This is a genomic window from Kineococcus halophytocola (genome assembly GCF_041276425.1).
GTDB classification, from domain to species: domain Bacteria; phylum Actinomycetota; class Actinomycetes; order Actinomycetales; family Kineococcaceae; genus Kineococcus; species Kineococcus halophytocola.
In genome coordinates, this window is record NZ_JBGFTU010000004.1 from 57,672 (window position 1) to 114,321 (window position 56,650).

Annotated in this window: 52 protein-coding genes (2 of these 52 only partly in view); 29 read left to right on the plus strand and 23 right to left on the minus strand. The window is 74.8% G+C overall.

From position 1 onward, the window contains the following. The 3 genes from lpdA to AB2L27_RS04375 form a co-directional block, all read right to left on the minus strand. Positions 1-484, minus strand: partial view of a dihydrolipoyl dehydrogenase gene (gene lpdA, locus AB2L27_RS04365; protein ID WP_370440251.1) — the beginning only. The gene continues 896 nt to the left of window position 1, outside the view; 484 of the gene's 1,380 nt are visible here — the first part of the coding sequence; it begins with the start codon at positions 482-484; the stop codon falls past the left edge of the window. Between the two features lie 210 nt (positions 485-694). After that, positions 695-1,138 (minus strand): hypothetical protein, encoded by a 444-nt coding sequence (locus AB2L27_RS04370; RefSeq protein ID WP_370440252.1) that lies wholly within the window; start codon positions 1,136-1,138, stop codon positions 695-697. Positions 1,139-1,474: 336 nt separating this feature from the next. After that, a complete protein-coding gene (locus AB2L27_RS04375) occupies positions 1,475-2,977 on the minus strand; it encodes a leucyl aminopeptidase (protein WP_370440253.1) in 1,503 nt (500 codons plus the stop codon). Between the two features lie 22 nt (positions 2,978-2,999). Here AB2L27_RS04375 and AB2L27_RS04380 point away from each other — a divergent pair, with 22 nt between their 5' ends. After that, a complete protein-coding gene (locus tag AB2L27_RS04380) occupies positions 3,000-3,752 on the plus strand; it encodes a GNAT family N-acetyltransferase (protein WP_370440254.1) in 753 nt (250 codons plus the stop codon). Here AB2L27_RS04380 and AB2L27_RS04385 read toward each other — a convergent pair. Next, entirely contained in the window at positions 3,695-4,870 is a 1,176-nt protein-coding gene (locus AB2L27_RS04385; RefSeq protein WP_370440255.1) for a nicotinate-nucleotide--dimethylbenzimidazole phosphoribosyltransferase, read from the minus strand. The genes AB2L27_RS04380 and AB2L27_RS04385 overlap by 58 nt on opposite strands. Before the next feature lie 174 nt (positions 4,871-5,044). On the opposite strand from AB2L27_RS04385, the gene AB2L27_RS04390 reads away from it, so the two are divergent. The 9 genes from AB2L27_RS04390 to AB2L27_RS04430 all read left to right on the plus strand — a co-directional run bounded on the left by AB2L27_RS04390 (position 5,045) and on the right by AB2L27_RS04430 (position 14,935). Next, positions 5,045-6,307, plus strand: coding sequence for a GAF domain-containing protein (locus tag AB2L27_RS04390; protein WP_370440256.1), 1,263 nt, complete (start codon positions 5,045-5,047; stop codon positions 6,305-6,307). A gap of 99 nt (positions 6,308-6,406) precedes the next feature. Further along, positions 6,407-7,930, plus strand: coding sequence for an acetaldehyde dehydrogenase ExaC (gene exaC, locus AB2L27_RS04395; protein ID WP_370440257.1), 1,524 nt, complete (start codon positions 6,407-6,409; stop codon positions 7,928-7,930). Positions 7,931-8,012: 82 nt separating this feature from the next. Beyond that, the gene (adhP, locus tag AB2L27_RS04400) at positions 8,013-9,038 is read left to right on the plus strand and encodes an alcohol dehydrogenase AdhP (RefSeq protein ID WP_370440405.1); all 1,026 of its coding nucleotides are present in this window, start codon (positions 8,013-8,015) and stop codon (positions 9,036-9,038) included. A gap of 4 nt (positions 9,039-9,042) precedes the next feature. Then, positions 9,043-9,411, plus strand: a complete 369-nt coding sequence (locus AB2L27_RS04405; RefSeq protein WP_370440258.1) for a DUF779 domain-containing protein — start codon at positions 9,043-9,045, stop codon at positions 9,409-9,411. A gap of 36 nt (positions 9,412-9,447) precedes the next feature. Continuing rightward, positions 9,448-10,482, plus strand: coding sequence for a Gfo/Idh/MocA family protein (locus tag AB2L27_RS04410; protein WP_370440259.1), 1,035 nt, complete (start codon positions 9,448-9,450; stop codon positions 10,480-10,482). 157 nt (positions 10,483-10,639) lie between these two features. After that, complete coding sequence (locus AB2L27_RS04415) at positions 10,640-11,950, plus strand: MFS transporter (RefSeq protein WP_370440260.1); 1,311 nt, start codon at positions 10,640-10,642, stop codon at positions 11,948-11,950. 37 nt (positions 11,951-11,987) lie between these two features. Beyond that, positions 11,988-13,061: a quinone-dependent dihydroorotate dehydrogenase gene (locus tag AB2L27_RS04420; RefSeq protein ID WP_370440406.1), complete on the plus strand. Its 1,074-nt coding sequence runs from the start codon at positions 11,988-11,990 to the stop codon at positions 13,059-13,061. A gap of 74 nt (positions 13,062-13,135) precedes the next feature. Further along, positions 13,136-14,716: an MFS transporter gene (locus AB2L27_RS04425; protein ID WP_370440261.1), complete on the plus strand. Its 1,581-nt coding sequence runs from the start codon at positions 13,136-13,138 to the stop codon at positions 14,714-14,716. Between the two features lie 9 nt (positions 14,717-14,725). Further along, on the plus strand, positions 14,726-14,935 hold the full coding sequence (locus AB2L27_RS04430) for a hypothetical protein (protein WP_370440262.1): 210 nt from the start codon (positions 14,726-14,728) through the stop codon (positions 14,933-14,935). A gap of 97 nt (positions 14,936-15,032) precedes the next feature. Here the strand turns inward: AB2L27_RS04430 and AB2L27_RS04435 are convergent, their stop codons facing one another. The 3 genes from AB2L27_RS04435 to AB2L27_RS04445 are packed head-to-tail and all read right to left on the minus strand — an operon-like array spanning position 15,033 to position 17,626. Next, positions 15,033-16,043, minus strand: coding sequence for an aldo/keto reductase family protein (locus AB2L27_RS04435; protein ID WP_370440263.1), 1,011 nt, complete (start codon positions 16,041-16,043; stop codon positions 15,033-15,035). A 46-nt stretch (positions 16,044-16,089) separates the two neighbouring features. Further along, complete coding sequence (locus AB2L27_RS04440) at positions 16,090-17,022, minus strand: COX15/CtaA family protein (protein WP_370440264.1); 933 nt, start codon at positions 17,020-17,022, stop codon at positions 16,090-16,092. Positions 17,023-17,032: 10 nt separating this feature from the next. Next, complete coding sequence (locus AB2L27_RS04445; RefSeq protein ID WP_370440265.1) at positions 17,033-17,626, minus strand: DUF3043 domain-containing protein; 594 nt, start codon at positions 17,624-17,626, stop codon at positions 17,033-17,035. Positions 17,627-17,693: 67 nt separating this feature from the next. Here AB2L27_RS04445 and AB2L27_RS04450 point away from each other — a divergent pair, with 67 nt between their 5' ends. From AB2L27_RS04450 to AB2L27_RS04475, 6 genes are all read left to right on the plus strand, one after another. Continuing rightward, the gene (locus tag AB2L27_RS04450; protein ID WP_370440266.1) at positions 17,694-19,148 is read left to right on the plus strand and encodes a dipeptidase; all 1,455 of its coding nucleotides are present in this window, start codon (positions 17,694-17,696) and stop codon (positions 19,146-19,148) included. Positions 19,149-19,241: 93 nt separating this feature from the next. Beyond that, positions 19,242-19,619: a HesB/IscA family protein gene (locus tag AB2L27_RS04455; protein ID WP_370440267.1), complete on the plus strand. Its 378-nt coding sequence runs from the start codon at positions 19,242-19,244 to the stop codon at positions 19,617-19,619. Between the two features lie 106 nt (positions 19,620-19,725). Next, entirely contained in the window at positions 19,726-20,436 is a 711-nt protein-coding gene (aat, locus tag AB2L27_RS04460) for a leucyl/phenylalanyl-tRNA--protein transferase (protein ID WP_370440407.1), read from the plus strand. Positions 20,437-20,528: 92 nt separating this feature from the next. Continuing rightward, on the plus strand, positions 20,529-21,467 hold the full coding sequence (ctaC, locus tag AB2L27_RS04465) for an aa3-type cytochrome oxidase subunit II (RefSeq protein WP_370440268.1): 939 nt from the start codon (positions 20,529-20,531) through the stop codon (positions 21,465-21,467). Continuing rightward, positions 21,467-23,233, plus strand: a complete 1,767-nt coding sequence (gene ctaD / locus AB2L27_RS04470) for an aa3-type cytochrome oxidase subunit I (RefSeq protein ID WP_370440269.1) — start codon at positions 21,467-21,469, stop codon at positions 23,231-23,233. The genes ctaC and ctaD overlap by 1 nt, the downstream gene beginning before the upstream one ends. Positions 23,234-23,236: 3 nt before the next feature. Further along, positions 23,237-23,638 carry a cytochrome c oxidase subunit 4 gene (locus AB2L27_RS04475; protein WP_370440270.1) on the plus strand — a complete coding sequence of 134 codons (402 nt, stop codon included), beginning with the start codon at positions 23,237-23,239 and terminating at the stop codon, positions 23,636-23,638. Between the two features lie 66 nt (positions 23,639-23,704). On the opposite strand, the gene AB2L27_RS04480 is transcribed toward AB2L27_RS04475, so the two are convergent. Then, complete coding sequence (locus tag AB2L27_RS04480; protein ID WP_370440271.1) at positions 23,705-25,531, minus strand: SpoIIE family protein phosphatase; 1,827 nt, start codon at positions 25,529-25,531, stop codon at positions 23,705-23,707. 261 nt (positions 25,532-25,792) lie between these two features. Here AB2L27_RS04480 and AB2L27_RS04485 point away from each other — a divergent pair, with 261 nt between their 5' ends. Continuing rightward, entirely contained in the window at positions 25,793-27,001 is a 1,209-nt protein-coding gene (locus AB2L27_RS04485; RefSeq protein ID WP_370440272.1) for a L,D-transpeptidase, read from the plus strand. Next, positions 26,998-27,939, plus strand: a complete 942-nt coding sequence (locus AB2L27_RS04490) for a lysylphosphatidylglycerol synthase transmembrane domain-containing protein (protein WP_370440273.1) — start codon at positions 26,998-27,000, stop codon at positions 27,937-27,939. Before AB2L27_RS04485 ends, AB2L27_RS04490 begins: the two co-directional genes overlap by 4 nt. A 36-nt stretch (positions 27,940-27,975) precedes the next feature. Here the strand turns inward: AB2L27_RS04490 and AB2L27_RS04495 are convergent, their stop codons facing one another. The 5 genes from AB2L27_RS04495 to ctaE form a co-directional block, all read right to left on the minus strand. Further along, positions 27,976-28,737, minus strand: a complete 762-nt coding sequence (locus tag AB2L27_RS04495) for an SDR family oxidoreductase (RefSeq protein WP_370440274.1) — start codon at positions 28,735-28,737, stop codon at positions 27,976-27,978. A gap of 145 nt (positions 28,738-28,882) precedes the next feature. Then, the gene (gene qcrB, locus AB2L27_RS04500; RefSeq protein WP_370440275.1) at positions 28,883-30,556 is read right to left on the minus strand and encodes a cytochrome bc1 complex cytochrome b subunit; all 1,674 of its coding nucleotides are present in this window, start codon (positions 30,554-30,556) and stop codon (positions 28,883-28,885) included. Then, entirely contained in the window at positions 30,553-31,584 is a 1,032-nt protein-coding gene (gene qcrA, locus AB2L27_RS04505) for a cytochrome bc1 complex Rieske iron-sulfur subunit (protein WP_370440276.1), read from the minus strand. The genes qcrB and qcrA overlap by 4 nt, the downstream gene beginning before the upstream one ends. 64 nt (positions 31,585-31,648) lie before the next feature. Further along, complete coding sequence (gene qcrC, locus AB2L27_RS04510; RefSeq protein WP_370440408.1) at positions 31,649-32,443, minus strand: cytochrome bc1 complex diheme cytochrome c subunit; 795 nt, start codon at positions 32,441-32,443, stop codon at positions 31,649-31,651. A gap of 115 nt (positions 32,444-32,558) precedes the next feature. After that, positions 32,559-33,218 carry an aa3-type cytochrome oxidase subunit III gene (gene ctaE / locus AB2L27_RS04515; protein ID WP_370440277.1) on the minus strand — a complete coding sequence of 220 codons (660 nt, stop codon included), beginning with the start codon at positions 33,216-33,218 and terminating at the stop codon, positions 32,559-32,561. 307 nt (positions 33,219-33,525) lie between these two features. On the opposite strand from ctaE, the gene trpD reads away from it, so the two are divergent. After that, entirely contained in the window at positions 33,526-34,584 is a 1,059-nt protein-coding gene (trpD, locus tag AB2L27_RS04520; protein ID WP_370440278.1) for an anthranilate phosphoribosyltransferase, read from the plus strand. A 6-nt stretch (positions 34,585-34,590) separates the two neighbouring features. Here the strand turns inward: trpD and AB2L27_RS04525 are convergent, their stop codons facing one another. The 4 genes from AB2L27_RS04525 to AB2L27_RS04540 all read right to left on the minus strand — a co-directional run bounded on the left by AB2L27_RS04525 (position 34,591) and on the right by AB2L27_RS04540 (position 39,226). Further along, positions 34,591-34,899: a hypothetical protein gene (locus tag AB2L27_RS04525; protein ID WP_370440279.1), complete on the minus strand. Its 309-nt coding sequence runs from the start codon at positions 34,897-34,899 to the stop codon at positions 34,591-34,593. A 123-nt stretch (positions 34,900-35,022) separates the two neighbouring features. Beyond that, the gene (locus AB2L27_RS04530; RefSeq protein WP_370440280.1) at positions 35,023-35,301 is read right to left on the minus strand and encodes an Lrp/AsnC family transcriptional regulator; all 279 of its coding nucleotides are present in this window, start codon (positions 35,299-35,301) and stop codon (positions 35,023-35,025) included. Continuing rightward, a complete protein-coding gene (locus tag AB2L27_RS04535) occupies positions 35,298-37,109 on the minus strand; it encodes a DEDD exonuclease domain-containing protein (RefSeq protein WP_370440281.1) in 1,812 nt (603 codons plus the stop codon). The genes AB2L27_RS04530 and AB2L27_RS04535 overlap by 4 nt, the downstream gene beginning before the upstream one ends. A gap of 101 nt (positions 37,110-37,210) precedes the next feature. Then, positions 37,211-39,226: a serine hydrolase domain-containing protein gene (locus AB2L27_RS04540; RefSeq protein WP_370440282.1), complete on the minus strand. Its 2,016-nt coding sequence runs from the start codon at positions 39,224-39,226 to the stop codon at positions 37,211-37,213. Positions 39,227-40,136: 910 nt separating this feature from the next. Between AB2L27_RS04540 and AB2L27_RS04545 the strand changes: the two genes are divergently transcribed. Then, positions 40,137-40,859, plus strand: a complete 723-nt coding sequence (locus tag AB2L27_RS04545) for a hypothetical protein (RefSeq protein ID WP_370440283.1) — start codon at positions 40,137-40,139, stop codon at positions 40,857-40,859. 64 nt (positions 40,860-40,923) lie between these two features. On the opposite strand, the gene AB2L27_RS04550 is transcribed toward AB2L27_RS04545, so the two are convergent. Further along, positions 40,924-41,154, minus strand: coding sequence for a hypothetical protein (locus AB2L27_RS04550; protein WP_370440284.1), 231 nt, complete (start codon positions 41,152-41,154; stop codon positions 40,924-40,926). A 97-nt stretch (positions 41,155-41,251) separates the two neighbouring features. Continuing rightward, a complete protein-coding gene (locus AB2L27_RS04555) occupies positions 41,252-41,659 on the minus strand; it encodes a hypothetical protein (RefSeq protein WP_370440285.1) in 408 nt (135 codons plus the stop codon). A gap of 424 nt (positions 41,660-42,083) precedes the next feature. Between AB2L27_RS04555 and AB2L27_RS04560 the strand changes: the two genes are divergently transcribed. From AB2L27_RS04560 to AB2L27_RS04570, 3 genes are read left to right on the plus strand one after another with little or no spacing between them, the layout of a single operon-like run. Further along, a complete protein-coding gene (locus tag AB2L27_RS04560) occupies positions 42,084-42,317 on the plus strand; it encodes a hypothetical protein (RefSeq protein ID WP_370440286.1) in 234 nt (77 codons plus the stop codon). A 7-nt stretch (positions 42,318-42,324) separates the two neighbouring features. Then, positions 42,325-43,497 (plus strand): hypothetical protein, encoded by a 1,173-nt coding sequence (locus tag AB2L27_RS04565; RefSeq protein ID WP_370440287.1) that lies wholly within the window; start codon positions 42,325-42,327, stop codon positions 43,495-43,497. Continuing rightward, the gene (locus AB2L27_RS04570) at positions 43,494-44,675 is read left to right on the plus strand and encodes a glycosyltransferase family 4 protein (protein ID WP_370440288.1); all 1,182 of its coding nucleotides are present in this window, start codon (positions 43,494-43,496) and stop codon (positions 44,673-44,675) included. The genes AB2L27_RS04565 and AB2L27_RS04570 overlap by 4 nt, the downstream gene beginning before the upstream one ends. Here AB2L27_RS04570 and AB2L27_RS04575 read toward each other — a convergent pair. Then, a complete protein-coding gene (locus tag AB2L27_RS04575) occupies positions 44,578-45,969 on the minus strand; it encodes a hypothetical protein (protein WP_370440289.1) in 1,392 nt (463 codons plus the stop codon). The two genes, AB2L27_RS04570 and AB2L27_RS04575, sit on opposite strands and share 98 nt — an antisense overlap. Further along, positions 45,966-47,714 (minus strand): AMP-dependent synthetase/ligase, encoded by a 1,749-nt coding sequence (locus AB2L27_RS04580; RefSeq protein WP_370440290.1) that lies wholly within the window; start codon positions 47,712-47,714, stop codon positions 45,966-45,968. The genes AB2L27_RS04575 and AB2L27_RS04580 overlap by 4 nt, the downstream gene beginning before the upstream one ends. A 301-nt stretch (positions 47,715-48,015) precedes the next feature. Here AB2L27_RS04580 and AB2L27_RS04585 point away from each other — a divergent pair, with 301 nt between their 5' ends. The 4 genes from AB2L27_RS04585 to AB2L27_RS04600 all read left to right on the plus strand — a co-directional run bounded on the left by AB2L27_RS04585 (position 48,016) and on the right by AB2L27_RS04600 (position 51,692). Next, positions 48,016-48,660: a hypothetical protein gene (locus tag AB2L27_RS04585; RefSeq protein WP_370440291.1), complete on the plus strand. Its 645-nt coding sequence runs from the start codon at positions 48,016-48,018 to the stop codon at positions 48,658-48,660. A gap of 161 nt (positions 48,661-48,821) precedes the next feature. Continuing rightward, positions 48,822-49,805, plus strand: a complete 984-nt coding sequence (locus AB2L27_RS04590) for an ROK family glucokinase (protein ID WP_370440292.1) — start codon at positions 48,822-48,824, stop codon at positions 49,803-49,805. A 37-nt stretch (positions 49,806-49,842) separates the two neighbouring features. After that, on the plus strand, positions 49,843-50,928 hold the full coding sequence (locus AB2L27_RS04595) for an ROK family glucokinase (protein WP_370440293.1): 1,086 nt from the start codon (positions 49,843-49,845) through the stop codon (positions 50,926-50,928). Continuing rightward, the gene (locus AB2L27_RS04600) at positions 50,925-51,692 is read left to right on the plus strand and encodes an endonuclease/exonuclease/phosphatase family protein (RefSeq protein WP_370440294.1); all 768 of its coding nucleotides are present in this window, start codon (positions 50,925-50,927) and stop codon (positions 51,690-51,692) included. The genes AB2L27_RS04595 and AB2L27_RS04600 overlap by 4 nt, the downstream gene beginning before the upstream one ends. A 3-nt stretch (positions 51,693-51,695) precedes the next feature. Here the strand turns inward: AB2L27_RS04600 and AB2L27_RS04605 are convergent, their stop codons facing one another. After that, on the minus strand, positions 51,696-52,415 hold the full coding sequence (locus AB2L27_RS04605) for a hypothetical protein (protein WP_370440295.1): 720 nt from the start codon (positions 52,413-52,415) through the stop codon (positions 51,696-51,698). 67 nt (positions 52,416-52,482) lie between these two features. On the opposite strand from AB2L27_RS04605, the gene AB2L27_RS04610 reads away from it, so the two are divergent. Then, positions 52,483-53,313: a lysophospholipid acyltransferase family protein gene (locus AB2L27_RS04610; protein WP_370440296.1), complete on the plus strand. Its 831-nt coding sequence runs from the start codon at positions 52,483-52,485 to the stop codon at positions 53,311-53,313. A 120-nt stretch (positions 53,314-53,433) separates the two neighbouring features. Beyond that, positions 53,434-54,804: a class II 3-deoxy-7-phosphoheptulonate synthase gene (locus tag AB2L27_RS04615; RefSeq protein WP_370440409.1), complete on the plus strand. Its 1,371-nt coding sequence runs from the start codon at positions 53,434-53,436 to the stop codon at positions 54,802-54,804. Positions 54,805-54,888: 84 nt separating this feature from the next. Here the strand turns inward: AB2L27_RS04615 and pknB are convergent, their stop codons facing one another. Beyond that, on the minus strand, positions 54,889-56,650 hold the 3' portion of the coding sequence (gene pknB / locus AB2L27_RS04620; RefSeq protein WP_370440297.1) for a Stk1 family PASTA domain-containing Ser/Thr kinase. 116 nt of this gene lie beyond the right edge of the window; the window shows 1,762 of its 1,878 coding nt (coding positions 117-1,878); the start codon falls outside the window, past its right edge — the gene reads right to left on this strand; the stop codon is at positions 54,889-54,891.

Here is a 56,650-nt window from a genome sequence, read left to right on the forward strand (position 1 = left end):
CGCTGGTCATGACCCGGCCGCCGATCTCGAGGCCGGGCAGGCTGCGGGAGTAGGAACCGGAGGCCAGGACGACGTGCTTGCCGACGTAGCGGGTGCCGTCGACCTCGACGGTGTTCTTGGCCACGAGGGTGCCGGTGCCGGCGACCAGCTCGACCTTGCGGGACTTCACCAGCCCCTGCAGGCCCTTGTAGAGGCGGGAGACGATCCCGTCCTTGTACTTGTTGACGCCCGTCATGTCGACCGAGTCGAGCGTGGCGCGCACGCCGAACGTCTCGGACTCACGGGCCGTGTCCGCGACCTCGGCCGCGTGCAGCAGGGCCTTGGTGGGGATGCACCCGCGGTGCAGGCACGTCCCCCCCAGGAGGTCCTTCTCCACGAGGGCCACGGACAGCCCCAGCTCGGCGGCCCGCAGGGCGGCGGCGTAGCCCCCACTGCCTCCCCCGAGGATGACGACGTCGTACTCCTGCCCGGCGGCACCTGCCACGAAATGCTCCTGAGGTCGGCTTGTGCTGGTGACTGCTCCGTCGTGATCCTCTCACCACGCGCCCGAGGTGGCGCGAGGGGGGCGTCGCGGTCCGGCCGGCCCCGTCGGGGGCGCCCACGGAGGGCCCTGGACGCGCCGACGGCACCTCCCCGGGCGGGGAGGTGCCGTCTGACCAGCTCGTGTCCGGGGGGGTGTCGAGCTCCGGTCCGCTCAGCGCTCCTTCTCGGCGGTCCAGGACTCCTTGCGCTCGACCGTGCTCTCCTTGCGGGTCACCACGGACTCCTTGCGCGTGACCGTGGACTCCTTGCGGGTGAGGGTCGACTCCTTGCGCTGGGTCGAGCTCTCCTTGCGCTGGGTCGAGCTCTCCTTGCGGTCGGTCGAGGACTCCTTGCGGTCCGTCGAGCTCTCCTTGCGGTCCGTCGACGATTCCTTGCGGTCGGTCGAGGACTCCTTGCGCTGGGTCTCGGAGACACCCTGGAGGCCGGGGGCCGTCTTCGTCACCGTCAGGGTGGCGGCGGGGGCGGCCGAGGCCGACGCCGCCGCACCGAGCCCACCGCCGGCGATGACGGCGGCCGCGGTCAGGGACAGGGCCGCGGTGCGGGCCGAGCGCTGCAGGAGGGCGCGGGTGGCAGAGGTGGTCTGACGGGTGGACATGGTGCCTCCGTGACGTGTGCCCCGGTGCACACCGGGGAGTCTGGTTGAGAGAACCGAACCGGTCGGACGTGACGCCCCCGAACTAGGCCGTCACGGTGAGCATATAACTAGTTGCTCAACGTGCAGTCCATTCGCGGCACGAGGATCACCCGTCTGGAGCAGAGCCGCCGTCGACCCCCGATGTCGGATCGACGAACGGGTTGCGGGGCAACGACTTCCGCCCCGAGGACGATCTCAGCTGATCGCAGGGGGACCGTCCGCGGACTCCCACGGTGCGGAAACGACGGAGGGCGTCCCCGTGCGGGGGGCGCCCTCCGGCCGGGGCGGCGGTGCCGGTCAGCGGCGCGCGTGGTCCTCCGCGAGCGCGACCAGCGTGCGCACCGCGACCCCGGTGCCGCCGCGGTGGGTGTAGCCCCACGGCTCACCCGTGGCGAACGCCGGGCCGGCGATGTCCAGGTGGGCCCACGGGATCGGGGACCCGGTGGGCGTGCTGCCGACGAACTCGCGCAGGAACACCGCGGCCACGAGCATCCCGCCGGCCCGGTCGCCGATGTTGGCCAGGTCCGCGACGGGGGAGTCCAGCGTCGCGCGCAGCTCCTCGGGCAGGGGCATGGGCCAGAAGGACTCCCCGGCCCGCTCGGCGGCGGCGAGCACCGCGGCGCGGAAGGCGTCGTCGTTGCCCATGACCCCCGAGACCCGGTTGCCCAGCGCGACCACCTGCGCACCCGTGAGGGTGGCGACGTCGACGACGGCGTCCGGCTGCTCGGCCGAGGCGGCGACGAGGGCGTCACCGAGGACGAGACGGCCCTCGGCGTCGGTGTTGAGCACCTCCACCGTCGTCCCGCCGAACATCGTCAGGACGTCGGAGGGACGGATCGCCGTGCCCGAGGGCATGTTCTCGGCCACCGCCAGCCAGCCGGTCACCTTCACCGGCAGGTCGAGCTCGGCCGCGGCGCGCACCGCGGCCAGCACCGCCGCGGCGCCGGACATGTCGCTCTTCATCGTCTCCATGCCCGCGGCCGGCTTGATGGACAGCCCGCCGGAGTCGAACGTGATGCCCTTGCCGACGAAGGCGAGGTGGCCCTTGGCGCGCGCCGGGGCGTGCTCCAGGACGACCAGGCGCGGGGGGCGGGAGGAGCCCTGGCCGACGCCGAGGATGCCGCCGTACCCACCGGCGGCGAGGGCCTCCTCGTCCAGCACGCGCACGGTCAGGCCCGTGCCGGCGGCGGCCTGCACGGCCGCCTCGGCCAGGTCCGCCGGGGCGAGGTCGGCCGGGGCCGTGTTGATGAGGTCGCGCGCGGTGTGCACGGCCGCGGCCACGACGCCGGCGCGGTCCACGGCCGCGCGCAGCGCCTTGTCCCGCGGCTTGGCGACCAGCAGCGTCACCTCGGCGACGGGTTCGCGGGACGCGGCGCGGTAGCGGGTGAAGGCGTAGGCGCCCAGGGCCGCGCCCTCGGCCAGGGCCGCGGCGGTCGCGGCGTCCGGGACCGGCAGCCCCAGGGCCACCCGGCGGTGCCCGGCCAGGGCCCGGACGGCCGCGCCCGTGGCGCGGCGCAGGGCCTCGGCGTCGGCGTCGGCCCCCGTCCCGGTCAGGGCGACGAGCCCGGTGCCCAGCCCGGCCACCCCCGGCACGAGGTGGACCTGCCCGGCCGCACCCGTCGCGCCCAGGGCGACGGCGGCCTCCACGAGGGCCGAGCGGGTCGCGCGGGGGAGGTCCTCACCCCCCAGCAGGACGGGGGCGGTGGTCTTCGCGCCCGCGGTGGCGGGCGCGAGCCCGAGCACCAGGGCGTCCACCGACACGCTCTTGACCGACTTGCTGCTGAGGAGGAGACGTGGCACCCGGGCACCCTAACGTGACCGTGTGCGAGGGGACCGGGACCAGGGGGCGGCCGAGGGCGCGGACGGGGGCGCGGACGGGGGCGCGGACCAGGGGGAGCGGGAGGTCCGTCCCGGCGTCCGGTGGCGGGCCGTGGCCCCCGGTGACGCCCCGGTGCTGTCGGTCCTGTGCCGGCTGACGGGGGACAGCGGCCGCGACGCCGGCGCCCGCACCGCGTTCCCCGACCTGCTCGGCGACGTGTACGCCGCCCCCTACGCCCACGCCTACGCGACCGGTGGCCCCGAGGGGACCTCGTTCGGCACGCTCGTCCTCGACGGGGCCGGGCCCGCCGGGTACGTCCTGGGCTGCCGGGACACCGCGCGGTTCGAGGCCTGGCGCGAGGAGCACTGGTGGCCGGCGCTGCGCCGGCGCTACCCGCGCCCGCAGGACGGCCACCTCGGCTCCTTCGACGAGCCGCTGCTGCGGACCGTGCACGAGGGCGTGCGCCCGGACCCGCTGTGGGCGGAGCGCCCCGCCTCCCACCCCTCGCACCTGCACGTCGACCTGCTGCCGCGGCTGCAGGGGCGCGGGCTGGGCCGGCTGCTCGTGGAACGGGTGTGCGCGCAGCTGGCCGCCGCCGGGTCCCCCGGGGTGCACCTGGGGGTCTCGGCCGCCAACCCCGGTGCGGTGGCGTTCTACCGCCGCACCGGGTTCACCGAGCTGGACCGCTCACCCACCGGTCACACGTTCGGGCGGGTGCTCTCCCCGCCGGACCCGCCGGTGGCGTCCCCGGGCTGAGGCTCGGGCGCCGGCTCGGGCTCGGGCTCGGGGGCCGGTTCGGGGTCCGGCTCCGGTTCGGGCTCGGTCAGGGGCGGCAGCTCCGCCTCGTCGGCCGCCGCGAGCGTCTGCGCCACCCGCAGCACCCCCACCGCCGCCAGGGCACCGGTCCCGCCCCCGCGACCGGCCCCCAGCTCCAGCACGGGCGGCAGCTTGAGCCGCTCGGAGGCCAGGGCCTGCGCCGGTTCGGCCGTCGCGGCCCCGAGCTGCCACCACTTCTCCGCCCCCGGGACCCCGCGCGCGGCCACCAGGGCCGCCGCGATCCCCAGGCTGCCGTCGAGCAGGACGGGGGTGCGCCGCGCCGCCGAGCGCAGCAGGAACCCGACCGCCGCGGCGACGTCGGCGCTGCCGACGGCCTGCAGGACGGCGGTGGGGCGCGTGGCCAGCTTGCGGCCCCGGCGCACCGCGTCGCGCACGGCGGCCGTCTTGCGCATCCAGGTGTCGTCGTCGATCCCGCTGCCGCGGCCGACCACGTCCACGGCACCCTTGCGCAGGCAGACCCCCACCAGCGTCGAGGCGACGGTCGTGGCGCCGGCCCCCAGGTCGCCCAGCAGCAGCAGGTCCACCCCGGCGTCGACGGCGGCGTCGGCGACCGCGGCCCCGGCGCGCACGGCCTGCTCGACCTCGGCCCCGGTGAGGGCGTCGCCCACGGCGATGTCCCCCGAGGGGTGCAGCGCCCCGGCCAGGACGGCGGCGGGCACGTCCACCGGCCCCTCGGCGCCCCAGTCCACCCCCAGCGCGTGGACCTCGACCTCGGCCCCCACCTGCGCCGCCAGGGCCGCCACGGGCCCCCGGCCGGCCACGAGGTCGCGCACGGCGCCCGCGGTCCAGCCGGCCCCCAGCCGGGAGATCCCCCGCGCGGCCACCCCGTGGTCACCGGCGAAGACGACCAGCCGCACGCGCTCCAGCGGGGCGGCCACGTCGCGGTCCTGCGTCCCGGCCAGCCAGCGGGCCAGCCCGTCCGTGCGGGAGGCCGGCAGCAGCGGCGCCACCCGGCGCGGCCGCGCCTCGGAGGTGTGCGGGGACCGCAGACCCTCGGCGATCTCGCGCAGGTTCAACGGCCGTGGGCCGTCGGTCATCGGGACTCCTCGGGGACGGGGGCGCGTGTGCCCCGGCATGGTCCCACCCGCGCGCCCCGGCCCGGTCCGCCCACCCGCCCGGCGGGTCCCGGCGCGACGGGCTTGTCGGTCCCGGACCGGCCCGCCTACCGTGGCGGGTCCCGGGTCCGAGGACGGCCCGGCGGGAGGTCGAGGATGACGTCGCGGGAGCCGGTCGCCGCGCGCGAGGACTGGTTGGCCCAGAGCGCGAGCGCCGTCGTGGGCACCCCGCTGCCCGGCGCGCGCGAGCTCGTGTCCTCCTCCTGGTGGCGTGCCCGCCGCACCGGCCTGGACCCCGACCGCGTCGCGCCGCCCGTCGTGGCCGACCCCGGCGACCTGCGCACCCGCCGCGAGGTGCACCCCCTGGCCGCCGTGCTGCCCACGGCGCGCCGGCTGCTGCTGGCCGAACCCCTCGGCGTTCCCGTCCTCATGGCCGTCAGCGACGCCGACGGGACGCTGCTGTGGGTGGAGGGGGACACCGGTCTGCGCCGGGCGGCCGAGCGGATGGCCTTCACCGAGGGCGCGCGGTGGAGCGAGGACGTCGCCGGCACCAACGCCCCGGGCACCGCGCTGGCGCTGGGCCGGCCCGTCCGGGTGCGCCAGGGCGAGCACTACGCCACCGCGGTGTCCGGGTGGAGCTGCTCGGCGGCCCCCGTGCGCGACCCCTCGACCGGTGGCGTCCTCGGTGTCCTGGACCTCACCGGCGGGGACGACCTGGGCCGGCAGCGGGCCCTGGAGCTCGTCCGCGCCGCCGTGGGGGCCGTGGAGGCCGAGCTGCGGGTGCTGACGCTGCGCCGGTGCCTCGCCCCCGGGGTGGCCGCTCCCGTGCCCGTCGCCCCCCGGCTGTCCGTCCTCGGGCCCGTGCCCACGCTCGCGGCCGGCGGGACCGTCCGGCCCCTGTCGACGCGGCACAGCGAGGTCCTGCTCCTGCTGGCGCTCGCCCCGCCCTGCGGGCTGTCCGCCGCCCAGCTCGCCGCCCAGCTCGACGAGCGCGACCTGGCCCCCGTCTCGGTGCGCGCCGAGGTGCACCGCCTGCGGGCCGTCCTGCGCGACCGCACCCGCGGGGGCCTGGACCTGTCCCCGGCGCCCTACCGGCTCCTGGGGGAACTGGGGTGCGACGCCCTCGACGTGCGCGCCGCGCTGCGCGCCGGGCGGGTGCGCGAGGCCGTCGCGGGCTGGTCGGGGGAGCTGCTGCCCGGCTCGGACGCCCCCGGCGTGCGCGACCTGCGCGAGGAACTGCTGCTGGAACTGCGCACGGCCGTCCTGGAGGGCGACGACGACCGGGCCCTGCTGGAGTTCTCCCGCACCGGGGCCGGGCGCCACGACGTCGTCGTCGCCCGCGACCTCGTCGCCCGGCTCGCCCCCGGGGACCCCGGGCGGGCCGAGGCCGTCGCCCGCCTCGAGCGGTTGCGGGCCTGACCCCTCCGGGCGGGGTGCAACGGCGTTGCAACGCCGCCCGGCGCAGGGTGGGACCACGGCGACGGAGCAGTCGCCGTCCCCTCACCGTGGAGGTCTCCCATGACGGTCTACGAGGCACCCGGACGCGACGGCAGCGTCGTCTCCTACGCCGACCGCTACGACCACTGGATCGGCGGCGAGCGCGTCGCCCCCGCCGAGGGTCAGTACTTCGAGAACCCCAGCCCGGTCACGGGCCAGGCGTTCACCGAGATCGCCCGCGGCACCGCCGCCGACGTCGAGCGCGCCCTGGACGCCGCGCACGCCGCCGCCCCGTCCTGGGGCCGCACCTCCGTCGCCGAGCGCGCCCTCGTCCTGAACCGCATCGCCGACCGCATCGAGGCCAACCTCGAGAAGCTGGCCGTGGCCGAGACGTGGGACAACGGCAAACCCGTCCGCGAGTGCCTCGCGGCCGACCTGCCCCTCGTCGTGGACCACCTGCGCTACTTCGCCGGGGTGGTGCGCGCCCAGGAGGGCGGCATCTCCCAGATCGACGACGACACCGTCGCCTACCACTTCCACGAACCCCTCGGCGTCGTCGGGCAGATCATCCCCTGGAACTTCCCGCTGCTCATGGCGATCTGGAAGCTGGCCCCGGCGCTCGCGGCCGGCAACGCCGTCGTCCTCAAACCCGCCGAGCAGACGCCGGCCTCGATCATGCTGCTCATGGACGTCATCGGGGACCTGCTGCCCCCCGGGGTCGTCAACGTCGTCAACGGGTTCGGCGCCGAGGCCGGCAAGCCGCTGGCCAGCAACCCGCGCATCCGCAAGATCGCCTTCACGGGCGAGACGACGACCGGCCGGCTGATCATGCAGTACGCCAGCCAGAACCTCATCCCCGTCACGCTGGAACTGGGCGGCAAGAGCCCCAACGTGTTCTTCGACGACGTCGCCGCCGCCCGCGACGACTTCTACGACAAGGCGCTGGAGGGGTTCACGATGTTCGCCCTCAACCAGGGCGAGGTGTGCACGTGCCCGTCGCGGGCGCTCATCCAGAGCGGGATCTACGACACGTTCCTGGCCGACGCCCTGGAGCGGACCAAGGCGGTCAAGCAGGGCAACCCGCTGGACACCGAGACGATGATCGGGGCCCAGGCGAGCAACGACCAGCTCGAGAAGATCCTGTCCTACATCGACATCGGGACGAAGGAGGGCGCGAAGCTGCTGACCGGCGGGGAGCGCGCCGACCTCGGCGGGGAGCTGTCGGGGGGGTACTACGTGACCCCGACGGTGTTCGAGGGCGACAACTCCATGCGCATCTTCCAGGAGGAGATCTTCGGGCCCGTCGTCTCCGTGGCCCGGTTCGACCACCCCGACGACGCGCTGAAGATCGCCAACGACACCCTCTACGGCCTCGGCGCCGGGGTCTGGTCGCGCGACATCCACCTCGCCTACCGGATGGGCCGCGGCATCCAGGCCGGGCGGGTGTGGACGAACAACTACCACTCCTACCCCGCGCACGCGGCCTTCGGGGGCTACAAGAGCTCGGGCATCGGCCGCGAGAACCACGCCATGATGCTCGACCACTACCAGCAGACGAAGAACCTCCTCGTGAGCTACTCCACCAGCAAGCTCGGTTTCTTCTGAGCCGACCCACCGGACCGACAGGAGATCGACGATGACCCTGCAGGACGAACGACCCGCCCTCGCCCCCACCGTCCCCAGCACCATGACGGCCGCCGTGGTCACGGCCTTCGGCGAACCGCTCCAGCTCCAGGAGGTACCCGTCCCCGAGCCCGGCCCGGGGCAGGCGCTCGTCCGGGTGGAGACCTCCGGGGTGTGCCACACCGACCTGCACGCCGCCCACGGCGACTGGCCGGTGAAACCCTCACCGCCCTTCATCCCCGGTCACGAGGGGTTCGGGCGGGTCGTGGCGCTCGGCGCCGGGGTGGAGGACCTGTCGGTGGGCCAGCAGGTCGGGAACGCCTGGCTGTGGTCCGCCTGCGGTTCCTGCACCTACTGCAGGACGGGCTGGGAGACGCTCTGCGAGTCGCAGAGCAACGGCGGCTACTCGGTGAACGGGAGCTTCGCCGAGTACATGCTCGTCGACTCCAGGTTCGCCGCCCGGATCCCCGAGGGGGCCGACCCCGTCGCGGTGGCGCCGGTGCTGTGCGCCGGCGTGACCGTCTACAAGGGCCTGAAGATGACCGAGGCCCGTCCCGGCCAGTGGGTCACCGTCTCCGGCATCGGTGGCCTCGGGCACATCGCCGTCCAGTACGCGGTGGCGATGGGGTTGCACGTCGCCGCCGTGGACGTCGACGACGCGAAGCTGGACCTGGCCCGTCGGCACGGGGCCGAGGTGACCGTGAACGCCAGGACGCACGACCCGGCCGAGGTCGTCCAGGCGGCCACCGGCGGGACCCACGGCGTCCTCGTCACCGCGGTCCACCCGGCGGCCTTCGGCCAGGCGCTCGGGGTCGCCCGGCGCGGGGCGACGATCGTGTTCAACGGGTTGCCGCCCGGGGACTCCCCGGCGCCGATCTTCGACATCGTCCTGAAGGGCCTGACGATCCGCGGGTCGATCGTGGGCACCCGTGAGGACCTCGCCGAGGCGCTGGACTTCTACGCCCGCGGCACGATCCACCCGACGACGTCGGTCGAGCCGCTGTCGGCGGTGAACGACGTGCTCGAGCGGATGGCCCGCGGCGGGATCGACGGCAGGGTGGTGCTCGACCTCACCGGGAAGCTCGGGTGACGTCGTGGCGGTAGGGCACACCCCGGCGGCGGCCGCGCAGTTGCGCCGCCTCCGGGCCCGGCACGGGGACCTGATGTTCCACCAGTCCGGGGGGTGCTGCGACGGCAGTTCCCCGATGTGCTTCGCCGACGGCGACTTCATCCTGTCCGACGCCGACGAGTTCCTCGGGAACGTCGAGGTGCCGCCGCTGGAGGGCGAGGACGGGCACGTCGAGGGGTTCACGGTCGGGGTGTGGATGTCCAAGGAGCAGCACCGGGTGTGGGCGCACACGGAACTGACCATCGACCTCGTCCCGGGCCGGGGGGCGGGGTTCTCCCTGGAGGCCCCCGACGGGGTGCGGTTCCTCGTGCGTTCCGACGTCTGCCGCGTCTGAGGCCCGCCGGCGGACGCCGCTCGCTACGGTGGCGGCATGAGCACCCGTGACGTCGTCGTCGCCCTCGTCGGTTACGGCGGTGGCGGCCGGTTCTTCCACGCCCCCGTCGTCGAGGGGGCGCGGGGCACCCGGCTGGGGTTCGTCGTCACGACGAACCCCGACCGGGCGGCCCTGGTGCGGGCCGAGCACCCCGGGGTCGAGGTCGTCGGGTCCACGGCGCAGGCCGTGGCGGCCGGGGCCGAGGTCGTCGTCGTGTCCACCCCGGCCGCCACGCACACGGCGCTGACGGAGGAGGCGCTGGACCTGGGGGCGCACGTGGTGTGCGACAAGCCGTTCGCCCTCGACGCCGCCGCGGCGGAGGCGACCGTGCGGCGCGCCCGGGCGGCCGGCCGGCTGCTCTCGCCCTACCAGAACCGCCGCTGGGACTCCGACCTGCTGACGCTGCGCCGGGTGTTGGCCGAGCGTGAGCTCGGGGAGGTGGTGCGCCTGGAGTCCGCCTTCGAGCGCTGGGCCCCGGGCGACCCGCCCGCCGCCGGGGGCGGGTTGCTGCGCGACTTCGGCGCCCACCTCGTCGACCAGGTGCTGCACCTGTTCGGGCCCGTCGCCGCGGTGGCCGCCCAGACCCGCGGCGGGGACGGGACCGAGCGGGAGTTCCGCCTCCAGCTCGCCCACACCGGCGGGGTGCGCAGCGAGCTGTCCGGGTCGTGGGAGCAGCCCGTCCCCGGACCGCGGTTCCGCGTCACCGGGACGGCCGGGACGTTCGTCGTGGACTCCCCGATGGACGTCCAGGAGGAACTGCTCCTGGCCGGGCGCACCCCGCGGACGGACGGCGCGGCGTGGGGGAGCGAGCCGCCCAGCCGCTGGGGCGCGCTCGCCGCCGGCGGGGGACCGGTGCGGCGGGTGCCCAGCGAGCGGGGCCGCTGGCCGGACTTCTACACCGCGTTCGCGGCGGCCGTGCGCGGGGAGGGCCCCGTCCCGGTCGAGGCCGACGACGCGGTGCGCACCTGCCGGGTCGTCGACGCGGCCCGCGAGGCCGCCCGCACCGGTGAGGTCGTCCGTCTCGCGGGCTGAGACGCCCGTCCCGCGAATTGGACACCGCGTCGGCGGCGCGTAGTCTGCCGGGACACCCGGAGCGGCGACGGCGACCCCGGTGCGCAGCGGGTGTCGACCGCCCGGCCAGGCCGACCCCTGGGGGCCCCTCCCGTCCCGCCGCCCCCGAAGGTTCCCCATGTCCGCCACGCCAGGTCAGACGCGGACGGCGCAGACCGCGCCGCCCACCAACCCCGTCGGCAAGGTCGCCGCCGCCAGCCTCATCGGCACGACGATCGAGTTCTACGACTTCTACGTCTACGCGACCGCAGCCGTCCTGGTCTTCCCGGCGCTGTTCTTCCCCTCCGACAACGACACCGCCGCGACGCTGGCCTCGTTGGCGACCTTCGCCATCGCCTTCGTCGCCCGCCCCGTCGGCTCGGTGTTCTTCGGCCACTTCGGGGACCGCGTCGGGCGCAAGACGACGCTCGTGGCCGCCCTGCTCGTCATGGGGATCTCCACCGTCCTCATCGGCGTGCTGCCCACGCACGCCTCGGTCGGCAACCTCGCCCCGGCGCTGCTGTGCGTCCTGCGCTTCGGGCAGGGGTTCGGCCTCGGCGGGGAGTGGGGCGGCGCGGCGCTGCTGGCGACGGAGAACGCCCCGCCGAACCGCCGCGCCCTGTACGGCATGTTCCCCCAGCTCGGCGCCCCGTTCGGCTTCGTCCTGGCCAACACGCTGTTCATCGTGCTGGCGACGCGGATGGACGACGCCACCTTCACCTCGTGGGGCTGGCGCATCCCGTTCCTGCTGAGCGCCCTGCTCGTCGTCCTGGGCCTGTGGATCCGGCTGAGCCTGGCCGAGACCCCCGTGTTCGCCAAGGCCCTCGCCGAGGAACGGCCGGTGCGCGTCCCGGTGGCCGAGACGTTCCGCCGCAGCGGCAAGGTCGTCGTCCTCGGGGCCTTCTCGGTCATGCTGACCTACACGCTCTTCTACCTGACGACGACGTGGTCGCTGAGCTACGGAACCACGACGCTGGACTACTCCCGCCAGCAGTTCCTGCTCATGCTCTGCGTCGCCGTCCTGTTCATGGCCGCCGCGACCCCGCTGTCGGGGTGGCTCTCGGACCGGTTCGGGCGCCGCCCGGTGCTGGCGACGGCGATGGCGGGCGGGGCCGTCGTCGGCCTGCTCACCGGCCCGCTGCTGGGGTCGGGGCAGACCGCGCTGGTCATGGTGTGGCTGTGCGCCGGGTTGTTCTTCATGGGGCTGGTCTTCGGGCCCATCGGGGCCTACCTGCCCGAGCTGTTCCCGACCACCGTCCGGTACACCGGGGCCTCGCTGGCCTTCAACTCCGGCTCCATCCTCGGGGCCTCGCTGGCGCCGTACACGGCCGTCCGGCTGGCCACCACGTACGACGTGAGCTGGGTGGGCTACTACCTCGCCGGGACGGCCGTCGTGAGCCTCGTCTCACTGGCCCTGCTGCGTGAGACCCGTACCTCCTCCCTGGACTGACCCCCGTTAGGGTGCTGGCGTGGCGGTGAGCGGACGCGTGTACAAGACCCTCTACCGGCACGTTCTCACCCGCATCGACGCCGAGGTCGCCCACCACTGGGCCTTCGCCGGGATGCGGCTCGCCGGCCGCGTCCCGGTGGCCCCGGACCTGCTGCGCCGCAGCTTCACCACCGACGACGACCGGTTGCGGGTGCGGGCCCTGGGGCTGGACTTCCCGACCCCGCTGGGGCTCGCGGCCGGGTTCGACAAGAACGCCACGGGCCTGAAGTCCCTGGGGAACTTCGGCTTCGCCTGCGTCGAGGTCGGCACCGTCACGGCCCTGCCGCAGCCGGGCAACCCCAGGCCCCGGCTGCACCGGCTCGTGGCCGACCGCGCCGTCGTCAACCGCATGGGGTTCAACAACGACGGCGCCGAGGTCGTCGCCAGGCGGCTGCGGCAGTACCGGGCCGTCCCGCCGGCGCACCCCGTCGTCGTGGGCGTGAACATCGGCAAGAGCAAGGTCGTCGACGAGGCCGACGCCGCCGCCGACTACGCGACGTCGGCGCGGCTGCTCGCGCCGTACGCGGACTACCTCGTCGTCAACGTCTCCTCCCCGAACACCCCCGGGCTGCGGGACCTGCAGGCGGTGGAGAAGCTGCGGCCCGTCCTGGCCGCCGTCCGCGAGGCCGCCGACGGGGCGGCCCACCGGCACGTCCCGCTCCTGGTCAAGATCGCCCCCGACCTGTCCGACGCCGACGTCGACGCGGTCGCCGACCTGGCCCTCGACCTCGGCCTGGACGGCATCGTCGCGACGAACACGACGATCGGGCGCGAGGGTCTGCGGACCCCGCCCGAGGTCGTCGAGGCGGCCGGGGGCGGGGGACTGTCCGGCGCCCCGCTCAAGGCGCGCTCGCTGGAGGTGCTGCGCCGGCTCGCCGCGCGCACCCACGGTTCGCTCGTCCTCGTCGGCGTCGGCGGGATCGAGACCGCGGCCGACGTCGCCGAGCGGCTCGAGGCCGGGGCCTCGCTGGTGCAGGCGTACACGGCGTTCATCTACGAGGGTCCCGGCTGGGCGCGCCGGGTCCTGGACCAGCTCGCCGCGAGCCGGACGCGGCGCGAGGGCGACCGCTAGCCCCGACTTGTGGGCGCGGTCCGCGCGGGTGAGGCTTCGACGGTTGCCCGAGCGAAACCCGACCGAGGAGATCCGTGACCGACACGGCCCGGCGCCCCACCGGCCCCACCCCCGACCCGCACCGGGACGCGCCCGACCCCAACCGCTGGCGCGCCCTCGCGGTCTGCCTCGTCGTGGGGTTCATGACGCTCCTCGACGTCTCCATCGTCAACGTCGCCCTACCCTCCATCGAGTCCTCCCTCGGGGCCGGCTCCTCGCAGGTGCAGTGGATCGTCGCCGGGTACGCCCTGGCCTTCGGGCTCGTCCTCGTCCCCGCCGGCCGCATCGGCGACCTGTACTCGCGCCGGCTCATGTTCGTCGTCGGCCTGGCCGGTTTCGTCCTCACCAGCGCGGCCGCCGGGCTGGTGCAGTCGGCCACCGCGCTGGCCGTGGTCCGGCTCGCCCAGGGCATCAGCGCCGGCCTGGTCAACCCGCAGGTCCTCGCCCTCATCCAGCAGTTGTTCACCGGCGCCGAGCGGGGCCGGGCCTTCGGGGCGTTCGGGACGACGATCGGGTTGTCCACGGCCGTCGGCCCCCTCCTCGGCGGCGGCATCCTCGCCGTCTTCGGCGAGCAGGAGGGCTGGCGCGGGGTGTTCCTCGTCAACGTGCCCATCGGCATCGTCCTCATCCCGCTGGCGTGGAAGTGGCTGCCCGGCAGGGACCCGAACCGGTCGACGGGCAGGCTGCACCTGGACGTGACGGGTCTGCTGCTGCTCGCCGCGGCCACCGTCCTGGGCATGCTGCCCTTCGTCCTGACCACCGGGCAGGGGGACTCACCCGCGCGCTGGTGGTTCCTGCTGCCGGCCGCGGTGCTGCTCGCCGCGTTCGTCGCCTGGGAGCGGCGCGAGGGCCGGCGCGGGCGCGAACCCGTCGTCGACGGCGACCTCGTCCGGACCCGCTCCTACAGCAACGGCGCCCTCGTCGGCATCGCCTACTTCGCCGGGTTCACGGGCATCTTCCTCGTCGTGACGCTCTACCTGCAGTCGGGCCTGGGGCTCGCCCCGTGGCAGGCGGGGCTCGTGCAGACCCCCTTCGCGATCATGTCCGGGATCTTCGCGCAGGTCGGTGGCCGCCAGGTCGCCGCGCGCGGCCGGACCGTCGTCGTCGTGGGCCTGGTCGTCGTCGCCGCCGGGTTGCTGGGCGCCGACCTCGTCGCCGCCGCGGTGCAGGGCACCTCCGGGGCGATCGCCCTGGCCGCCTGCCTGGCCGTCGCCGGGGCCGGCTCGGGCCTGGTCATCTCCCCGAACCAGACCCTGGCCCTGGCCGACGTCCCCCCGCGGGTGGCGGGCGTGGCCGGCGGGGTGCTGCAGACCGGGCAGCGCGTCGGATCGGCCGTCGGCGTCGCCGCGACGACCGCGATCTTCTTCTCCACCGTGGCCGGAGCCGGCCTGGGGGGGCAGGCCCAGGAGGCCGGCTCGGGGCAGGGCACGTCGCCGCAGGTGCAGGACGTGTTCGGGCACGCCCTGTCCGACGGCCTGCGGGTGTCCCTCGGGCTCGTCCTGCTCGCTCTCGTCTTCGCCGTCGTCGACCTGCTGCGCCGCCAGGGCCGCACCCCCGGTCACCACGGCCAGCACGGGGCGCACGACGCCTCGGTGGCCAAGCACCGCGCCGGGTAGCGTCGTCCCGTGAGACCGACGCGGTGGACGTGGACGTACGAGGACGCCGAGGGGCGGACGGTGGCGGGGGACGGCACGGAGTTCCCCACCCAGGCCGACGCCGAGGTGTGGATCGGTGAGGCGTGGCACGGCCTGCGCGAGCAGGGCGCCGAGAACGCCCACCTGTGGGCCGACGGCGCGAAGGTGTACGGGCCGCTGTCGCTGCGCCCGGCCGACTGACGTTCCCGCTTCCTTCCCGAGGGCTCCTTCTCGGGGTCGTTGACGCGAAGCGCCGAACCTACCGGCGCTTCGCGTCAACGACACGATCCCGGGCGGCTCAGGAGGGGCGTTCGGTGGGGGAGGTCGCGGCGGTGCGGGCGGGGTCGCGCTCAACGACGTCACCGAGGACGGCGTCGATGCGCTGCAGCAGCTCGGCCGGGATCGTGACCCCGGAGGCCTTGACGTTCTCGCGCACCTGGTCGGGGCGGGAGGCGCCGATGATCGCCGAGGCGACGTTGTCGTTCTGCAGCACCCAGGCCACGGCGAGCTGGGCCATCGACAGCTCCAGCTCCCGGGCGACCGACTTCAGCTCCTGGACCCGCGAGAGCACGTCGTCGCGCATCCAGCGGCTGATCATCTGCTTGCCGCCCTTCTCGTCGGTGGCGCGGCTGCCCTCCGGCGGAGCACCGCCGGGGGTGTACTTGCCGGTCAGGACCCCCTGGGCGACGGGGGAGAAGACGATCTGCGAGATGCCGAGCTCGCGCGAGGTCGGCACGACCTCCGGCTCGACCACCCGGTACAGCGCGGAGTACTGCGGCTGGTTGGAGATGAGCTGGAAGCCCAGCTCGCCGGCCAGCTCGTGGCCCCGGCGCAGCTGGTCGGCGGTCCACTCGCTGACGCCGATGTAGAGGGCCTTGCCGGCGCGGACGACGTCGGCGAACGCCTGCATCGTCTCCTCGACCGGGGTCGAGACGTCCCAGCGGTGCGCCTGGTAGACGTCGACGTGGTCGGTGCCGAGGCGGCGCAGGGACCCGTCGATCGACTCCAGGACGTGCTTGCGCGAGAGCCCGGAGTCGTTGTGGCCCTTGGGGCCGGTGGGGAAGTAGACCTTGGTGAGGATCTCCAGGCTCTCGCGGCGCTGACCCTTCAGCGCCGTGCCCAGGACCGTCTCGGCGGCCGTGTTGGCGTAGACGTCGGCGGTGTCGAACGTCGAGATGCCGGCGTCGAGCGCGGCGTGCACGCATGCGACGGCCGCCTCGTTCTCGACCTGCGAGGCGTGGGTGAGCCAGTTGCCGTAGGTGATCTCGGAGACTTTCAGACCACTGCGACCGAGGTGTCGGAACTCCATGACCGTGAACCTAACGCCCCCGGTGCGCGGGGGCGAGGGGCGGCCGTCAGGCGGGCTGCGTCCGCGGGGCGCGCCGGTCGACGGTGGTGGAGCGGGCGGCGAGCAGGACCCGGGCCGCCCCGGCCGCGGTCAGGGCCGCCCCGAACAGGTGCAGGACGACGGCCAGGCCGGGCAGCCCGTCCAGGCTCTGGTAGGTGCCCAGCGCGGCCTGCGCCACGAACAGCACGAGCAGGACCGTGGCGCGGCGGGCGACCAGGTCGTCGCCGGCGCGGCGGGCCACGAGGACCACCACGGCCGCCAGCGCGAGGGCGGCCACCGCGACGACGCCGTGGACGACGGTCACCGTGGCCCAGTGCACCGGGATCCGGTGGATCTCGGCGCTGTCCCCGGGGTGCGGCCCCGCACCGGTGACGACGGTGCCGACGACGACCACCACGCCGGTGACGACGACGAGCCAGCGCGCGAGCCGGCGGGTGCTCTCGGCGGGGGCCGGGACGACGGCGCGGTGGGCGATGTCGTAGCTGACGGTCGTGGACACGAGCAGGGCGATCGCGGCGAGGAAGTGCCCGGCCACGACGTAGGGGTTCAGGCCCGTCAGGACGGTGATGCCGCCGACGACCGCGTTGAGCAGGACCCCGACGAACTGGCCCCAGGCCGAGAACAGCAGCGCGCGGTGGCGGGGGCGCTGCAGCAGGCAGGCGATGATCACGGCACCGACGGCCACGCAGATGACCACGGTCAGCAGGCGGTTGCCGAACTCGATGGCCCCGTGCAGCCCCGTCGCGGCCGTCGCGGAGGTGAAGGAGTCGTCGGTGCACCGCGGCCACGTCGGGCAGCCCAGCCCGGAGCCGGTGACGCGGACGATGCCGCCGGTGACGATGATGAGGACGGCGACGGCGACGGCGACCGTCGTCGTCCAGCGGACCGCGCGGGTGTGCGTGCGCGGCTGCCGGGTGGCCGGGTCGGTGAGCTGGGTCATGACCGGCGGCTCAGGCGGGGTGGGCGCCGCGGGCGACCATCGGGACCGGGCGGCGCATGCGCCGGATCTGCAGGGCGCGGGTCACCCCGTAGGAGACCAGGCCGCGGTCGGGTTCGGGGAACCTCGCGGCGACCGCCCGCTTGACCTTGCGGCTTAGCACGATGCTGTCGACGACGACGATCGCGAGCATGGCGTAGATGAGCAGGGTGGTCCCGAGCACCAGCGTCGTGGACCCCAGCGGGGTGGCGACCATCGACAGGACCAGCGAGATCCCCGCGATGATGAGGAAGTACTCGCCCACGTTGCGGCGGGCGTCGACGACGTCGCGCACGAAGCGCTTCTGCGGCCCCCGGTCGCGGACCGGGAGGTAGCGCTCGTCGCCGGTCAGGAGGGCGGACTGCACCTTGGCGCGCTCCTCGCGCTGGGCGGCGCGGCTGGCCTTCTGGGCCGCCTTGCGGTCGGCCGGGACCAGGGGACGCTGGTTGCGGGCCTGCGCCTCGCTGCGCCTGGGCGTCGGGCGCCCCTTGCCGCCGACCTTCGTCAGCTCGACGACGGGCGGCTGCTCGACCGCGGGGGCCGACTTCTCCTTCGAGCGTCCGAACACACGTGCAGGGTACGTCACCGGGCGGGGCCCGGACCCGGGCGTGCCGGGGCTGTGTAGCGTCGCGGACGTGAGCGATCCCACGGTCCCCACCCGCGAACCCGCCCGCCCGGACGCCGACCGCCTGGCGCACCTGCGCGCCGCGTCGGCCGCCCAGGACGGGGCGACCCGGGCCGACCTGGAGGCCCTGGTCCGCGTCCCCGGCGTCTCCGCGCGCTCCTTCGACCCGGCCCACGTGCACGCCAGCGCCGCCGCCGTCGCCGACCTGCTGCGCGGGGCCGGGCTGACCCGCGTGGACGTCCTGACGGCGCGCGCCCCCGGCGCCGGCCCGGACGGCGGGGAGCTGGAGTCGCACCCGGCCGTCGTGGGCTCGCGCCCGGCCCCGGCCGGGGCGCCGACCGTCCTGCTCTACGCCCACCACGACGTGCAGCCGCCCGGCCGCGAGGAGGACTGGTCGAGCCCCCCGTTCGAGCCCACCGAGCGCGCCGGGCGGCTGTTCGGCCGCGGCGCCGCCGACGACAAGGCCGGCGTCATGGCCCACGTGCACGCGCTGCGGACGCTGCTGCCGACCTGGGGCCCGGACGACGGCGTCGGGGTGACGGTCTTCGTCGAGGGCGAGGAGGAGATCGGCTCACCGACCTTCGCCGCCTTCCTCGCCGAGCACCGCCGGGCCCTGGCCGCCGACGTCATCGTCGTGGCCGACTCGGGCAACTGGCGGGTCGGGGTGCCCGCGCTCACCACGACGCTGCGCGGCCTCGTGGACTGCGACGTGACGGTCGACGTCCTGACGCACGCCGTGCACTCGGGGGTCAACGGGGGCCCGGTCCTGGACGCCCTCACCTGCCTGGCCCGGCTGCTGGCGACCCTGCACGACGAGAACGGGGACGTCGCCGTCGACGGTCTGCACAGCTCCACCGCGCCCGTCGTGGACCTGGACGAGGCCACCTTCCGCGCCGACGCCGGGGTGCTGCCGGAGGTCCGGCTGGCCGGCACGGGCACCGTGGCCGACCGGCTGTGGACCAAGCCGGCGATCTCGGTCATCGGGCTGGACGCCACCCCCGTGGACCGGGCCAGCAACACGCTGGTCCCCTCGGCGCGGGCCAAGATCAGCATGCGGATCGCCCCCGGTCAGGACCCCTCGGCGGCCATGACGGCGCTGCGCCGGCACCTGCAGGCCAACGCGCCCTTCGGCGCGCGCGTGCGGGTGCAGGACGGGGAGGAGGGCCAGGCCTTCTCCGCCGACACCTCCACCGCGGCCCACGCGGTCGCGCGGGAGGCCTTCGCGGCGGCCTTCGGGGTCCCGGTCGTGGAGATGGGGATGGGCGGGTCCATCCCGTTCGTGGCCGACCTGTCGGCGGTCTACCCCGAGGCCGCCATCCTCGTCACGGGCGTGGAGGACCCCGACTCCCGCGCCCACGGCGCCGACGAGTCGCTGCACCTGGACGACTTCGCCAAGGTCTGCCTGGGTGAGGTCCTGCTGCTGGACGGGCTCGCGGCGCGGGTGGGCCGCACGCGGCAGGCGTAGCCTGATCCCTCCCGACCCGTCGGGAACAGGCCGACCGCCCCGGCGGTTGTGCCCACCGACAGTCCGCCGCGAGCGCTTCCGGAGACGATGCTCATGACCACCACCAGCGACACCACTGCCGCGACGACCGCCGAGCCGGCGGCGACCCACGGGGTCCTGCTGACCGACGTGGCCGCGACCAAGGTGCGCACGCTGCTCGAGCAGGAGGGTCGCGACGACCTCCGGCTGCGCATCGCCGTGCAGCCCGGCGGCTGCTCGGGCCTGATCTACCAGCTCTACTTCGACGAGCGGGCCCTCGACGGGGACGCCGTGTGCGACTTCGACGGGGTCGAGGTCGTCGTGGACAAGATGAGCGGGCCCTACCTCGACGGCGCGACGATCGACTTCGCCGACACGATCGAGAAGCAGGGGTTCACCATCGACAACCCCAACGCGGGGAGCAGCTGCGCCTGCGGTGACTCCTTCAGCTGACCGCGCGCCCAGCCGACCGGCCCCTGCCCCCGACCCGGGGGCGGGGGCCGGTCGCGTGTGGGCGCTGGCCCCGCCGCGCGAGCCCGCCGGCCGGGAGCGCTTCGACGTGGGCGGGTCCCGCTTCGCCTTCGAGGACGCCGTCCCCGTCGAGGGGGAGGACCTCGTCGCGGCCGGGGGCGACCTGCGCCCGGCCACCGTCCTGCAGGCCTACCGGTGCGGGCTGTTCCCGATGGGGCTGGGCGGGGGCGGGCGCGGTCCGCTGGGCTGGTGGTCCCCGGACCCCCGGGGGGTCCTGGTCCCCGAGCGCGTCCACGTCTCGCGCTCGCTGCGCCGGTCCCTGCGCACCTTCGAGGTCCGTCTGGACACCGCCTTCGACGACGTCGTCGCCGGCTGCGCCGACCCCTCGCGGCCGGGGGCGTGGATCACCGCCGACGTCGCCCGCGCCTACGGGCGCCTGCACCGGCTGGGGTGGGCGCACTCGGTGGAGGTGTGGCGCGACGGCGAGCTCGTGGGGGGCCTGTACGGCCTGAGCCTGGGCGGCCTGTTCGCGGCCGAGTCCAAGTTCCACCGGGTCACCGACGCCTCCAAGGCCGCCGTGGTGGCCCTGGCCGAGCTCATGACCTCCGACGGGGTGCGGGGCCGCCTGGTCGACGTGCAGTGGCGCACCGCGCACCTGGCGACGCTGGGGGTCCAGGAGGTGCCGCGGCGGGAGTACCTGAGCGCCCTGGGCACCGCCCTGGCCCGGCCCGTGCCCCGCCCCCTGCGCCCGGCGGGCCCGGCGCGCCCCGATCGGCCGAACGACTACGACGGGGGGTAGTCTCTGTCAGCGAGGGGACGATCCTGCGAAGGACCAACGCGTCAGGCGCACGAAACGTCCCCGTTCACTGCTCGTACGTGGAGAGGCCGACGTTGGGTACGCGAGACTCGGGCGCGACGCGTCGTCGCCGTCCCCCCAAGGCGCTGGTCGCCGGCGCCCTGACCGGGGGTGCGGCACTGCTGCTGACCGGCTGCGCGGGGGACTGGCCGGACGCTTCGGCGAGCAACTTCTTCCTCCCCGACGCCAGCATCGGCGCCACCGACATGACCCCGCGCATGTCCCAGCTGTGGGACGGGTCCTGGATCGCCGCCCTCGCCGTGGGCGTCCTGGTCTGGGGTCTGACGATCTGGGTCGTCGTGGCCTACCGGCGGCGCAAGGGCGACCCGGAGCTGCCGCCGCAGGTCCGCTACAACATGCCCATCGAGATCCTCTACACGATCGTCCCGGTCATGATGGTCGGCGTCCTCTTCTACTACGTCGCCCGTGACCAGCAGGCCATCCTCGACACCTCCGAGACGCCGGACGTCACCGTCCAGGTCGTCGGCAAGAAGTGGTCCTGGGACTTCAACTACCTCGAGGGCAACGGCGACTCCGCCCAGCCCGGTGTCTACGACACCGGCCGCCAGGCGGACCTCACCGGCCGCGAGGGCGTGGAGGAGGACCTGCCGACGCTGTACCTGCCGGTCAACGAGAGGGTGCAGTTCGACCTGTACTCGCGCGACGTCATCCACTCCTTCTGGGTCCCGGCGTTCCTCATGAAGATGGACATGATCCCGGGCAGCCCGAACAAGTTCCAGGTCACCCCCACCAAGGAGGGCGACTTCAAGGGCAAGTGCGCCGAGCTGTGCGGTGAGTACCACTCCGAGATGCTCTTCAACGTCCGGGTCGTCTCGGCCGAGGAGTACCAGCAGCACCTCGACGACCTCGCGGCGGCCGGCCAGACCGGGTCCCTGCCCATCACGCTCGCCGGGGCCAACGAGATCGCCGGCGTCCAGGCCGACTCGGTCCGCTCGAACGAGGAGGAGAACTGATGGCTGCTGAGAGCCTCGACCTGCCCGGCACCGCCCGGCGCGTGACCTCGCGCCAGACGCTGGGTGCGGTCGTGCCGCGCTCGCGCGGTCAGGTCATCGCCAACTGGCTGTCGAGCACCGACCACAAGGTCATCGGCAACCTGTACTTCATCACCTCGTTCATCTGGTTCCTCATCGGCGGGATCATGGCGCTGCTCATCCGCGCCGAGCTGTTCGAACCCGGCATGCAGGTGTTCGCCACCAAGAACGAGTACAACCAGGCCTTCACCATGCACGGCACGGTGATGCTGCTGCTGTTCGCGACCCCGCTGTTCTCGGCCTTCGCGAACGCGATCATGCCGCTGCAGATCGGTGCGCCGGACGTGGCGTTCCCGCGGCTGAACATGTTCGCCTACTGGCTGTTCCTGTTCGGCGGCCTGATCGCCGCCGCCGGGTTCATCACCCCCGGCGGGGCCGCGAGCTTCGGCTGGTTCGCCTACGCGCCGCTGAGCGACGTCGTCCACTCCCCGGGGCTGGGCGGCAACCTCTGGGTCATGGGCCTGGCCTTCTCCGGGTTCGGCACGATCCTCGGTGCGGTCAACTTCATCACCACGATCATCTGCATGCGCGCTCCCGGCATGACGATGTTCCGGATGCCGATCTTCACCTGGAACACGCTCATCACGAGCGTCCTGATCCTCATGGCCTTCCCGGTCCTGGCCGCCGCGCTGTTGGCGCTGGCCGCCGACCGCATCATGGGGGCCCACGTCTTCGAGGCCGCCAACGGCGGGCCGATCCTGTGGCAGCACCTGTTCTGGTTCTTCGGGCACCCGGAGGTCTACATCATCGCGTTGCCGTTCTTCGGCATCGTGACCGAGATCTTCCCGGTCTTCAGCCGCAAGCCCGTCTTCGGCTACAAGGGCCTGGTCTTCGCCACCATCTCCATCGCCGGCCTGTCGGTGACGGTGTGGGCGCACCACATGTACGTCACCGGCAAGGTCCTGCTGCCGTTCTTCGCCTTCATGACGATGCTCATCGCCGTGCCCACCGGGGTGAAGTTCTTCAACTGGATCGGGACGATGTGGCGCGGGTCGCTGACCTTCGACACGCCGATGCTGTGGTCGGTCGGCTTCCTCGTGACGTTCCTCTTCGGTGGTCTGACCGGCGTCATCCTGTCCGCGCCGCCGCTGGACTTCCAGCTCTCGGACTCCTACTTCGTCGTGGCGCACTTCCACTACGTCGTCTTCGGCACGGTCGTGTTCGCGATGTTCGCCGGCTTCTACTTCTGGTGGCCCAAGCTCACCGGCAAGATGCTCCACGAGGGCTGGGGCAAGGTGCACTTCTGGCTGCTGTTCGTCGGCTTCCACAGCACCTTCCTCATCCAGCACTGGCTGGGGGCGGCCGGGATGCCGCGTCGCTACGCCGACTACCTCGTGGGCGAGGGCTTCGAGACGATGAACCAGATCTCCACGATCGGGTCGTTCGTCCTGGGCCTGTCCTTCCTGCCCTTCCTGTGGAACGTCTACCGGACCGCCCGCTTCGGCGAGAAGGTCACCGTGGACGACCCGTGGGGCTACGGCGCCTCCCTGGAGTGGGCGACCTCCTGCCCGCCGCCGCGCCACAACTTCACGTCGCTGCCCCGGATCCGCTCCGAGCGCCCGGCCTTCGACCTGCACCACCCCGAGGTCGCGGCTCACGACAACCACGACGGCGGGGGCAACCTGCTCGATGCGGTCTACGGCGGCTCGGACCGTCGCGGCCGTGAAGACGTCCACGGAGGGCACTGACCGATGAAGCCTGAAACCTGGCTGTTCTCCGGCGGGATCCTGTTCTTCCTGCCCGTCGCCTTCGTCTACGGGATGCTGACCCGTTGGGACGAGTGGGTGGGGTTCATCGCCCTGCTGCTCACCGGTGGTCTGGCCCTCCTCGTCGGCACGTACCTGACGATCACCGCCCGCCGCATCGACGAGCGTCCCGAGGACAACCCCCGGGCCGACATCTCCGAGGGCGCGGGGGAGCAGGGCTTCTTCTCCCCGCACTCCTGGTGGCCGCTGTACCTGGCCGCCGGTGGCGCCGTCACCTTCCTGGGGGTGGCCGTCGGCTGGTGGCTGTGGCTCATCGGCGTCGTCATCACCGTGCCGATGATCGTCGGCTGGGTCTTCGAGTACTACAAGGGCGAGCACGCCCACTGAACCCGGTTCGCGCCAGGGCCCCGCACCGTTCCCGGTGCGGGGCCCTCGTGCGTCCGGGCCGGCGCCTCAGTGCTGCGGGTGCAGTCGCACCGCCAGCAGCGCCACGTCGTCCGCCGGCCGCTGCGGCAGCATCCGCTCCAGGACCGCCTCGCACAGCTCGTCGAGGGTGGGGTCCCCGAGGGCGACCTCCGCCAGCGTCCCGCGCAGGCGGGCCAGGCCGTCGTCCAGCACCTCGTCGCGGCGTTCGACGAGACCGTCGGTGTAGAACAGCACGGTCGAGCCCGCCTCCAGCGCGGCCACGCTCTCCCCGCGCGGCCCCTCGGGCAGCACCCCCAGGAGCAGTTCGGCGGCCGCGGCCTGCAGCCAGGACACCCCACCGGCGGGGGTGAGCAGGACGGGCGGGGGGTGCCCGGCGTTGGACCACACCAGCCGTCGCACCCCGCGCCGGGCCTCCTGCGGCGTCTGCTCCAGCCGCGCCACCACCGCCGTCGCGGTCGTGCCCACTCCCAGGGTGACCATCGCCCGGTCCACCCCGGTCAGGACGGCGGCCGGTCCCGCGTCGGTGGCCACGGCGATCCCGCGCAGCAGCGAACGGACCTGGGCCATGGCCGCCGCCGCGTCGGTGTCGTGCCCCAGCACGTCCCCGATGGTCAGGATCGCCGCCCCGGACGGCTGCACGAAGGCGTCGTACCAGTCCCCGCCCACCTGCGCCGTCTCCGCGGCCGGGGTGTACCGCACCACGATCTCGACGTCGTCCGGCTGGGCGGGGTCGCTGAGCAGCGACCGCTGCAGGGCCTCGGCGAGCTCACGCTGCTGCCGGTACAGACGCGCGGTGTCCAGGGCCAGCCCGGCCCGCCCGGCGATGTCGGTCGCGGTGGCGGTCTCCTCGGCGGTGATCGGGCTGCGGGCCGCGCCGTTGGCCAGCATCAGCGTGCCCAGGGTCCGCCCCCGGGCACGCAGCGGCAGGATCAGCAACGACTCCGGGGCCAGCCCGGTGACCAGGTCACGGGCCCGGCCCGGTTCCAGCACCGAGGTCAGGTACTCCAGGGCCCGGGTCGGCTGCACCTGGGCCCGGCCGGTCGACAGGGCCCGGTCCAGCAGCGACCCCGGACGCAGCACCTGCAGGCGGGTGGCGGCGTACTCGGCCACGACCGGGCGCACCGCCTCCTCGGCGTGCCAGCTGCCGACGTCCCGCAGCCCCCGGGCGCTGCTGCGTCGTTCGTCGGTGACCAGGCTGACGATGCACCAGTCCGCGAGCAGGGGAACCACCAGTCGCGCCATCCGGCCGACGGCCTGCTCGGCGTCCAGGGTGCTGGTCAGCTCGCTGGTCACCGCGGCCAGCAGCTCCGCGCGGGCGGTCGCCCGCCCCAGGTGGGCGACGAGCTGCTCCAGCTCACGGGTGCGGGCGAACAGGTCGTGCTCGACGCGTTCGGCGCGTTCGCGCAGGCGTTCGCTCAGCTCGGAGGAGACCCGGGCGGCGTCGCGGCTGTGCACGTAGTCGGTGATGTCGTCGGAGCGGTGCAGCAGCATCACGACCTCACCGTCCTCGTCGAGGATCGGGACGTTGCGCGGGCTCCAGAACCGTTCCTCGTAGGTGCCGTCGGGCATGGGGATGTCGTACTTCTGCACGGCCATCGTCTGCGGCCGGCGGGTGTCGCGGGCCAGGGCCAGCGAATCGCGCAGGTTCACCAGCCCGTCGGCGCCGGGGTCGTCGGGGTTCACGGGGAACACCTCGAACAGCCCGCGCCCGACGGTGCCCCCCAGCGTGGTGGCGGTGACCTCGAGCCGGGCGTGGTTGGCCCGCAGGATGACGAAGTCCGGCGTGAGCAGCAGCAGCGGGACGGGGGTCTCGTCGAAGACCCGCCGGAAGTCCAACTCGGGTGGTGGCCTCAACCGGTTCGTCCTCCTCTGACCGGGACACCCCCCGCAGCGAGGTCCGCGTCCGAGGAGCCTAGCGAGCACCTCCCGGGGACGGGCACCCGCGCAGGTCGTCCCCGCTCACGTCCGCGACGGTCACCGAGGTCGTGGGGCACCACGTGCAACGGGACACGGGCGCGCAGCGTCCCCCTCCGGTGAGAACGTCGGCCGAGGTGCGAGCATGGTCGACGGGGAAGCACGAGAGGGCGTCCGCGCCCGGGGGAGAGCACGTCTGTGATGCAACGTCCTGGTCAGTCCACGTCCGTGCGCCGGCGCACGCTCGTCGGGGTCCTGCTGGGGGCCGCGGCCCTCCCGGCCGTCACCGCCTGCCAGTCCGACACCGGGGGGCCCGGGGCCGCCCCGGCGGCCACCCCGCCCAGCGTCACCGTCAGCCCCGCGGACGCGGCCACCGACGTGCGACCGGACGCGCCCGTGAGCGTCACCGTCGCCCACGGCACGCTCACCGACGTCACCGTGACCGCGCCCGACGGCACGGCCGTCGCCGGGGCCCTGGACCCGGCCGGCACCACCTGGACCTCGCAGGGGCCCCTCGCGGTGGGGACCGCCTACGCGGTCCACGCGGTCGCCGCGGGCGCCTCCGGGGCCTCCACCACCCACGACAGCACCCTGACGACGCTGACGCCCGTGGACACCGCGTTCCCGGCCGTGGCGCCGCTGGCCGGGCACGAGGTCGGCGTCGGCATGCCCGTCATCGTGACCTTCGACTCGCCCGTGGCCGACGACCGCCGCCGGCTCGTGGAGGAGAACCTGCACGTCACGGTGACGCCGGCGCCGGTGCCGGGGTCGTGGAGCTGGCAGTCCGACACCGAGGTGGAGTACCGCCCCGAGCAGTACTGGCCCGCCCGCTCGGCCGTCCACCTCGACATCGACCTCGGGTCGGTCGAGGTGGCCCCCGGGGTGTGGGGCACGACCCGCGACATCGACTTCACCGTCGGCTCGGCCATGGTCAGCACCGTCGACATCGCCGCCCACACCCTCACGGTGACCCGGGACGGCCAGGTGCTGCGGACCATCCCGGTCACCCTGGGGCAGTCCGGTCACTCCGGGACGTTCGTGACCCGCAGCGGGACGAAGGTGATCATGAGCCTGGAGCGGTCGCGGCAGATGAACTCCGAGACCACGGGCATCGGGCAGGACGACCCGAACTACTACGACGTCGCCGTCGAGTACGCGATGCGCGTGACCAACTCCGGGGAGTTCCTGCACGCCGCGCCCTGGTCGGTGTCCTCGCAGGGCCGGGCCAACGTCAGCCACGGCTGCACCGGCATGAGCACCGAGGACGCGCGGTGGATGTTCGAGCACTCCAAGGTCGGCGACGTCGTCGTCTACACCGGCAGCGACCGGGGGATCGAACCCGGCAACGGCTTCACGGTGTGGAACGAGACCTACCAGCAGTGGCAGCAGGGGTCGGCGTTGCCCGCTTGAGCGGGCGGGTCAGCGCCCGCCGGGTCTGGCGGGTCGTCCTCCTCGCCGCCACCGTCGCCGCCGTGGTCGTCCTGTCCCGTCGGCTGGAGGCGGCCGACCTGGGGGAGCGGCTGCGGTCGGCCCACCCCGGGTGGGTGCTCGCCGCGGCCGCCTGCTCGCTGCTGCCGCTGTTCGGCAACGTCGCGTCGATGGCCGCGCTCTCACCGGTCCACCTGCCCCCGGTGCGCACGTGCGTGCTCTGGCTGGCCACGTCCTTCGTCAACCTCGTGACGCCCTCGAGCTCCGGCGGGGTGGCCCTGACCGTCCGCTACCTGCAGCGGCGGGGGCTGCCGCTGGCGGTGGCGGTCACGACCATCGGCATCGTGCAGTCCACGTCGCTGGTCGTCACGGGCGTCCTGATCCTCGCGGCGCTGCTGCGGGCCGGGCGCTCGGCCGGGTCCACCGTGAGCGTCCCCTGGCCCCTGCTGGGGGCGGGGACCGCCGTCCTGGTGGTGGCGCTGCTGCTGGCCCGCCTGCACCCGCGGGTCCGGCGCTGGACGGCGCAGCGGGTCGTCGCGCCCGTGCGCGCGGAGTGGCCGGCGCTGCGCCGGGTCCTGACCCACCCCGGGCGGGTGGCGGTGGCCCTGCTCGGGCACCTGGGCGTCCCGCTGGGGTTCGCGGCGACCCTGTGGTGCGCCGTGCGGGCCGTCGGGGGCGAGGCGCCCCTGCTGCTGCTCGTCCTCGTCGTCGTGGGCAGCTCGGCGGTCACGGCGGCGGTGCCGGTGCCGGGCGGCGTCGGGGCCTCCGAGGCCGCCCTGACCGCCGGGCTGGTCGCCTGCGGCGTGACGGCCGAGGCGGCCCTGTCGGCGGCCCTGCTGCACCGGACGCTCACGTTCTGGCTGCGGGTCCCGCCCGCGTGGGTGGCGCTGGTCTGGCTGCGGGGGCGGCACGCGGTCTGAGCGCCGGGACCCGCCGTGCGGGCCCCGGCGCCGGGCTCAGCCCGTGAAGGAGGAGATGTCCCCCACGTAGCGGGTGTGGTCGGCCGGGACCGGCTCGACGGCCGCGAGGGCGACCTCGGCGGCGAAGCCCGCCACGTCGTACAGCCTGCCGGCGGCCTCCTTGCGGGTGGCCAGGGCCCCGGGGTTGGACCGTTCGAGCAGGGTCGCGGTGATGGTGCCCTCGATCATGTCGCCGGAGACGACGACGAACTCGACGCCGGCCGCCTCGACGGTCGGGATGAGGGCCCGCAGCGCGTCCTCCCCGGCGCGCTTGCTGCGCGCGACCGGCTCGTAGTCCGGCATCGTCTCGACCGTGTCGATGAAGTGCGCCTGGTGACTGGTGACGAAGACGATGCGCGAGCCGGGGCCCAGCAGGGGCAGGGCCGTCTCCAGGGCGTTGACCTGCGCGTCGCGGTTGAGCCGCATCGCGTAGTCCTCGGCGACGTCGCGCTCCATGCCGCCGGAGGCGTTGAGGACGAGGACGTCCAGCCCGCCCAGCTCCGAGCGCACGCGGTCGAACATCGCCTGCACCGAGACCGGGTCGGTCAGGTCGGCGGCGATGGCGACCGCGCTGGCCCCGCCGGCGGTCAGGCCCGCGACGAGCTTGTCGGCGCGGGCCGCCTTGTCCCGGTAGTTGACGACGACCGAGGCGCCCGCCTCGGCGACGTACGTCGCGGTCTGGGCCCCGATGCCGCGGGAGGAGCCGGTGATGAGGACGCGCTGGCCGGAGAGGCTGCCGGGGGCGAGGGGGTTGGTCACGGGGCAGGAGCCTAACTGTTCGTCGTGGTCGTCTGGTCGGTCGTCTGCTCGGCGTCCGGTCCGCTCGTGGCACCGGGCGGGGCACCGGGCGGGGCACGCAGAAGGGCCCCGAGCCGGTGGCTCGGGGCCCTTCTGGTGAGGCGGGTCAGCCGTGGGTCGTCTGCGACGTCCCGATGGCCGGGTGGTCGGCCCGGTCGAGCTCGTCGGCGTGCGCCTGCTCCAGCTCACCGTGGTGGTCGTGGTGGGAGGCGGCCAGCTCGGCCGGGGTCACCGGCTCGACGCGGTCCTCGAAGTAGAACCTCGAGAGCCGGCGCTGGACCTTGCCGAACAGGGTGTCCGGGTTCCCGGCGTCGACGCGGTCCTCGATCTCCATGGGACGCAGGTTGTCGTGCTGGACCAGCGTCCACCGCTCCAGGTCCGTCAGGGGAGCGTGGACCTCGATGAACTCACCGTGCGGCAGGCGGACGATGCGGCCGGTCTCGCGGCCGTGCAGCGCCTTCTCGCGGTCCTTGCGCTGCAGCCCCAGGCAGATGCGCTTGGTGACGACGAACGCCAGCGCCGGCAACGCGAACACGAGGACGCGCAGCGACCGCGTGATGTCGTTGATCGACAGGTTCAGCATGTGGGCGATGATGTCGTTCCCGCCGGAGATCCAGAGCAGGACGTAGAACGTCAGCGCCATGACGCCGAGACCCGTGCGGGTCGGCTGGTTGCGCGGGCGGTCCAGCAGGTGGTGCTCGCGGCGGTCGCCGGTCGCGGCCTGCTCGATCCACGGGTACAGGACCATGATGCCCATCGTCAGCAGGATGACGACCGTGGTGGGGATGAAGATGTTCATCGAGAACGTGAAGCCCCACAGCGTGAACTCGAACCAGCCCGGCATGAGGCGGACCGCACCGTCGAGCCAGCCCATGTACCAGTCCGGCTGGGAACCGGCGGTGACGGGGGAGGGGTCGTACGCGCCGTAGGCCCAGATCGCGTTGATCTGCACCAGCGCCCCGAGCGCCGCGATGACGCCGAAGACGATGAAGAAGAACCCACCGGCCTTGGCCATGTACACCGGGAACAACTGGAAGCCGACGACGTTGTCCTCGGTCCGACCGGGGCCGGGGTACTGGGTGTGCTTGTGCACGACGACCAGCATGAGGTGCACGGCGATGAGGGCCAGGATGATCGCCGGCAGCAGCAGGATGTGGATGGTGAAGAACCGCGGGATGAAGTCGGTCCCGGGGAACTCGCCGCCGAACAGGAAGAAGCTGATGTAGCTGCCGACCACCGGCACGGCCAGGATGATCGCCTGCGCGATGCGGATCCCGGTGCCCGAGAGCAGGTCGTCGGGCAGGGAGTACCCGGTGAAGCCCTCGAAGACGGCCAGGATGGCCAGGATCGAGCCGATGACCCAGTTGACCTCACGCGGCTTGCGGAACGCCCCGGTGAAGAAGACGCGGGCCATGTGGACGATCGTCGCGGCGACGAAGACCAGGGCGGCCCAGTGGTGGATCTGGCGCATGAGCAGGCCACCGCGGACGTCGAACGAGATCCGCAGCGAGGACTCGTAGGCCTCGGAGACGTGCTGGCCGTAGAGCGGGATGTACTGGCCGTAGTACGTGGTCTCGGCCGCGCTCGGCTCGTAGAAGAACGTCAGGAACGTCCCGGTCAGCAGCAGGATCACGAAGCTGTACAGCGTGATCTCGCCGAGCATGAAGGACCAGTGGTCGGGGAAGATCTTCCGGGCGAACCCGTTGACGACCTTGCTGGCGCCGACGCTGTCGTCGGCGAAGTTCGCGACGCCACCCGCCGCCTTGTCGATGGTGCTCATCCGCGCTCCCAGAAGCTCGGGCCCACGGCTTCGTGGAAGCCGCTCGTCGCCACCAGGTAACCCTCGTCGTCCACTGCGATCGGCAGCTGGGGGAGGGGCCGCTTGGCGGGGCCGAAGATCACCTTGCAGTCCTGCGTCAGGTCGAACGTCGACTGGTGGCAGGGGCACAGCAGGTGGTGGGTCTGCTGCTCGTACAGGGCCACGGGGCAGCCCATGTGGGTGCAGATCTTGGAGTAGGCGACGGTCCCGTCGACACCCCACTCGTTCTGCTTCTCGCTCAGGAGGTCCTGCTCCAGCCGCATGATGAGCACGGCGGACTTGGCCTTCTCGTTCAGGGGGTGCTCGACGTCCTCGATGCCCTCGGGCAGGACGTGGACGACCGAGCCGAGGGTGACGTCCGCGGCGCGGATGCGACCGCCCTCGGGGTCCTTGACCAGGTGGATGCCGTCCTCCCACATGGTCGTGGACAGGTCGTTCCCCGGCAGCGGGCCGGTGTCGCGGAAGAAGAAGACCGCCGGGATCGGGAACAGCGCCAGGGCCCCGACGAGGGTGTTGCGGATGAGCGGGCGACGGCCCAGCCCGGCCTCGCCGGCCCCCTCCTTGAGGATGGCCACGGCTGCCGCGCGCTCGGCCGCGGTCCCGCGCTGGCGGTGACGCATGTCGATGCGCTCGTCGTCCGGCATGAGCGTCTTGGCCCAGTGCACGGCCCCGACGCCGAGGGCGAACAGCGACAGGAACATCGACAGGCCGATGGCCTTGGTCGACCAGCTCACGCGCTCGAAGCTGCCGTCGTACTTGATCGCGATGATCGAGACGATGATCCCGATCGAGCCGAGGATCGACAGCAGCAGGAAGAAGGCGACCTGCCGCTCGGCGCGCTTGGCGGCCTGCGGGTCGGTGTCGCCCATCCGGTGCCGGTGCGGCGGCAGGCCCGGGTTCTCGAAGCGGTCGGGAACGCCGCCCCCGGGCTTGGCCAGGGCCGACCCCGGCTGCCCGTGCGCCTCGTCGGCGCGTTCGATGTCGCTCATGCTCCCTGCCCGTCCGGTTCCTTCACGTTGCTCACTGAGGTGCTCGTCAGCGTCGGGTTGCTCATCAGGAGGACTTCATCCCCAGCCACACCGAGACGCCGATGAGGGCGCCGATGCCCGCGATCCACGCGACCAGGCCCTCGGAGACCGGCCCGAGCGAGCCCAGGGTGAGCCCACCCGGGTCCGGGCGGGTGTCCTCGCCACCGCGGTCGGTGAGCCAGGCGATGATCGCCGTCTTGTCGTCGGGGCTGATGTTGTTGTCGTTGAAGACCGGCATCGACTGCGGGCCGGTCTGCATCGCCTCGTAGATGTGCTTGGCCGAGGTGCCGGTCAGGTCCGGGGCGTACTTGCCGGCGGTCAGCGCGCCGCCCTTGCCCTGGGAGTTGTGGCACATGGCGCAGTTGGTGCGGAAGATCGCCGCGCCGCGGGCGACCTCCTCGTCGGAGACGCCGCTGGTGTCCAGCTGCTCCTCGGTCGGGACGGCCGGGCCCGGGGCGAGGGAGGCGATGTAGGCCGCCATCTGGTCGATCTGCTCCTGGGAGAAGCGGATCTTGTCGACCTCGGGGGCCTGCGCGCCGGACTGGGCCAGCGGCATGCGCCCGGTGCCGACCTGGAAGTCGACCGAGGCCGCCCCCACGCCGATGAGGGAGGGGCCGGGGTTCTTGCCGTCGACGACCGGGCCGCCCTGGGCGTCCAGGCCGTGGCAGGTGGAGCAGTTGGCGAGGAAGAGCTCCTTGCCGGTCTGGATGTCGTCGGCCGAGGCGGTCGCGGTGGTCGCCCGGGCCTCGCGGGGCGACAGGGCCGCGTACAGGCCCCCGACGAGGAGCAGCGCCAACGCGATCAGCACGACGACGGCCATGGGGTGGCGCCGTCGGGCGCTGAGTGCGGTGAGGGTCCTGGTCACGGTGCTGGTGCTCGCTTCCTACGGGGGCGTTCGGGACTGCGTGTGGGGAACGACGTCGAAAGCTCGTTCGTCACTTCAAGACGTAGATGACCGTGAAGAGGCCGATCCACACGACGTCGACGAAGTGCCAGTAGTACGAGACGACGATGGCGCTGGTCGCCTCCTGGTGGCCGAAGCGCTTGGAGGCGTATGAGCGGCCGATCACCATGAGGAAGGCGATGAGCCCGCCGAAGACGTGGATGCCGTGGAAGCCGGTGGCGAGGATGAAGACCGAGCCGTAGGCGTTCGTGGCGATGGTCAGGCCCTCGTGCGCCAGCTCGGCGTACTCGAAGACCTGACCGGCGACGAAGAGGCCGCCGAAGATGTAGGTGAGGACGAACCACTCCTGCATGCCCCACTTGGAGAACTGCAGGAGACCGCCGGTGCGGCGGGGCTGGAAGCGTTCCGCGGCGAAGACGCCGAACTGGCACCAGAACGAGGAGATCACGAGGATCGTCGTGTTGACGCTCGAGAACGGGACGTTGAGGAGCTCGGGGCCGGACTCCCACAGCGCCGGGGCGACGGACCGGATCGTGAAGTACATGGCGAAGAGCCCGGCGAAGAACATCAGCTCGCTGGACAGCCACACGATCACGCCGACCGACACCATGTTGGGTCGGTTCACCGACCCGTGTGCAGGACTCGGGGTACTGCTCTGGACAGCCTGTGCACTCGCCACGGCGCCAATCATGCCCCACCCCCGGCGCGGTTCGCTGCCCGGGGACCGACAACGTGTCGTAGACCACCGTTCCGCCGGGTGGGGGAGGTTCGGCACGCGCTGTGCGGAGGTCGTGCGCAGGGTGCCCGGGACCGCGCGTCCGTGCGGGGGACGGCCCCGGAGGTCAGGGGAACCTCAGTGCCGGATCACAGAACGGTCTCGATCCTCGGCCGGTGTGCGCGGCGGGGCTGTCGACCCCGCCGCGGGGACCCTCAGTAGGGTGCGGGGCGCCGCGGGTCCACCGCGACGACCACACCACACCCGCGGGAGCCAGGACGCCATGACCACCGCCGCACCCACGTGGGCCGGGTTGCTGACCGAGCTGCTCGCCGGGCGCGACCTGACGGCGGAGCAGGCGGGCTGGGCCATGGACCAGGTCATGCGCGGGGACGCCGGTGACGTCCAGCTCGCCGGGTTCCTCGTCGCGCTGCGGGCCAAGGGCGAGACGAGCCAGGAGCTGACCGGTCTGGCCGACGCCATGCTGGCGCACGCCGTGCCGCTGCCGGTGCCCGGACCGGTCGTCGACCTCGTCGGCACCGGCGGTGACCGCGCCCACACCGTGAACATCTCCACGATGGGGTCCCTCGTCCTCGCCGGGGCCGGGCACCGCGTGGTCAAGCACGGCAACCGCGCCGCGACGTCGGCCTCGGGCTCGGCCGACGTGCTGGAGGCGCTCGGCGTGCGCCTGGACCTGCCGCCCCGACGGGTGGGGGAGCTGGCCGTCGAGGTCGGGATCACGTTCTGCTTCGCCCAGGTCTTCCACCCGGCCATGCGGCACGCGGCCGGCGCCCGCGGCGGGCTCGGCGTCCCCACGGCGTTCAACGTCCTGGGCCCGCTGACCAACCCCGCCCGCGCCGGGGCCACCGCCGTGGGGGTCGCCGACCGGCGCGCCGCCCCGCTGGTGGCGGACGTGCTGGCCGCGCGCGGCACCCAGGCCCTCGTCTTCCGCGGCGAGGACGGTCTGGACGAGCTGACCGGCACCGGCCCGGCCCGGGTGTGGGTCGTCGACGCCGGGACGGTCACGCCGGTGGGCCTGGACCCCGTCGCCGAGCTCGGGCTGGCCCCCGCGACCCTCGCCGACCTGCGCGGCGCGGACGCGGCCCACAACGCCGGCGTCGTGCGGGACCTGTTGGCCGGGACCCGCGGCCCCGTGCGCGACGCCGTCGTCCTCAACGCCGCCGCCGCCCTCGTCGCGGCCGGGGTCCGCGCCGAGGGGGGCGCGGGGCTGGCCGAGGGGCTGGTGCCCCACCTGGCCGAGGGGATGCGGCAGGCGGCCGCCTCGCTGGACTCCGGTGCCGCCGCCGACGTGCTCGAGCGGTGGGTGCGCGCCTCGGCCTGAGCACCCTCAGGGCCGGCGCCGCAGCCAGCGCGGGGTCAGGGCGAGCGAGGCCAGGGCCAGGACGGCGACGACGGCCTGCCCCGCGACGGCGAGCGGGCCGCCCATCCCCAGGGCGTGCACGGCCCACCCGTTCGCCGCCGCGTCCGTCACGAGGACCCCCGGGGCCAGCACGAGCCCCGGGCGGTGCCGGCGGGCCACCAGGACCGCGGCGAGCGGGTCCAGGACCAGCAGGGCCGACCAGTACGCCGCCAGCCAGCCCGGAGCCCCGGCGTAGGCGCTCCACCCGCCGGCCACCACGTCCAGCGCGTGCTGCACCGTCCCCCACGCCAGGACCAGGACGAGGGCGGCCGCCGCGCGGCGCGACCACCGGGGCTCGCCCGACCACCGGGGCGAGAGCAGCCGCGGCCGGCCGCGGACGCCGCTCAGGTGCTCGGGTGGTCAGTCGACGCCGAGCGCGAAGGCGGACTCCAGGTCGTGCCGGGAGTAGGCGCGGAAGGCGATGTTCGTCGTCGTGGAGACCACGCCCTCGACGCGGCTGATGCCCCCGGCGATGACGTCGGCGAGGTCCTCGTGCCGGCGCACCCGCACCATGACGACGAGGTCGACGTCACCGGTGACGGAGTACACCTCGCTCACCCCGTCCAGCTCGGCGAGGGCCTGGGCGACCTCGGGGATGCGCCGGCCGTCGCAGGCCACGTTCACGATGGCGGTGATCACGCAGGTGAGGCTACCGCCGTCGCCGCCAGCCGGCTGCGCGCCCAGCCCGCCCCGCGCACCGGGCAGGCCCAGGGGGAGGCGTCCGCGTCCTGCACCGCCACGAGGCGGACCCCCGGCTGCTCCAGCCAGCCCAGCAGGACGTCGGTCTCCTCCACCAGCAGCCCCGGCCGCCCCGGGCCCGGGGCGGGCACGACCTCGCCGGTGGCCCGCAGCGCGTCGATGTGCGGCATCGGGTCGGCCCCGCTGGGGGTGAGGCAGGTGCCCGCCAGCCGGCCGTGGCGGATGAGCACGACCTCCCACCCGCCCGTGGGCCAGCCCGGCTCCGGCGCGCAGCGCCGGGCGGCGACGATCTCGGGGCTGGCGGCCACGGGACCGCGCCGCTGGGCGCGGTCGGCGGTCCGCAGGAAGGCCTCGAGGCGGTCGCGGGTGCCGGCCGCCTCCTCGTAGCGCTGCTGGGCGGCCAGCGCCTGCAGCCGCCGCCGGCCGTGCTCCAGCGTGGCGGCGGCGTCCTCGCGCAGCGCCCGGCGGACCTGCTCGACGACCTCGGCGTAGGAGGCCGCGTCCTGCCCGCCCCGGTCCGCGCCCAGGCAGGGCGCCCCGCACCGGCCGATCTCGGCCAGGACGCACGCCCCCGGCCCGTCGGCCTTCGGGGCGCGGGGGATGCGCCGGGTGCACTGGCGCAGCGGGTGGACGTCGTGCAGGGCGGCGACGGCCAGCTCGGCCGTCCGCGCCGACCGGAACGGCCCCAGGTACTCCGCCCCCTGCGCGGTGTCGTCGCGCACCTGCCTGACCAGCGACAGCCGCGGCCACGCCTCGGCCGTCAGCTTGACCCAGGTCACCTTCTCCGGGGACTTCGAGCGCCGGTTGTAGGGCGGGGAGTGCTCGGCGATGAGGCGCAGCTCGCGCACCCGCGCCTCCAGCGGCGTCGCGCACACGACGGGCACCACCGTCGTCGCGGCCCGCACCATCTCCGTCATCCGCGGCCGGGTCTCCGAGGCCGTGAAGTAGGACCGGACCCGGCGGTGCACGTCCACCGACGTCCCCACGTACAGCACGCGGCCGGCGGCGTCGCGGAACTGGTAGACCCCCGGCGCCGAGGGCAGCCCCACCGCCAGGTGTTTCTTGGCGCGCCGCGCCGGGTTGACCGCGGTCGCGGTGAAGGCCGCCAGGTCCTCCAGGGAGTGCACCCCCCGGTTTCCCACCCGGGCCAGCAGCGCGTGCAGGACGTCGACCGTGGCCCGCGCGTCGTGCAGCGCCCGGTGGTCCGGGGTCGTCGTGGTGCCGAACAGGCGCGCCAGCGTGCCCAGCTTGCGGTTCGGCGCCTCGTCGCGGTCGACGAGCTGACGGGCCAGGACGACGGTGTCGACGACCCGGGGACCGGGCCAGGACCGGTCCGTCAGCGCGCACGCCGCCTTGAGGAAGCCCACGTCGTAGGGGGCGTTGTGCGCGACGAGCACGGCCCCGCGGTCGAAGCCGGCGAACTCCAGGAAGCTCGGCAGCACCTCCGGCGTGCTCGGCGAGGCCGCCACCATCCGGTTCGTGATGCCCGTGAGGACCTGGACGAAGGCCGGGATGGGGGAGGCGGGGCGCACGAGCGTCTGGAACTCGCCCAGCACCCGGCCGCCGCGGACCTTCACCGCGCCGATCTCGGTGATCTCCGCGCCCGACGGCGGCCCGCCCGTGGTCTCCAGGTCCAGGACGACGAACGTCACGTCCGCCAGCGGCTGCCCGAGGTCGTCGAAGCTCGTCTGGAAGCTCGCCGGGGAGCTCGCCGGGGAGCTCGACGGGTCGGAGGCGCGGCCGGGCATGGGGCGGACGGTAGGCGAGCGGTCCGACACGACCCCGCCGACACGCGGTGTCCGGTCCCCGCGGGGCCGCGACCCCGGTCGTCCGTCCGCGGGGGCGACCCTCAGCAGGTGATGCTGGTCGCCAGCAGGCCCCCGACCAGGACGCCGTAGCCGAGTCCGGCGAACCCCACGGTGAGCACCGCGCGCAGGGTGACCTCCAGCCACCCCCTCCGATCGCCGGTCCGGCCGGCCTGCCGCGCGCTGCGGGCGGTGGACCACGCGGCGGGCACGACCCCCAGCACCGCCAGCGCGGTCAGCACCTGGGCGAGCCGGATGAGCCAGGACGCGGGCGGTGGGGCGTCGTTCAGCAGGGCGGTCGCCACCACGGCCCAGAGGGTCCCCGCCGCGGCCAAGGCCACCACGGACGTGGTGCCGGCCGCGCGCACCAGCCGATCGCCTCGCGTGCGGTGCCTGCGGATCCGGTGACGCCAGCCGTGGACGGACGTCACGAGGCAGATCAGCAGCCAGGCCACGACGATGCCCAGCGAGACGGCCAGGACCCACGGCAGGACGGCCTGACGGGTGGGCATCGGGTGCAGGGTGAAAGCGGGGTCGAGCCCGATCGCGGTCACCGCCGTGCCGTCGTGGGCGGCGGCGACCCGGCGTTGGCCGTCGACCTCCTGCCACACCCACGGCTCCACCTCGACGAACGGCACGAGGGCGCCGGACGGATCGGTGATCTGCGAGATGGTCACGGTCCCCTCCGCCCCTGCCCGCACGTCGACGGCCGACAGCAGGAAGAACAACCGCGCGAAGGTGCTCTGGCTGCGCCGGGAGATCAGGTACGCGCCCTCCGCCCGAGCGCTGTGCTCCGCCGACGTCGACAGGGCGGCAGGTGCGGGGCGTCGGTCGGGGAAGTAGCGGTCGCTGAACCCGGTGAGCAGTTGCTCGCGCACGGCCAGGCTGGAGTCCGGGCGCACCCCGGTGCTGTTCAGGGCGAGGAAGATGCCGGTGTCGTCCTCGGGGTAGATCTGCAGCTGGGCGTGGAAGGCGGTCAGGTCACCGGCGTGCCCCAGGATCCGGTGACCGTTGCGGGACTGGTCGAAGTAGCCCAGCGCCATGCGCGGGCCGGCGGCCAGGCCGCCCAGCTGGTCGGGACCGAGGGCGGGCCGGTGCATCAGGTCCCGGGTGCTCGACCGCAGCGGAGGGCCCGGTGCCGGACCGGGTGCGGGCCCGGTCGCGGTGGTGGCGCCGGTCTCGTGGCCCAGCTGGGACAGCATGAAGGCGCTCATGTCCGCCGCCGTCGCCGAGATCGCGCCCGCAGGGGCGGGGCCGACGATCTCGAAGGGCACCGGCGCCGAGCCCGTGGAGTCGTACCCCTTCGACATCCGGTCGGCCAGGTGCGCCGGTAGCGGTTGGGCGAAGGTGGCGGTGCTCATCCCGGCGGCGGTCAGGACGTGGTCGGTGGCCCAGTCGGCGTAGTCGCGGCCCGTGACGCGTTGGACGACGTACGCAGCGAGGGCGTTGGAGTAGTTCGAGTAGGCCGGGACGGTGCCGGGGGCGAAGATCTGCTCGGGCGGGTCGGTGGTCACCACGGCGCGCAGCGTCGGCGGGTCGGCGCGGGGGGCCAGGATGACCCCGGCGATCCGGTCCTCGAAGCCGGCGGTGTGCGACAGCAGGTGTCGCAGGGTGACCGGTTGCGGGAACCTGGTGGGCAGGGTGAAGTCCAGGTGGTCCTGCACGGGCGCGTCCAGGTACAGGACCCCGTCCTGGACCAGCTGCAGCACCGCGGTAGCGGTCACGAGCTTGGAGATGGAGCCGATCCTGAACAGGGTCCGCTCGGGGTCGACGCGTTCAGCTCCGGAGTCGTCCGGGCCGGCCCCGGTCCCGGCCAGTCCGAACCCCCGTCGGGTCACGGTCTGCCCGTCGTGGACGACCGAGACCACGGCACCGGCGATGCCCTCGCGAGCCAGGACGGTGGGGAGGAGACCCTCCAGCCAGGTGTCGACGTCGCCGGTGGTGAGCTCGTGGGCGGCTGCCGGTGCGGTGGCTGCCGGTGCGGTGGCTGCCTGGGCGGTGCTCGACGCGCCGGCCCGGGCCGGTGTCCCCGTCGCGAGCCAGCTCGCGAACGCCAGCACCAGAGCGCACAGGGCTGCGGGTGCGGCGCGGTGGTGGCGCGCTCTGCGGGGTGTCGTGTGGCGTGTCGAACAACGCACGGGAGTCCCGATCCTGCCGGTGGAGCACCGAGCGCGGACTGCTCCGGTGGCACGTGGTGATCACGGTACCGCCCCCCCCGGGGCTGCCCGACGGAGCCGGCGGTGACCGCACCCGCCGCGGCGTGACCACGCCGGTGGCGCCAGGACCGAGGGGGCCGGCGCGGGTTCCGACGTCCGACGTCGTCCCGGTCGGCGCGGGACCTCGACGTCGACGGCCCGCACGCGCCGACCGCCACGCCGACACCCGGTGACGCCCGGTGCGCGCCCGAGCCCGTGGAGCCCAGAGCGACGACCCTGACGACCGCCGCGGCGACCGGTCGTGGCCCCGACGGGCGACCTCGTCAGGGTGGCGGGGAGGTCGGTGGTCTCCGGGCATCGGCAGGTGCGGGCGGTCGGCGCCGTGCTGGTCGGCGGGATGACCACGACGTGGCCCGGAGGGCGGGACGACCAGGCGTCTGTGGCAGCGCTGGAGCACGGTGACGCTGAGGATGCTGCTGCCCGTCTTCGGCTCGTAGAGGGTGGTCGATCCGCTGCACGTCCCCGGGCCCCACCTTCAGCCGCCGTCAGCGGCCTTTCGCTGAGAGGCGACTGCCGGATCGATCACCACACGTCGACGGCCGCCGGGCTGTTCAGCCCGGCGGCCGTCGCGCGTTCGGGTCAGGTCACCGCCGCGCTGAGAGGTGGTACGTGCGGACGATCAGGGCTCGTCCACGGGGCTGGGGTTCTGGGGCCACAGTCCAGTCGGTGACAGGTCCTGGGTCGGTGTGGCTCCATGGTGCTCCGGTCGGTGGCCCCCACGGGCGCTCGACGTGGACCTCGTGGGAGGAGTGGGATGGACGGGGATGTCCTGCGGCAGGGCGCGGTGCTGTTGGCCGTCACCGGGGGAATCCTCAGCGGCGCCACCGGTGACTACGGCGACGCGGCGGGCAGTGCGAGCCCGGTGGTGCCGGCTGACTACGCCTTCGGGATCTGGGTCCCGATCTACGCCGGGGTGGTGGCGTACGCGGTCGACCAGGCGCGGGCGACGCGTCGCACCGATGCGTTGCTGCAACGCACCGGGTGGCCGGTGGCTGCCGCAGTGGGGCTGTCGGGGGTGTGGGTGCGCGGGCAGGATCCACCGTGGTTGCAGTTGCCGGTCATCGCCGCGACCACAACGGCGGCGGTGATCGCGCTGGGACGAGCGCAGCCGCGCAGCGCGGCGGAGGACTCGGTGCGGGCTCGCTGGGTGGTGCAGGTGCCGGTCGGCCTGCTGGCGGGGTGGTTGACGCTGGCCACCACAGCGGCCACCACGGAGGTGCTGATCGCCAGTGGGGCGCGGGTCCGGCGCAGGGGAGTCGATGCGGCCGGTGCCCTGGTGCTGGCGGGAACTGCGGCGGCGGCGCTGAGTGGTGCACGCCTGCCGCGGGCGGGCGGTTGCGCCGCGGCGCTGGCGTGGGGGTTGGTGGGTGTCGCGGTGCGCGGTGCGCGTCGCTGGCCGCTGACCGGGGTGGTCGCCGGTGTGGGAGCCGGGGTCGCGGCTTCTGTGGGACTCCGCCCGGGGAAAGCGGCTCGGTGACGCCTGTCGCTCAGGTTCAGCGCGGGACGTGCCAGGCAGCGATCGGCTCACGCGGGTTCGATGCTCACGGCTGGAAGGACCGAGTGATTGCCAGGCGTTGCTGCCACAGCGTCGTGGCCGCATCGCCGGCCGGGGGCCGGTGAGCGGCGAACTCCACCGCCCACCGGCACTTGGCGATCATCGCGGTGTGGCGCTGGATCCAGGGCGGATGGCGGCCGTAGCCGGCGAAGAGGCTGGGCAACGCCGACAGCAGGTGCGGGTGGTGCATCCGCACGATCCACTCCGCCCACGCCACGTCGGCGACCGTCTCCAGGGACCCGTTCCCCAGGTGGGTGGAACTCGAAGTCCACCACGGCCGTCACCGCGAAGCTGTCCAGGTCCAGCAGGACGTTCTACGGGCCGAAGTCACCGTGCACCAGCACGGCCCCGGCTGGTGTGGAACTCGACGCCGAACTCGACGCCGAACTCGACGCCGAACCCAGCGCGGGCCACAGGCCCGTGGCGTTCACGTCGATCTGCTGCAGCTGGGCCGCCACCTGACCGGTGCTGTGCAGCACGGCGTCGGGGGCCTGTTCGATCAGTTCCTGGCCGGTGCGGCCGGCGACGTGCTCGATGCTGATCCGGCCTTTCTGGTCGTGCAGCAGAGCAGGTGCGGGCAGGAGGCCTGCCAGGTGGCGCAAGGCGGTGACCTCGGCGTGCTGGCGGCTGGGGGTGTCTGGTCCCAGGTAGCGCTCGGTGACCGCGCTGCCGGTGCTGGTGGTGGCGTTGGTGCATCCGTGCGGGAGTCGTTCGGGCGGCACACGACCTCCCAGGGCTCGACCGCAGGAGTGACGCTTCCTGACGCCACCGTTCTCCTGCGCCCGTGCCCGCAGGGCCCTCTGGCGCGGCGGTGGCTTCCTCGCTGCGTGACGGTCCTGCCCTCGGACGGCTTGTGCTCACCGCCGATCACCTCGCCCAGGCGAGGGGTGGAGTCGGCGCGCGGCGCGGTGGCCGGCCGAGTCAGCAGGTGGGGCCGGTGGGCCGGGAAGTGCCACCACCACGAAGGCTGGGAGCGTCACCGGTGTCCTGGTGCAGAACCATCACCGAGGTCCTGGGACGTGACGGGCACGCCGCCGAGGTGGGCGTCCGGGCGTCGAACCCCTGTTCGACCCTCGTGTCGGAGGTGGATGGTTCAGTGCGCAGCACCGGTCGCGGTGGCCGGTCCTGACGAGCTGGAGGTCCCCGGTGCTCATCGACTGCGACAGCTGCACGGCCCGTCCGCTGGCCTGCTCCGAGTGCGTCGTCTCCGTCCTGCTGGGCCCCCCGCAGGTGCGCGCGCTCGACGCCGAGGAGGTGGGCGCGGTGGAGGTGCTCGCGGCCTCCGGTCTGGTCCCCCCGCTGCGCCTGCGCACCGCACCCCCGGTGGCCCGGGTCGTCGGCCTGCCGACGGAGCGCCCGGGGGACCGGCAGGCGGGATGATGGCACCGTGCGCGCCGGTCCCTCGTTCCCCCGGCGCTCCCTCGTCCTCGCCCCCGTCCTCGCACCCGTCCTGGCGCCCCTGACGCTCGCGGCGTGCGGCCCCACCGCTCCGGCCGCCGACGACCCCGACCCGCTCGCGCAGGCCCTGGCCGGCCGCCGCCGCGCGCTCCTCGACGGTGACCTCGACGCCGCCGTGGCGGACCTGGCCGCGCCCGACCGGGCCGCCCAGCGGCGCCGCGACGCCACCGCTCTGGCCGCCGGTCTCGACGACTGGGCCGTCGGGGGCGTCCCGGCCGCTGCCGGGGAAGCCGGGGGACTGCTGCGCGTGCGCGTCGCGGGGGAGGGGCGGGCCGTCGCGTCCGGCGTCCGCGTGCGCTGGGACGGGGCCCTGCACCTCGCGGCGGACGACCCGCAGCCCTGGGACCTGGACGCACCCGTCACGGCCCAGCGGGTCGGCGGCGGCGTCGTCCTGCACGTGGGGGGACCGAGCGCGGTCGGCCGGGAGGTCGCGGCGGGCCTGGCCGACGCCACCGCCCGCGTCGACGGCGCGTGGGGCACCGACTGGCCCCGCGGCACGGCCGTCGTCGTCGTGCCCCGCGCGGTCGACGTCGCCCGGCTGGCCGGGACCGGCACCGACCTCGACGCCGTCGCCGTCGGGCTCGACGCCGACCTGCCCGACGGGCGCCCGGCCGGGGTCCGGGTCGTGCTGTCCGGGGAGCGGTTCGCGGCCCTGAGCCCGGTGGGTCGCGCCGTGGTGCTCACCCACGAGCTCGTGCACGTCGCGACCCGCGCCACGCCCCGCCCGGACGGGGCCGACGTCCCGCGCTGGCTCACCGAGGGCTACGCCGACCACGTCGCCCGGCGCGGGCGGGACGTCCCGGCCGGCGCCCTGGCCGCCGCGCTGCTCGCCGCCCCCGGCGAACCGCAGGTCCCGGCCGACGCGGACTTCACGGCGCCGGACGCCGGCCGGGTCCAGGTCGCCTACGCCGCCGCGTGGACGCTCGTGACCTCAGCGGCGCGCGTGGCCGGGACCCCCGCCGTCACCGCCCTCGTGCGCGACGTCTGGACGGGGACCCCGCCGGAGGCGGCCTGCGCCGCCCGGCTCGGGCGCCCCCTCGCCGACGTCGTCGCCACCTGGCGCCGCGACGTCGCGTCCGACCTGGTGGGGTGGGTGCCGTGAGCACCCTCGTCGTCACCAACGACTTCCCGCCCCGCACGGGCGGGATCGAGTCGTTCGTCCACGCCGTCGTGCGCCGGCTGCCGGACCTGGGGTCGGGGCCCGTCGTGGTGCACACGGCCCGCCAGCGCGGGGACGCGGCGACCGACGCGGCGCTAGCGGGCGCGGGGATCACGGTGGTGCGCGACCCGTCCCCGCTCCTGGTCCCCACCCCGGGGATCGTGCGGCGCGTGCAGGCCACGGCCCGCGAGCACGGCGCCGACCGGGCCTGGTTCGGGGCGGCGGCACCGCTGGGGCTCATGGCCCCCGCCCTGCGCGCGGCGGGGGTGCGGCGGACGGTGGCCACGACCCACGGGCACGAGGTGTGGTGGTCGAGCCTGCCGGGCTCCCGAGCCGCGCTGCGCCGGATCGGCGAGGGCAACGACACCGTCACCTACCTGGGGGACTGGTGCCGCGCCCAGGTGCAGCGGCCCCTGACCCCGGCCGCCCGGTCGCGGATGCGCCGGCTCACCCCCGGCGTCGACACGGGGGTGTTCCGGCCCGATCCCGCCGCGCGGCGCGAGGTGCGGGACCGGTACGGCCTGGGCGAGCGGCCCGTCGTCGTCTGCGTGTCCCGCCTCGTCGCGCGCAAGGGGCAGGACGTGCTCGTGCGGGCCCTGCCCGCGCTGCGCCGCCGGGTGCCGGACGCGGCCCTGCTCGTGGTCGGGGACGGCCCGCACCGGGCCGCGGTCCAGCGGCTGGCCGAGCGCGAGGGCGTCGGTGAGCACGTCGTCCTCACCGGGGCGGTCCCGTGGGAGCGGGCCCCGGCGTTCTACGCGGCCGGGGACGTCTTCTGCATGCCCACCCGCACCCGCCTGGGCGGGCTGGAGCCGGAGGCGCTGGGCATCTGCTACCTGGAGGCGGCCGCCTGCGGGCTGCCCGTGGTGGCCGGCGACTCCGGCGGGGCGCCCGACGCGGTCCTGGCGGGGGTCAACGGCGTCGTCGTCGACGGCCGCGACGTGTCCGCGGTGGCCCGGGAGGTCGCCGGGTTCCTCACCGACCCGGCCCGGTCGGCGGCCTTCGGCGCCGCCGGGCGGGAGTGGGTCAGCCGGCGCTGGAGCTGGGAGGAGCAGACGCGGCGGCTGGCGGCCCTGCTGGCCGGGACCGACGTCCCGGCCGACCCCGCGGGACCCTCCCGCTGAACCCGGACCGTCCCGCCTCACCGGCCGCGGCGGCCGCGGCGAGCAGCAGCAGCGCCCCCACCAGCCAGAACTGGTTGTAGAAGGCCTGCTTGTTGACGAGGTTGGCGGCGAGCAGGACGGCGGCGCACCACGTGAGCAGCCCCGCGAGGCCCACCGGGTGCCGGTGCAGGGTCACCACGGCCGCCCCGAGGACGCCGAGCACGACCAGGCCGACGACGGGCAGCGGCAGCCGCACCCCCGTCTCGTTCAGCACGAGGGTGTAGAGGGTGTCGGCGAAGCGCAGCGGCGGCAGCCCGAGCATCGTGCGGACGGTGTCGTGCCAGAACACCGGCAGGTCGGCGACGATCCACGGGGCCATCAGCAGCCCCGCCCCACCCGTCGCGGCCAGGGCGCGCCGCCAGCCGAACCGGGGCCAGACCGCCAGCAGCGGCAGCAGGGCGACGACGTGCTGCTTGCCGGCCAGCGCGACGGCGAGCGGCACCACCGCCCACCAGGCCCGGTCGGCCCGGACCAGCCACGCCCACAGCGCCAGGCCCACGAGCACCGTCGGCTCGGTCCACGCCTGCTCGATGAGCGTGCTCGACCCCGGGGCCAGCAGCAGCAGCGCCGCGGCGGCCACCGCGCCCCGGCGCCAGCGCCCCACCGCCGCCACGGCGAGCGCGCTGACCACGACGAGCACGAGCATCGCCCAGCGCACGTCCCCGGCGATCCAGCGTCCCGGCGCCGAGAGCACGGTCGTCCACGGCAGGTAGGCGAAGGCGTCGGAGATGCCGGGCGAACCCACCCACTGCCGGCCGTAGACCGACTCGCCGCGGCCCGTCGCGTCGGCGGCCTGCTGCAGGATCACCCACACGTCGATGCGCGGGGCCGGGTCGCCCACGATGACCAGCGCCCCGCTCGCCACCGCCCCGACGAGCGCGAGCGCCCCCGCCAGGGCGTGGGAGGCGCCCCGGCCCGGCAGCAGCAGCCCGGCGGCGGCGACCGAGGCCACCCCCAGGGTGAGCTGCACGCCCGAGAGGGCCCGGGTGTCGAGGTAGGAGAACGGCGTCAGCGTCAGGTGCACCAGCCCCACGACCGCCAGCACCGCCGACGGCACCCAGCTGCCCGTCCGGGATTCCGGCCGGCCGGGGTCCCCGCCGGTGCCCTCGCGGGCCGTCCACGCGAGCGCGACGACGACGACCGCGACGGCGACGTACCCGGCGACGATCCACCACCGGTAGCGCACGACGCTGTGGGTGGCCAGGGCCAGCAGCGCCGTCCACGCGGCCAGGGCGGCCGTCTCGCGCGACCTCACGAGCTGTAGAGCGCCTCGACCTCGACCGCGAGCTCGTGCAGGACCTCGTGGCGCTTCACCTTCATCGACGGCGTCAGGTACCCGTTCTCCACGGTGAAGTCCTCGGCCAGCACGCGGAACCTCCGGATGGACTCCGCCCGGCTCACCGACTCGTTGGCCTTGTCGACGGCGGCCTGCAGCGCGGCGAGGACGTCGGCGTCGGACCGGGCCGACTCCAGCGTCAGCCCCGGCGTGCCGTGGTTGGCGCCCCAGGAGGGCAGGGCCTCCTCGTCCAGGGTCAGCAGGCAGCCGACGTAGTGCCGCTGGTCGCCCACGACGACGGCCTGGGAGATGAGCGGGTGCGCGCGCAACCGGTCCTCCAGCGCCGCCGGCACCACGTTCTTGCCGTTGGCGGTGACGATGATCTCCTTCTTGCGCCCGGTGATGCGCAGCGCGCCGTCGTCGTCGATGGAGCCGAGGTCACCGGTGCGGAACCAGCCGTCGTCGAAGGCGTCGCGGGTCTCCTCCGGGCGGCCGCGGTACTCGGTGAACACCCCGACCCCGCGGGCCTCGATCTCCCCGTCCGCCGCGATCCGCAGGTCGGTGCCCGGCAGCGGCGGCCCGACGGTGCCGATCTTCAACCGCGAGGGGCGGTTGACGGCCAGGGGGGCCGTCGTCTCGGTCAGCCCGTAGCCCTCCAGCACGACGAGCCCGGCCCCGCGGAAGAAGTGCGCCAGGTGCTCGCCCATCGGCGCGCCGCCGGAGACGGCGTACTCCACGCGACCGCCCATCAGCGTCCGCAGCTTGGCGTAGACGAGCCGGTCGAACAGCAGGTGCCGCAGCCGCAGGGCGGGGGAGGGCCCGCCGGTGTCCAGGGAGCGCGACCACGCGTCGGCCGTCGCCGCCGCCTGCTCGAAGATGCGCGCGCGCAGCTTCCCGCCGGCCGCGGCCTTCTGCTCGGCGCCGTTGTAGACCTTCTGGAAGACGCGCGGCACCGCGAGGATGAAGGTCGGGCGGAAGCCGCCCAGGTCGGTGAGCAGGTCCTTGGCGTCGGCGGTGTGCCCGACGCGGATGCGGCAGACCAGGCACAGCGCCTGGATGAACCGGGCGAAGACGTGGGCCAGCGGGATGAACAGCAGGGTCGCGGCGTCGGGGCGGCGCAGGACCTCGGGGATGGCGGCCTCGGCGTTGCGCGCCAGGTCCAGGAAGTTGCCGTGGGTCAGCACGCAGCCCTTGGGGCGGCCGGTCGTGCCGGAGGTGTAGATGACGGTCAGGGGGTCGCCCGGCCCGGCCACGGCGCGGGCGCGGTCGACGTCGGCGTCGGGCACCTCCCGGCCGGCGGCCCGCAGCTCCTCCAGCCCGCCGGACTCCAGCGTCCAGACGTCGCGCAGCCCGGGCAGCCGGTCGCGCACGGCGGCGATCCGGGCCGCGTTCGCCCCGGTCTCGGCGAAGCACGCCACGGCCCCGGAGTCGGACAGGATCCACTCGACCTGCTCGGGGGAGCTCGTCTCGTAGACCGGGACGGTGACCGCGCCCGCGAACCAGCCCGCGACGTCGACCAGCGTCCACTCGTAGCTCGTGCGCGCCATGATCCCGACCCGGTCGCCGGGCGCGACCCCCGCGGCGAGCAGTCCCTTGGCCACGGCTGTGACGTCGGCGAGGAACTCGACGGCCGTGACGTCGCGCCAGCTGCCGTCGGCCTGCTTGCGGCTGGCCGAGACGTGGCCCGGGTCCTCGCGCGCCGTCTGCGCGACGCAGTCGGTCATGTTCCCTGTCGTGGCAGGAGGGACGAGCGGGGGCTCGCTGCTGCTCGGCACGGTGGTTCCTCCCGGGTCGGCCCCGCCGCTCTGCGAGGACGTGGTTCGTGCGTGGGTCCTGCGTGGGTCGTGCGTGGTGCGCCGGGAACGGGCCCGGGCGGGGTGCCAGCGACCCTACCCGCGGACGCGCCCGGCGCCCCCGGCACGCCACGCAGTCCCACGTCCGGCTCAACGCGCACCCGCGCCCGGGGTTCCCGCGCCGGTCCGGGACGGCTCAAGGACCGGGCCCGGGCTGCCGATGCGGGCAGGTGTGAGCCAGGACTCCCGCGCGCCGCAGCCCACCTCGTTCCTCGACGCGCTGCACCCCGCCACCGGGGAGGACACCGACCTCGGCTGGGCCCCCCGGCGCGGTCCCCGACCCGTCACCACGACGTCGGCGGCGTTCGGGGGCGTCGAGGTCGGCCCGCCGGTGAGCCGGCTGCCGGTGCCCGCCGCCGAGCCCGCCGTCGAGCCCGCCGCCGAGCCCGCCGTCGAGCCCGCCGTCGAGCCCGCCCCCGCCGCGGTGGCACCGTCGCGGTGCCCCTCCTGCGGTTCGCGCACCCGTCCGGAGGAGGCGTGGTGCTCGCTGTGCCACACCTCGCTGCTGCCCGTCCCCACGCCCGTTCCCTCGCCCGGCCCCGCGCCGCACCCGGCCCCCGCCCCGGCCCCGGCGGCCGCCCGGGTGGTGGAGGACGCCGACGGCCAGCTGGCCCTCGACCTCGGGGCCCCCGAACGCCCCGCGTTCGACGAGGCCGAGGCCGACCGGATGCTGGGCGCCCTGTCCCGCGAGGGCGGGGCCGGGGTGCGCGGCCTGGGCAGCCGTCGCGCCAAGGTGCTCGTCGCGGCCGGGGGCGCGGCCGGCCTCACGGCGCTGCTGCTGGGCGCGATGGCGGTGCTGGGCGCGGTCGTGGGCTGACACGACCGGGGGAGACGACCGGGGGAGACGACCGGGGGGACGACCGGGGGGACGACCGGGCGAGGGCCCACCGGGCCGGACCCGGTAACCTCGGGCGGGCTCCGCGTCCGTGGGGCCGCCCTGCGCCGCGGGGCCGACGTCGCAGGGAGAACCGCACCGGCATGGTCGAGCTGGCACCCCAGAACCCCGTTCCCAACGCTGTGGGCGTCGACATCGGCGGCACCAAGATCGCGGCCGGGGTCGTCGACCACCGCGGCGAGATCCTCGTCCAGACCCGCCGGGAGACCCCCGCCTCGCACCCCTCGGCCATCGCCGACGCGGTCGCCGACGCGGTCGCCGAGCTGCGCACGACCCACGTCTTCGGCCCGGTGGGCGTCGCGGCCGCCGGGTTCGTCGACGCCGCCCGCCGGCAGGTCGTCTTCGCCCCCAACCTGGCCTGGCGCGACGAACCGCTGGCCGACCACCTCGAGGCCCGCGTCGACGCGCCCGTGGTCGTGGAGAACGACGCCAACGCCGCGGCCTGGGCCGAGTACCGCTTCGGCGGCGGCCTGGACGAGCACGGCAACGCCGTCGACGACCTCGTCATGCTGACCCTGGGCACCGGCCTCGGCGGCGGGATCGTCACCGGCGGGGTCCTGCAGCGCGGGGCCAACGGGGCCGCCGCCGAGCTGGGCCACGTCCGCGCCGTCCCCGGGGGCCGGGCCTGCGGCTGCGGGAACTCCGGCTGCTGGGAGCAGTACGTCGCGGGCAACGCCCTCGTGCGCGACGCCCGGGACCTGCTGCGCTCGGGGGACCCCGACGGTGCGCCGCTGCTGGCGGCCGTCGGGGGGGACCCGGAGGCCGTGAGCGGCCCGGTCGTGACGCGGCTGGCGCAGGACGGGGACCCCGGCTGCGCGCGGCTGCTCGCCGACGTGGGCCGCTGGTTGGGCGAGGCCGTCGCCAGCTTCGTCGCGATGCTCGACCCGGAGGTCGTCGTCATCGGCGGCGGGGTCTCCAGCGCCGGCGACCTGCTGCTGGGCCCGGCGCGGACCAGCCTGGCCGAGAACCTCTCGGGCCGGACCCACCGCCGGCCGCCGCCGCTGCGCACCGCGACGAAGGGCAACGACGCCGGCATCATCGGCGCCGCCGACCTCGCCCGCGTCTGACCCGGTCCACTCCACGACCCCCGCTCCGGGAGACCGCATGGCCGTTCCTCGCGAACCCCGCACCCCGCGCCGCCGCCGCCGCGCCCCCGACCCCCGCCGGGTGGCGCTGCAGCAGCGGTTGCGGCAGCAGACGCGCCGGGTCTTCATCGGGGACGGCCCGGCGGTGGGGGTGGACATCGGCGGCACGAAGGTCGCCGCCGGCGTGGTCGACGGGGAGGGGCGCGTCGTCGCGCAACTGCGCCGGGAGACCCCCACGACCAGCCCGCAGGGGGTCGAGGACACCATCGCCGAGGTCGTCGAGGAGCTCGCCGCCCACCACGACATCGTCTCGGTCGGCATCGGCGCCGCCGGGTTCGTCGACGCCGAGCGCGCCACCGTCCTGTTCGCCCCGCACCTGGCCTGGCGCAACGAGCCGCTGCGCGAGGCCGTCGAACGCCGCGTCCGCACCCGGCTGGGCCGGCGCGTGGGGCGGCGCACGGTCGTGGAGAACGACGCGAACGCCGCCGCGTGGGCCGAGTACCGCTTCGGCGCCGGCCGCGGGGAGTCCCGGCTCGTCTGCGTGACGATGGGCACCGGCATCGGCGGCGGCATCGTCACCCAGGGCCGGGTCGTGCGCGGCCGCTACGGCATCGCCGGCGAGTTCGGGCACATGATCGTCGTCCCCGGCGGGCACCGCTGCGAGTGCGGCAACCGGGGGTGCTGGGAGCAGTACGCCTCGGGCAACGCCCTGGTGCGCGAGGCGCGGGAGCTGGCCCGGTCGAACTCGCCCGTGGCCCACCACCTGCTCGACCTCGCCGGGGGCAACCCCGAGGCCATCAGCGGACCGATGGTCACCGACGCCGCCCGCGCCGGGGACCCGGCCGCGGTCGAGCTGTTCGAGGACGTGGGCCGCTGGCTGGGCATCGGCGTGGCGAACCTGGCCGCCGCGCTCGACCCGGGCACCGTCGTCATCGGCGGTGGGGTCTCCGACGCCGACGAGCTGCTGCTCGGCCCGTGCCGGGAGGCCTACCGCCGCACGCTCACCGGTCGCGGGTTCCGGCCCGAGCTGACCATCGCGCGGGCCAGCCTGGGCCCGGCCGCCGGTCTCGTGGGGGCCGCGGACCTGTCCCGCGGCTGGGGGTGAGCACCACCGCGCCGGCCGGGGCCCGGGCGGTGGCCGGGCTGCGGGTCGCCACGTTCAACGTCCGGGAGCTGCTGGACGACACCCTCGCCGTCCGGGAGGTGCTGCGCGAGCTGGCCGCCGACGTCGTGTGCCTGCAGGAGGTGCCCACGCACGTCCTGGCCCGGCACCGGCTGGGGGTCCTCGCCGCCGACACCGGGTCGTGGGTGACCGCGGCCGGCCCGGCCGGTGCGGGGACCGCGGTGCTGACCGCCGCGCGGGTGGACGTGCGCGCCGCGGGGGTGCGGGCGCTGCCGACCCCGCGCCGGCGGGGGTGGCGGCCGGTGCGGCGGCGCGGCACCGCCGAGGTCGTCGTGCGGGTCCCGCTGGGACCGGGCTGGTCGGTGCCGGTCCTCGTCCGCAGCGTGCACCTGGGGCTGACGCCGCAGGAGCGGTCCGAGCACCTGGACCTGCTCCTGCCGGGCGCGGCCGTCCCCGGGGCCGTGGGTCCCTGGCGCGGTGCCCCCACCGTGCTGGCCGGCGACCTCAACGAGGAACCGGGCGGTCCGGTGCACCGGCGGCTGGCCACGGTCCTGCTCGACGCGGCCGAGGCCGACGGGTCCGCGGCGCCGACGTTCCCCGCCCGGGCGCCGCGCCGGCGGCTCGACGTGCTGCTGACCGACCGCCGCCTCTCGGTCGTGCGGGTCGACACCCCCGCCGCTCACCCCGGGGCCAGCGACCACCTGCCCGTCGTCGCCGACCTGCTCGTGCCGGCCGGGCCCCGCTGAGGCTCAGACCACGGCACCGTCGTCGTCGTCGTCGTCCCGGTGGCCCGGCAGCCGGACCACGAGCGTGGCGAAGCCCGCGACGAAGACGGCCGCGGTGATGGCCGTCATGAGCTGGGGTACGTCGTTCCAGCCCAGGGCGACGACGAGGAGGAACAGGGGGGCGCCGACCACCGCGATCCAGGCCGCCCAGCCGACGACGTCGCGCGGCAGCGGGGAGGGGTCGGCCGGGACGAAGCGGTCCTCGGCCAGCGCCCGCAGCTCGGGCGGCTCCTCGTCGCGCTGACGGGGCGCGGCGAACCACTCCGGGTCCGGGACCTGCTCCGTCGGGGGCGGCGGCAGCGGGGCCGCGGGCCGCACGAGCCGCGTGCGCTCCTCCGGGGTCTCGCCGCTCTCCCCGGGGGCGGCGCGGTGCCGGGGGCCACGGTCCCCGTCGGGATCGCCGTCCTGCTCCTCGTCGCGCGCGTCGTCCGGCTCACCGTCGGCGGCATCGGCATCGGCATCGGCATCAGCATCGGCATCAGCATCGGCATCGGCATCGGCGTCGGTCCCGGTGCCGCCGGACCCGGTGTCGTCGGTCGCCTCGGCCTCGGCCGCACCCTGGTCCCGCGCGTCCCGGGTGCCCCGTTCCGGGGCCGCCGCCTCGTCCCCCCAGCGCGCGACGATCTCGGCGAACGCCGCGTCGACGTCGAGGGGGCCGGATCCGTCGTCCGGGGTGCGGGACACCCGTTCATCGTGTCACGCCGGGGCGGGACCGGTCGAGGTCGACACCGGTCCCGGTAGCGTGCCGGAGGTGCCCCGGTTCCCGGTCCTGTACTGGCCGATCAAGCTCCTCGTCGCCGAGCCGCTGGTCACCGCCGTGTTCCGGCCCTGGGTGCGCGGGCTGGAGCACGTCCCCGCTTCGGGTCCGGCCATCATGGCCAGCAACCACCTGTCCGCGGCGGACACCGTGCTGCTGCCGACGGTGGTGCGCCGCCGGGTCACCTTCATCGCCAAGGCCGACCTGTTCCGCGGCAGCGGGGTCAAGGGGCGCCTGACCGCCGGGCTCATGCACGGCATCGGGCAGTTGCCGGTGGACCGCTCCGGGGGCCGGGCGTCCTCGGCCGCGATCGACAGCGCCGTGTCGGTCCTGCGCGCCGGGGAGCTGTTCGGCATCTACCCCGAGGGCACCCGCTCACCCGACGGGCGGCTGTACCGCGGCCGCACCGGGGTCGCCCGCATCGCGCTGGCCTCGGGGGCGCCCGTGCTGCCCGTGGCGATGGTCGGCACCGAGGACCTGCTGCCGACGGGGCGGCTGCTGCCCAAGGTGCGCCGGGTCGGCGTCGTCATCGGCGAGCCGCTGGACTTCTCCCGCTACGCCGGCCGCGCCGAGGACCAGCTCGTCGTCCGGTCGGTGACCGACGAGGTCATGGCGGCGATCCAGGCGTTGTCGCACCAGGAGTACGTCGACGTCTACGCCGAGCGCAGCCGCCTGCGCGCGGAGCTGTCGCGGAGCACCGGGGTCCCCGAGCCCACGACCGGTTCCTCGGGCGGACCGGGTGGGCGCGCGGCCCCGGCGGGACCGCCGCCGCACGCCGAGGACCGGGGGCCGGAGGGGGCCGGCGGGAGCCCGGCGCGGAGGTGACCCGGCGGTGAACGGACAGGGCCGGGACCCGGTGCTGAACTGCGGCGACCCCGGGGGTGCCGGAGTGCGACACTGGCCCGCGTGAGCACACCCGCGACCGCGACGACCGATCCGAGCACGATCGCGGGTCCGTCCAGCACCAGCTGGCCGGACCTGCCCGCCGCCCAGCAGCCGCAGTGGCCGGACGCCGCCGCGCTGGCCGAGGTGCAGGCCGAGCTCGCGTCGTATCCCCCGCTCGTGTTCGCCGGGGAGGCCGACCAGCTGCGCTCGCAGCTGGCGAAGGCGGCCCGCGGTGAGGCGTTCCTGCTCCAGGGCGGGGACTGCGCCGAGACGTTCGCCGGCGCGACGGCCGACGGCATCCGCCGCCGGCTGAAGACGATGCTGCAGATGTCCGCCGTCCTGACCTACGGCGCCTCGCTGCCCGTGGTCAAGGTCGGCCGGATGGCCGGGCAGTTCTCCAAGCCGCGCTCCAGCAACGACGAGACCCGCGACGGCGTCACCCTGCCCGCCTACCGCGGGGACGCCGTCAACGACTACGCGTTCACCCCGCAGGCGCGCACCCCGGACCCGCAGCGCCTGCTGCGGGCGTACCACACGTCCTCGGCGACGCTGAACCTCATCCGCGCCTTCACGACCGGTGGGTACGCCGACCTGCGCAAGGTCCACGAGTGGAACCGCGGGTTCGCGGCGACGGCGGCCAACCAGAAGTACGAGGCCCTGGCCCGCGACATCGACAAGGCGATGAAGTTCATGATCGCCTGCGGCGCGGACTTCGACGCCCTCAAGTCGGTCGACTTCTTCGCCAGCCACGAGGCGCTGCTGCTGGACTACGAGCGGCCGCTGACGCGCACGCTGGACGAGGAACCGCCGCTGGCCGGTCCCGCCGGCACCGACGTGCGCCAGGGCGGCCCCTACGACGTCTCGGCGCACATGGTCTGGATCGGGGAGCGCACCCGTCAGCTCGACGGCGCGCACGTGGACTTCGCCGCGCGCATCCGCAACCCCGTCGGCATCAAGCTGGGCCCCAAGACCACCGTCGAGGACGCCCTGGCCCTGGTCGAGAAGGTCGACCCGTACCGCGAGCCGGGCCGGCTGACGTTCATCACGCGCATGGGTGCCTCCACGATCCGCGAGGCGCTGCCCGCGCTCGTCGAGGGCGTCACCCGCGCCGGCGCGCAGGTCACCTGGGTCTGCGACCCGATGCACGGCAACACGATCACCTCGACCAGCGGCTACAAGACCCGCCGCTTCGACGACGTCGTGGACGAGGTGCGCGGGTTCTTCGAGGTGCACCGCGCCCTGGGCACCGTGCCCGGCGGCCTGCACGTCGAGCTCACCGGGGACGACGTCACCGAGTGCCTCGGCGGGGCGTTCGACATCGACGACGCGGGGCTGGCGACCCGCTACGAGTCGCTGTGCGACCCGCGGCTGAACCACCAGCAGTCCCTGGAGCTGGCGTTCCTGGCCGCGGAGATGCTCTCCCAGCGCTGAGCTGCGCGACCCTCCAGCACGACCCTCCAGCACGACGGAGGGCCCGGGACCTCGCGGTCCCGGGCCCTTCGCGCGTCCGGTCGCTCAGACCACCGTCAGGGTGATCGTCGAGCCCTTGGGGATGCGCTCCCCGGCGGCCGGGTCGCTGCTGCGGACGGTGCCGAAGACGCCGCCGAGGACGTTGTCGCGGGCCACCTGGAAGCCGAGGGCCTGCAGCTGCTGCGTCACCGCGTCGACGTTCTTGCCCTGGACGTCGGGGACCTGCACGAGCGGGGGACCGGAGGACACGACGAGGTCGACCGTGTCGCCGCGGAAGAGGGTCCCGTCGGCGGGGCTCTGGGAGATGACCTGCCCCTTCGGCACCGTCTCGCTGACCTGCTGGTCAACCTCGCCGACGGCCAGGCCGCGGTCGGTGACGGCCTGCTGCGCAGCGTCCTGCGGCTGGCCCGCGACGTCCGGGACCTCGATGGGTTCCCGGCCCCGGGACACCACGAGCGCGACGGGGGTGTCGTGGTCCACGACCTGCCCGACGGCGGGGTCGGTGCGGACGACGGCCCCCTCGGGCACGTCCTCGCTGTACTCCTGGCTGACGGCCCCGACCGCCAGACCGGTCTGCCGGAGCCGGTCCTCGGCCTCGGACTGGGCGGCCCGCACGACGTCGGGGACGGGGAACTGCTCGATCCCGCGGCTGACGACGATGGTCACGGTGCCGTCCTTGCGCACGCGCTCGCCGTCCCCCGGGTCGCTGGCGGCGACCAGCCCGGCGGGGACGGTGTCGCTGAACCCCTGCTCCTCGGCCACGTCGAGACCGGCCTCCCGCAGGACCGACCGGGCCTGCTCCGGGGAGGTGCCCGCCACCGCGGGGGTCGTCGTGTACGCGCCGGGCCCGGCCAGGAAGTACCAGGAGATGCCCGCGCCGACGGCCAGGACGAGCAGCACCAGGCCCACGAGCAGGCTGCGCCGGGACCGGTGGCCCTCGGGGGTGCGGGCCGGCTCGTCCTTCGCGCCGGCCGCCGCGACGGCCCCGATCCGGGTCGTGCTGCCCGGCGCGGCCGGGGCCGCGGGCCGGGGGGCGCGGGCGGCGAGCTGCTCGGCGGTCAGCGAGGACCGCACGGCGCGCAGCTGCTCGAGCATCTCCCCGGCGTCGGCGGGGCGTTCGCCGGGGTCCTTGGCCAGGGCGTCCAGCACGAGGGCGTCCAGCGCCCGCGGCAGGCCCGGCGCCTTCGCCGACGGCGGCGGCACCGGTTCGTGGACGTGCTTGTAGGCGATCGTGAACGGGCTGTCCCCGGTGAACGGCGGGGCCCCGGTGAGCATCTCGTAGAGCATGACGCCCACGCCGTAGACGTCGCTGCGGGCGTCCGGTTCCCCGGCCTCGAGCTGCTCGGGCGCCAGGTACTCGGCGGTGCCCATGAGGTCGCCCATGCCGACGGTCGTGCTCTGCCCGCCCGCCGAGGCGGCCCGGGCCAGGCCGAAGTCGGCGACCTTGACCCGGCCGTCGTCGGCGACGAGCACGTTGGCCGTCTTGACGTCGCGGTGCAGGACGCCCTTGCGGTGGGCCTCGGCGAGGGCGTCCAGGACGTCGGCCGTGACGCCGAGGGCCTCACCGGGGGTGAGGGCGCCCTTGTCGAGGACGACGTCGCGCAGGGTGCGCCCGTCGATGAGCTCCATGACGAGGTAGGCCGTCTCGGTGCCGCCCTCGTGGTCCACGCCCTGGTCCAGGACGGCGACGATGCCCGGGTGCGTCAGCCGGGCGGCGGACTTGGCCTCGCGGACGAACCGGGCGCGGGCGGCCGGGTCGTGAGCGAGGTCGGCGCGCAGCACCTTGAGCGCGACCGCCCGGTCGAGC

What these genes read in the sequence shown, in the direction of transcription:
- AB2L27_RS04590 (WP_370440292.1), top strand. Translation starts at nt 48,822, where the DNA reads ATGGTCGAGCTGGCACCCCAGAACCCCGTTCCCAACGCTGTGGGCGTC.
- qcrB (WP_370440275.1), bottom strand. Translation starts at nt 30,556, where the DNA reads ATGAGCACCATCGACAAGGCGGCGGGTGGCGTCGCGAACTTCGCCGAC.
- AB2L27_RS04390 (WP_370440256.1), top strand. Translation starts at nt 5,045, where the DNA reads ATGACGTCGCGGGAGCCGGTCGCCGCGCGCGAGGACTGGTTGGCCCAG.
- qcrA (WP_370440276.1), bottom strand. Translation starts at nt 31,584, where the DNA reads ATGAGCGACATCGAACGCGCCGACGAGGCGCACGGGCAGCCGGGGTCG.
- ctaD (WP_370440269.1), top strand. Translation starts at nt 21,467, where the DNA reads ATGGCTGCTGAGAGCCTCGACCTGCCCGGCACCGCCCGGCGCGTGACC.
- AB2L27_RS04435 (WP_370440263.1), bottom strand. Translation starts at nt 16,043, where the DNA reads ATGGAGTTCCGACACCTCGGTCGCAGTGGTCTGAAAGTCTCCGAGATC.
- AB2L27_RS04580 (WP_370440290.1), bottom strand. Translation starts at nt 47,714, where the DNA reads ATGACCGACTGCGTCGCGCAGACGGCGCGCGAGGACCCGGGCCACGTC.
- AB2L27_RS04440 (WP_370440264.1), bottom strand. Translation starts at nt 17,022, where the DNA reads ATGACCCAGCTCACCGACCCGGCCACCCGGCAGCCGCGCACGCACACC.
- exaC (WP_370440257.1), top strand. Translation starts at nt 6,407, where the DNA reads ATGACGGTCTACGAGGCACCCGGACGCGACGGCAGCGTCGTCTCCTAC.
- AB2L27_RS04485 (WP_370440272.1), top strand. Translation starts at nt 25,793, where the DNA reads ATGCAACGTCCTGGTCAGTCCACGTCCGTGCGCCGGCGCACGCTCGTC.
- qcrC (WP_370440408.1), bottom strand. Translation starts at nt 32,443, where the DNA reads ATGGCCGTCGTCGTGCTGATCGCGTTGGCGCTGCTCCTCGTCGGGGGC.
- AB2L27_RS04545 (WP_370440283.1), top strand. Translation starts at nt 40,137, where the DNA reads ATGGACGGGGATGTCCTGCGGCAGGGCGCGGTGCTGTTGGCCGTCACC.
- AB2L27_RS04385 (WP_370440255.1), bottom strand. Translation starts at nt 4,870, where the DNA reads ATGACCGACGGCCCACGGCCGTTGAACCTGCGCGAGATCGCCGAGGGT.
- AB2L27_RS04410 (WP_370440259.1), top strand. Translation starts at nt 9,448, where the DNA reads ATGAGCACCCGTGACGTCGTCGTCGCCCTCGTCGGTTACGGCGGTGGC.
- adhP (WP_370440405.1), top strand. Translation starts at nt 8,013, where the DNA reads ATGACGGCCGCCGTGGTCACGGCCTTCGGCGAACCGCTCCAGCTCCAG.
- AB2L27_RS04415 (WP_370440260.1), top strand. Translation starts at nt 10,640, where the DNA reads ATGTCCGCCACGCCAGGTCAGACGCGGACGGCGCAGACCGCGCCGCCC.
- ctaE (WP_370440277.1), bottom strand. Translation starts at nt 33,218, where the DNA reads ATGATTGGCGCCGTGGCGAGTGCACAGGCTGTCCAGAGCAGTACCCCG.
- AB2L27_RS04370 (WP_370440252.1), bottom strand. Translation starts at nt 1,138, where the DNA reads ATGTCCACCCGTCAGACCACCTCTGCCACCCGCGCCCTCCTGCAGCGC.
- AB2L27_RS04475 (WP_370440270.1), top strand. Translation starts at nt 23,237, where the DNA reads ATGAAGCCTGAAACCTGGCTGTTCTCCGGCGGGATCCTGTTCTTCCTG.
- AB2L27_RS04455 (WP_370440267.1), top strand. Translation starts at nt 19,242, where the DNA reads ATGACCACCACCAGCGACACCACTGCCGCGACGACCGCCGAGCCGGCG.
- AB2L27_RS04535 (WP_370440281.1), bottom strand. Translation starts at nt 37,109, where the DNA reads ATGCCCGGCCGCGCCTCCGACCCGTCGAGCTCCCCGGCGAGCTCCCCG.
- AB2L27_RS04595 (WP_370440293.1), top strand. Translation starts at nt 49,843, where the DNA reads ATGGCCGTTCCTCGCGAACCCCGCACCCCGCGCCGCCGCCGCCGCGCC.
- trpD (WP_370440278.1), top strand. Translation starts at nt 33,526, where the DNA reads ATGACCACCGCCGCACCCACGTGGGCCGGGTTGCTGACCGAGCTGCTC.